49 protein-coding genes (1 of these 49 running past the window's edge) are annotated in these 57,671 nt (G+C 37.0%); 24 read left to right on the top strand and 25 right to left on the bottom strand.

Annotation, left to right across the window (positions count from 1 at the left end; all coding sequences use genetic code 11):
- From mnhG to trhO, 17 genes are all read right to left on the bottom strand, one after another.
- Nucleotides 1-173 carry the 5' end (the start) of a monovalent cation/H(+) antiporter subunit G gene (mnhG, locus tag ABDJ41_RS12845; RefSeq protein ID WP_349786436.1) on the bottom strand. Its footprint begins 187 nt before the window's first position, so 173 of the gene's 360 nt are visible here — the first part of the coding sequence; it begins with the start codon at nt 171-173; its stop codon lies beyond the left edge, outside the window.
- Nucleotides 174-175: 2 nt separating this feature from the next.
- A complete protein-coding gene (locus tag ABDJ41_RS12840; RefSeq protein ID WP_349786434.1) occupies nt 176-442 on the bottom strand; it encodes a monovalent cation/H+ antiporter complex subunit F in 267 nt (88 codons plus the stop codon).
- Nucleotides 439-915 (bottom strand): Na+/H+ antiporter subunit E, encoded by a 477-nt coding sequence (locus ABDJ41_RS12835; protein WP_349786432.1) that lies wholly within the window; start codon nt 913-915, stop codon nt 439-441. The genes ABDJ41_RS12840 and ABDJ41_RS12835 overlap by 4 nt, the downstream gene beginning before the upstream one ends.
- Nucleotides 916-925: 10 nt before the next feature.
- Entirely contained in the window at nt 926-2,428 is a 1,503-nt protein-coding gene (locus ABDJ41_RS12830; RefSeq protein WP_349786431.1) for a proton-conducting transporter transmembrane domain-containing protein, read from the bottom strand.
- A complete protein-coding gene (locus tag ABDJ41_RS12825) occupies nt 2,425-2,781 on the bottom strand; it encodes a Na+/H+ antiporter subunit C (protein WP_349786430.1) in 357 nt (118 codons plus the stop codon). The genes ABDJ41_RS12830 and ABDJ41_RS12825 overlap by 4 nt, the downstream gene beginning before the upstream one ends.
- 1 nt (nt 2,782) lies before the next feature.
- Nucleotides 2,783-3,196 carry a Na+/H+ antiporter subunit B gene (locus ABDJ41_RS12820; RefSeq protein ID WP_349786428.1) on the bottom strand — a complete coding sequence of 138 codons (414 nt, stop codon included), beginning with the start codon at nt 3,194-3,196 and terminating at the stop codon, nt 2,783-2,785.
- Between the two features lie 2 nt (nt 3,197-3,198).
- A complete protein-coding gene (locus ABDJ41_RS12815; protein WP_349786427.1) occupies nt 3,199-5,514 on the bottom strand; it encodes a putative monovalent cation/H+ antiporter subunit A in 2,316 nt (771 codons plus the stop codon).
- Nucleotides 5,515-5,669: 155 nt separating this feature from the next.
- On the bottom strand, nt 5,670-6,455 hold the full coding sequence (locus ABDJ41_RS12810) for a carboxylesterase family protein (protein ID WP_349786426.1): 786 nt from the start codon (nt 6,453-6,455) through the stop codon (nt 5,670-5,672).
- A 68-nt stretch (nt 6,456-6,523) separates the two neighbouring features.
- Nucleotides 6,524-8,836, bottom strand: coding sequence for a beta-glucosidase BglX (bglX, locus tag ABDJ41_RS12805; protein ID WP_349786425.1), 2,313 nt, complete (start codon nt 8,834-8,836; stop codon nt 6,524-6,526).
- Nucleotides 8,837-8,851: 15 nt separating this feature from the next.
- A complete protein-coding gene (locus ABDJ41_RS12800; RefSeq protein ID WP_349786423.1) occupies nt 8,852-10,558 on the bottom strand; it encodes a family 43 glycosylhydrolase in 1,707 nt (568 codons plus the stop codon).
- An 8-nt stretch (nt 10,559-10,566) separates the two neighbouring features.
- Nucleotides 10,567-11,928 (bottom strand): glucoamylase family protein, encoded by a 1,362-nt coding sequence (locus ABDJ41_RS12795; protein WP_349786422.1) that lies wholly within the window; start codon nt 11,926-11,928, stop codon nt 10,567-10,569.
- A gap of 58 nt (nt 11,929-11,986) precedes the next feature.
- The gene (locus ABDJ41_RS12790) at nt 11,987-13,636 is read right to left on the bottom strand and encodes a glucoamylase family protein (protein ID WP_349786421.1); all 1,650 of its coding nucleotides are present in this window, start codon (nt 13,634-13,636) and stop codon (nt 11,987-11,989) included.
- A gap of 114 nt (nt 13,637-13,750) precedes the next feature.
- Nucleotides 13,751-14,605, bottom strand: a complete 855-nt coding sequence (locus ABDJ41_RS12785; protein ID WP_349786419.1) for a LamG domain-containing protein — start codon at nt 14,603-14,605, stop codon at nt 13,751-13,753.
- A gap of 23 nt (nt 14,606-14,628) precedes the next feature.
- A complete protein-coding gene (locus ABDJ41_RS12780; RefSeq protein ID WP_349786417.1) occupies nt 14,629-16,167 on the bottom strand; it encodes a RagB/SusD family nutrient uptake outer membrane protein in 1,539 nt (512 codons plus the stop codon).
- 11 nt (nt 16,168-16,178) lie between these two features.
- Nucleotides 16,179-19,226 (bottom strand): SusC/RagA family TonB-linked outer membrane protein, encoded by a 3,048-nt coding sequence (locus ABDJ41_RS12775; protein ID WP_349786416.1) that lies wholly within the window; start codon nt 19,224-19,226, stop codon nt 16,179-16,181.
- Between the two features lie 260 nt (nt 19,227-19,486).
- Complete coding sequence (locus ABDJ41_RS12770; protein WP_349786414.1) at nt 19,487-22,378, bottom strand: ligand-binding sensor domain-containing protein; 2,892 nt, start codon at nt 22,376-22,378, stop codon at nt 19,487-19,489.
- A gap of 15 nt (nt 22,379-22,393) precedes the next feature.
- Entirely contained in the window at nt 22,394-23,332 is a 939-nt protein-coding gene (trhO, locus tag ABDJ41_RS12765; RefSeq protein ID WP_349786764.1) for an oxygen-dependent tRNA uridine(34) hydroxylase TrhO, read from the bottom strand.
- A gap of 480 nt (nt 23,333-23,812) precedes the next feature.
- Between trhO and ABDJ41_RS12760 the strand changes: the two genes are divergently transcribed.
- The gene (locus ABDJ41_RS12760; protein WP_349786412.1) at nt 23,813-25,000 is read left to right on the top strand and encodes a C1 family peptidase; all 1,188 of its coding nucleotides are present in this window, start codon (nt 23,813-23,815) and stop codon (nt 24,998-25,000) included.
- 77 nt (nt 25,001-25,077) lie between these two features.
- Here the strand turns inward: ABDJ41_RS12760 and ABDJ41_RS12755 are convergent, their stop codons facing one another.
- The gene (locus tag ABDJ41_RS12755) at nt 25,078-27,522 is read right to left on the bottom strand and encodes a DUF5686 and carboxypeptidase regulatory-like domain-containing protein (protein ID WP_349786411.1); all 2,445 of its coding nucleotides are present in this window, start codon (nt 27,520-27,522) and stop codon (nt 25,078-25,080) included.
- Between the two features lie 334 nt (nt 27,523-27,856).
- Here ABDJ41_RS12755 and ABDJ41_RS12750 point away from each other — a divergent pair, with 334 nt between their 5' ends.
- From ABDJ41_RS12750 to hemH, 12 genes are all read left to right on the top strand, one after another.
- On the top strand, nt 27,857-30,337 hold the full coding sequence (locus tag ABDJ41_RS12750) for a DUF5686 family protein (protein WP_349786410.1): 2,481 nt from the start codon (nt 27,857-27,859) through the stop codon (nt 30,335-30,337).
- 70 nt (nt 30,338-30,407) lie between these two features.
- Nucleotides 30,408-31,595 carry a glycine C-acetyltransferase gene (gene kbl, locus ABDJ41_RS12745; protein ID WP_349786409.1) on the top strand — a complete coding sequence of 396 codons (1,188 nt, stop codon included), beginning with the start codon at nt 30,408-30,410 and terminating at the stop codon, nt 31,593-31,595.
- A gap of 27 nt (nt 31,596-31,622) precedes the next feature.
- The gene (pheS, locus tag ABDJ41_RS12740) at nt 31,623-32,660 is read left to right on the top strand and encodes a phenylalanine--tRNA ligase subunit alpha (protein ID WP_349786408.1); all 1,038 of its coding nucleotides are present in this window, start codon (nt 31,623-31,625) and stop codon (nt 32,658-32,660) included.
- Complete coding sequence (locus ABDJ41_RS12735; RefSeq protein ID WP_349786407.1) at nt 32,660-33,073, top strand: Rieske (2Fe-2S) protein; 414 nt, start codon at nt 32,660-32,662, stop codon at nt 33,071-33,073. The genes pheS and ABDJ41_RS12735 overlap by 1 nt, the downstream gene beginning before the upstream one ends.
- Nucleotides 33,073-33,648: a TetR/AcrR family transcriptional regulator gene (locus ABDJ41_RS12730; protein ID WP_084289076.1), complete on the top strand. Its 576-nt coding sequence runs from the start codon at nt 33,073-33,075 to the stop codon at nt 33,646-33,648. The genes ABDJ41_RS12735 and ABDJ41_RS12730 overlap by 1 nt, the downstream gene beginning before the upstream one ends.
- 43 nt (nt 33,649-33,691) lie before the next feature.
- Nucleotides 33,692-33,874, top strand: a complete 183-nt coding sequence (locus ABDJ41_RS12725; protein ID WP_349786406.1) for a hypothetical protein — start codon at nt 33,692-33,694, stop codon at nt 33,872-33,874.
- 91 nt (nt 33,875-33,965) lie between these two features.
- Nucleotides 33,966-35,414 carry a 23S rRNA (uracil(1939)-C(5))-methyltransferase RlmD gene (gene rlmD, locus ABDJ41_RS12720; RefSeq protein WP_349786405.1) on the top strand — a complete coding sequence of 483 codons (1,449 nt, stop codon included), beginning with the start codon at nt 33,966-33,968 and terminating at the stop codon, nt 35,412-35,414.
- A gap of 15 nt (nt 35,415-35,429) precedes the next feature.
- Nucleotides 35,430-35,837, top strand: a complete 408-nt coding sequence (locus tag ABDJ41_RS12715) for a hypothetical protein (RefSeq protein WP_349786404.1) — start codon at nt 35,430-35,432, stop codon at nt 35,835-35,837.
- Between the two features lie 108 nt (nt 35,838-35,945).
- A complete protein-coding gene (locus ABDJ41_RS12710; protein WP_349786403.1) occupies nt 35,946-36,455 on the top strand; it encodes a phosphoribosyltransferase family protein in 510 nt (169 codons plus the stop codon).
- A 19-nt stretch (nt 36,456-36,474) separates the two neighbouring features.
- Nucleotides 36,475-37,452: a glycosyltransferase family 2 protein gene (locus ABDJ41_RS12705; RefSeq protein ID WP_349786402.1), complete on the top strand. Its 978-nt coding sequence runs from the start codon at nt 36,475-36,477 to the stop codon at nt 37,450-37,452.
- Between the two features lie 52 nt (nt 37,453-37,504).
- Nucleotides 37,505-38,359 (top strand): 4-hydroxy-3-methylbut-2-enyl diphosphate reductase, encoded by an 855-nt coding sequence (locus ABDJ41_RS12700; protein ID WP_349786401.1) that lies wholly within the window; start codon nt 37,505-37,507, stop codon nt 38,357-38,359.
- A gap of 91 nt (nt 38,360-38,450) precedes the next feature.
- Nucleotides 38,451-39,467: a ferrochelatase gene (hemH, locus tag ABDJ41_RS12695; protein ID WP_349786400.1), complete on the top strand. Its 1,017-nt coding sequence runs from the start codon at nt 38,451-38,453 to the stop codon at nt 39,465-39,467.
- On the opposite strand, the gene ABDJ41_RS12690 is transcribed toward hemH, so the two are convergent.
- Nucleotides 39,454-40,677, bottom strand: a complete 1,224-nt coding sequence (locus ABDJ41_RS12690; RefSeq protein WP_349786398.1) for a 3-deoxy-D-manno-octulosonic acid transferase — start codon at nt 40,675-40,677, stop codon at nt 39,454-39,456. The genes hemH and ABDJ41_RS12690 overlap by 14 nt on opposite strands.
- A 63-nt stretch (nt 40,678-40,740) precedes the next feature.
- Between ABDJ41_RS12690 and ABDJ41_RS12685 the strand changes: the two genes are divergently transcribed.
- Genes ABDJ41_RS12685 through rfbB form a run of 5 tightly spaced genes read left to right on the top strand, consistent with a single transcriptional unit; the run spans nt 40,741 to nt 45,719 of the window.
- Nucleotides 40,741-42,051, top strand: a complete 1,311-nt coding sequence (locus ABDJ41_RS12685) for a UDP-glucose dehydrogenase family protein (protein WP_349786397.1) — start codon at nt 40,741-40,743, stop codon at nt 42,049-42,051.
- Nucleotides 42,051-43,040: a UDP-glucuronic acid decarboxylase family protein gene (locus ABDJ41_RS12680; protein WP_349786396.1), complete on the top strand. Its 990-nt coding sequence runs from the start codon at nt 42,051-42,053 to the stop codon at nt 43,038-43,040. Before ABDJ41_RS12685 ends, ABDJ41_RS12680 begins: the two co-directional genes overlap by 1 nt.
- A gap of 8 nt (nt 43,041-43,048) precedes the next feature.
- Nucleotides 43,049-44,071, top strand: a complete 1,023-nt coding sequence (gene galE, locus ABDJ41_RS12675) for a UDP-glucose 4-epimerase GalE (protein ID WP_349786395.1) — start codon at nt 43,049-43,051, stop codon at nt 44,069-44,071.
- A 30-nt stretch (nt 44,072-44,101) separates the two neighbouring features.
- Entirely contained in the window at nt 44,102-44,638 is a 537-nt protein-coding gene (locus ABDJ41_RS12670; RefSeq protein ID WP_349786394.1) for a hypothetical protein, read from the top strand.
- A gap of 31 nt (nt 44,639-44,669) precedes the next feature.
- The gene (gene rfbB / locus ABDJ41_RS12665; protein ID WP_349786393.1) at nt 44,670-45,719 is read left to right on the top strand and encodes a dTDP-glucose 4,6-dehydratase; all 1,050 of its coding nucleotides are present in this window, start codon (nt 44,670-44,672) and stop codon (nt 45,717-45,719) included.
- 47 nt (nt 45,720-45,766) lie between these two features.
- On the opposite strand, the gene ABDJ41_RS12660 is transcribed toward rfbB, so the two are convergent.
- Nucleotides 45,767-46,999 carry an ABC transporter permease gene (locus tag ABDJ41_RS12660; protein ID WP_349786392.1) on the bottom strand — a complete coding sequence of 411 codons (1,233 nt, stop codon included), beginning with the start codon at nt 46,997-46,999 and terminating at the stop codon, nt 45,767-45,769.
- A gap of 85 nt (nt 47,000-47,084) precedes the next feature.
- Nucleotides 47,085-47,438, bottom strand: a complete 354-nt coding sequence (locus tag ABDJ41_RS12655) for a HesB/IscA family protein (RefSeq protein ID WP_349786391.1) — start codon at nt 47,436-47,438, stop codon at nt 47,085-47,087.
- Nucleotides 47,439-47,545: 107 nt separating this feature from the next.
- On the opposite strand from ABDJ41_RS12655, the gene ABDJ41_RS12650 reads away from it, so the two are divergent.
- The 3 genes from ABDJ41_RS12650 to dnaA all read left to right on the top strand — a co-directional run bounded on the left by ABDJ41_RS12650 (nt 47,546) and on the right by dnaA (nt 51,251).
- On the top strand, nt 47,546-48,076 hold the full coding sequence (locus ABDJ41_RS12650) for a DUF7935 family protein (RefSeq protein WP_349786390.1): 531 nt from the start codon (nt 47,546-47,548) through the stop codon (nt 48,074-48,076).
- A 2-nt stretch (nt 48,077-48,078) separates the two neighbouring features.
- Nucleotides 48,079-49,626: an acyl-CoA mutase large subunit family protein gene (locus tag ABDJ41_RS12645; protein ID WP_349786389.1), complete on the top strand. Its 1,548-nt coding sequence runs from the start codon at nt 48,079-48,081 to the stop codon at nt 49,624-49,626.
- Nucleotides 49,627-49,820: 194 nt separating this feature from the next.
- Nucleotides 49,821-51,251: a chromosomal replication initiator protein DnaA gene (dnaA, locus tag ABDJ41_RS12640; RefSeq protein ID WP_349786763.1), complete on the top strand. Its 1,431-nt coding sequence runs from the start codon at nt 49,821-49,823 to the stop codon at nt 51,249-51,251.
- On the opposite strand, the gene ABDJ41_RS12635 is transcribed toward dnaA, so the two are convergent.
- The 4 genes from ABDJ41_RS12635 to ABDJ41_RS12620 form a co-directional block, all read right to left on the bottom strand.
- Complete coding sequence (locus tag ABDJ41_RS12635) at nt 51,248-51,802, bottom strand: NUDIX hydrolase (protein ID WP_349786388.1); 555 nt, start codon at nt 51,800-51,802, stop codon at nt 51,248-51,250. The two genes, dnaA and ABDJ41_RS12635, sit on opposite strands and share 4 nt — an antisense overlap.
- 12 nt (nt 51,803-51,814) lie before the next feature.
- A complete protein-coding gene (locus ABDJ41_RS12630) occupies nt 51,815-52,585 on the bottom strand; it encodes a TPM domain-containing protein (protein WP_349786387.1) in 771 nt (256 codons plus the stop codon).
- Between the two features lie 3 nt (nt 52,586-52,588).
- On the bottom strand, nt 52,589-53,032 hold the full coding sequence (locus ABDJ41_RS12625; protein ID WP_349786762.1) for a TPM domain-containing protein: 444 nt from the start codon (nt 53,030-53,032) through the stop codon (nt 52,589-52,591).
- Nucleotides 53,033-53,113: 81 nt separating this feature from the next.
- A complete protein-coding gene (locus ABDJ41_RS12620; protein ID WP_349786386.1) occupies nt 53,114-53,695 on the bottom strand; it encodes a LemA family protein in 582 nt (193 codons plus the stop codon).
- A 567-nt stretch (nt 53,696-54,262) separates the two neighbouring features.
- On the opposite strand from ABDJ41_RS12620, the gene ABDJ41_RS12615 reads away from it, so the two are divergent.
- The 3 genes from ABDJ41_RS12615 to ABDJ41_RS12605 all read left to right on the top strand — a co-directional run bounded on the left by ABDJ41_RS12615 (nt 54,263) and on the right by ABDJ41_RS12605 (nt 56,750).
- Entirely contained in the window at nt 54,263-54,547 is a 285-nt protein-coding gene (locus ABDJ41_RS12615; RefSeq protein WP_349786385.1) for a hypothetical protein, read from the top strand.
- Between the two features lie 198 nt (nt 54,548-54,745).
- Nucleotides 54,746-56,287, top strand: a complete 1,542-nt coding sequence (locus ABDJ41_RS12610) for an NAD(P)/FAD-dependent oxidoreductase (protein ID WP_349786384.1) — start codon at nt 54,746-54,748, stop codon at nt 56,285-56,287.
- A gap of 103 nt (nt 56,288-56,390) precedes the next feature.
- Nucleotides 56,391-56,750 carry a CoA-binding protein gene (locus tag ABDJ41_RS12605; RefSeq protein ID WP_349786382.1) on the top strand — a complete coding sequence of 120 codons (360 nt, stop codon included), beginning with the start codon at nt 56,391-56,393 and terminating at the stop codon, nt 56,748-56,750.
- The last annotated feature ends 921 nt before the right edge of the window (nt 56,751-57,671 follow it).

Here is a 57,671-nt window from a genome sequence, read left to right as displayed (position 1 = left end):
TCAGGGAATATAATAGCTGCGCAAGTCAGAAATAGCCCCACGCCCATAGTTGATGCCTTTACCGTTACCGAAAGGCGCAGATAAAAATCAGGCATTCTTAATATCCCTATAGAAGCAAATAATATGGCCAGAGCGCCAATGGTACTTATTACACCAATTATAATATCTGTCATAATTATTTTTTCTTATCTAAATAAAATGAAAATGAAATGGTACCCAAAAAAGCAATCAGTGCCAAAATCATAGCCACATCCAGAAAAATGGGTTCAAGGGAGCGGATGCTGTATACTGTGATCAGTGCAATACCAATGGTAATAAGTAAATCCAGTGCTACAACACGGTCTACTACTTCAGGACCTTTATATAATCTGATAAACACCAAAATAACAGAAACCGTCAATATAGGTAAAATCACGTAGTCTAAATATGTTGCTAATGTCATCTTATGACCTCCAATAATCTTTTTTCGAATCCGTTTTTGATTTGTGCTATAAATGTTTCCCTATCTTTCATATACATCACATGAATAAATAATGATTTTTTATCCTCACTAACATCAAGGATAAGTGTTCCGGGAGTGAGTGAAATCATGGTCGATAATAAGTTGATTTCAAGGTCAGAATTGGCCTCTAGCGGATAACGGACAATGCCAGGTTTAAAAAAATACTTTGGAGTAATCACATCGTAAGCTACCTGAATATTTGCCACAATCATTTCATAAAGAAAGTAAAAGAAAACTCCAATAGTCTTTGGTACACGAGAAAAATAGCGTCGATCTGTTTCATCTCGGTTCATAATCCAGAGGATACAAAAGCCTAGTGCAAAACCAAACACAAAATTGGAATAATACATGGAACCTGTCAGCGCTACCCAAATGAAGGAAAGCAATAGGTTCATCAAAAAGTGCTTAATCATATCGTATATTTTATTTACCCAGTACTGCCTTTATATAAGGACTGGTATTTAACATTTCATTACCTATCTGTTCGGCAACTCTGATCACCATCTCGGCGTTAAGGCCGATAAAAAGAGTTGTCATGGCTAGTATCCCGATTGGAAGTACCAACATTGTTTTTTTTAAAGAGCTCAAAGGTTTAAAAGCATCTGTTACTGGGGCTTCTGTAGAAGCGTCTTTCCAAAATACTTCAGACCACATTTTAGCGACCATCATTAGTGTTACAAAACTACCGATAATGATGGCTGCAATAAGGAAGTAGTTTTCTCCAACATAAGCCGCATCAATCAGGTAAATTTTGGGCCAGAATCCTGAAAGGGGTGGAATGCCTGCTAGTGAGAAAAGGACAATAGCGATCAACAGAGATAATTTGGGGTATTCTGCATATAAACCACCTAGTCTGGACATGTTCATTGTGCCGCGTAACTGTTGTATTAGTCCTGATATCAGAAATAGATTAGTTTTAACAATAATATCATGAATGAGGTAAAAGATAGCACCAGTAAATGCCAGTTTGGTATATAAACCAAGTCCTCCAATAATAAATCCAATATGACAAACAATCAAATATGAAAATAAGCGCCTGATGTTATTTTTAATTACTGCGCCAAATGCTCCCGTCAGAATAGTCATAATACCCATCACTATAAATAAGGTCTTTATGAAATCATTGGGGATAAAAATCAAAGTAAACACCCTAAACATTGCATAAATGCCCACTTTGGTCAGTAAGCCACCAAAGGCAGCTGCTACGGCAGAGGGTGGTGTATGATAAGAGGAGGGAAGCCAGAAATAAAGGGGGAATACAGCCGATTTGATTCCAAACCCAATCAGGAAAAACATTGAAGTCAGGTTTACTATGGTCTGGTTTTCTACCAAAGGAATTTTTAGGGATAGATCGGCCATATTTAAGGTGCCGGTTATACCGTATAATATACCTATCCCGGTTAAGAAGAACATAGAGGCCAGAATATTCATGGCCATATATTTTACAGCACCTTCTAATTGTGACTTCCGCCCACCAAGGGTAAGTAAGACGAATGAAGAGATGATAACTACCTCAAACCATACATACAAATTGAAGATGTCTCCTGTTAGGAAAGCCCCATTAAGCCCCATGATCAGAAAATGAAAAATAGGGAAATAGCCGTACAACATTCTCGCTCGTCCTACACCTTGAGCAGAAAATAAAGAAATTGCGAGGGCAGCGATAGAGGTGAGCAATACCATTGTAATGCTAAACAGATCCGCCACAAATACAATCCCGAACGGAGCCTGCCAGTTTGCGGCGTTCATCGTTAAGATGCCACCATGAAGTACTTTAGAAAATAAATGTACAGAGAATAAAAGACCGATAAAACTTCCGGTAATACTTAATACACGTTGTGTTACAGTTTTCCGCCAGAATGCCAGTTGCAGTAAGGCGGTAAATAAATGGATTATTACTGTTGCTATTATTTGGTTATCAATCATAAATCTTCTTCTTCTGGTGTGTTTAGATCATCCAGATCATCCGAGCCTAATAAGGCGTATACACGTTTTAATAAAACAATAGCAAAGGAGGTAAGACCAAAACTGATTACAATTGCGGTCAGTATCAATGCCTGAGGAATGGGGTCGGCATAAATATCAGCAAAGGTTTTTAGGTCCGTATCGATGATCGGGGCTTTACCTTTAGTAATATTACCCAATAAAAATATCAATATGTTGGTACCATTACCTAAAAGTATGATACCCAATAAGAGGCGCACCATACTTCTTCTCAAGATCAGATAGACACCGGCGGCATACAAAACGCCAATAAGGAGGACGAGTATAAGTTCCATATTAGTTGGTTTCGAGAGAAATGGTAAATAAAATAGTTAATACTACACCAATTACAACCAGGTAAACGCCAAGGTCGAAGAATAGTGCTGAGCCGATCATACCAATAACAGGAATTGGCTGTTCTATCCAAAGTCCGGTCATTACAGGTAATCCGAAAAATACTGGAGCAAACATACTTAGAGTAGCTATGATTAATCCAGTAGGAATCAGGGATAAAGGTTTATATCGAAGAATCTTCATCGTACTGTCTGTTCCGTAAGCCAAACTATGAAGGACAAAAGCAATAGAAGCAACTAAGCCACCTACGAATCCTCCTCCAGGATAATAATGGCCGCGTAGAAGCAGAAAAATAGAAAACAACAATAAGATCGGGAGCAGATAATTTGATGCGGTTTGTAAAATGGTACTTCTCATAATTATTCCCTTTCTGAAGATTTTAACCTTAATTTTAGTAAACTATATACACCTAAAGCAGCGATACTTAACACTACAATTTCAAACATGGTATCAAATCCCCTGAAGTCTACAAGAATAACATTAACTACATTCTTTCCCTTTGCAAGTGTATAGGCATATTTTCCGTAAAACTCGCTGGTTTCTATAACGGTTGGTACCTGCAACACTTTGATAGCAATAACTGATAAGATCGCTCCAAAAGTAATCGCTACAAATGCATCTCTGGTGATTGTTCTTGAATTGTTGGTTGAGAAATTAAGGAATGGTGGTAAATTAAATAATACAAATACAAACAGGACTACCGTTAATGTATCTATTGTAAATTGTGTGATGGCCAGGTCAGGTGCACTGTAAAAAACAAACATTAAACAAATTGCATAGCCGATTACACTCGTGCCAACAACGGCTGTGAGTCTTGACGAAGTACGAAGTGTAAGCATAACAGCAGCCATCAGGATAAATACATTTACAGCTTCATAAACGCTGATGGATGATAACTTGCTGTAATCAATATAAATTGGTCCGCCAATAATTAATTCATATAAGAGCAAAGCTTCAGCAAATATGATGATTTTAAGGAGATAAGACCTTAGGAAGCCATTGTGCATCGTGGCCGAATACCAGTTAGAAAATGATACAAAACCGTCTGACAATTTATTAAAGATGTTATGAGGTGAAATCCAGTTAAAACGCCTTACAAATGCCATTTTTTTATGGTCAGGTGTATTTACGTAGTAAAGCCCTGTCCCAGTTGCAAGTGTTACCAGACTTAAAATAAGTACGGTGTTAAAGCCATGCCATATTTTCAAATGAAAATCAACTGCAGTTCCGGCAACAGCACGTACAGTTGTGGAGATGATATAATCTCCTATTACTCCAGGAAAACAGCCAAATACAAAGCCAAGAATGGCAAGCGTCAGGGGAGGAATCCACATAGACTTATAAGGCAGATGAATCTTTTCAAAACGGGGGGGTAATTTGCCAGTGAAAGGTTTTATACCAGCAAGAAAACCTGCAGCAACCAGACAGACATTGGTCAGGACTACTGCAATGGTCAGGTATAATGCGATTTTTTGATCAGCATGCAATGTTGCTTCATAAATAAGGTCTTTTCCGATAAAGCCAAAGGAGAGTGGGAGACCTGCACTGGAAAGTGCAGCCAGTAATCCTGCAATAAAAACGGGGAATAACACGCTGCGGAGTCCCGATAGTTTGGTCAGGTCTCTGGTACCTGTTTCATGATCAATAATGCCAGTGATTAAAAATAGGGCTGCTTTGTATAAGGCATGAACAAGTATAAAAGTCGATGCGGCAATAAGAGCAGCTTCAGTTCCAAGACCAATTAAAAAAGTAAGTATGCCCAGTGCTGATATAGTTGAATAGGCAAGTACACCTTTCAGATCTGTTCTGAACAAGGAATGTATCGCAGCATAAAGCATAGTAATACCACCAACAATCATTAAGGTATATGACCATTCTGGTGTTCCTCCAAGAACTGGTGTAAAGCGGGCCAGCAGAAAAATTCCTGCTTTAACCATCGTCGCAGAATGTAGATATGCAGATACAGGAGTTGGAGCTTTCATTGCACCAGGTAACCAAAAATGGAAAGGGAACTGTGCAGATTTAGTAAAAGCAGCAATAAAAATCAATCCCAATACCAGAGGGTATAAATTATGACCTCTGATTTGGTCAGCTTGTAAGATTAGTTGTTGTACAGAGTAAGTTCCGGCTATCTGGCTCAACAGAATTAAACCGGCAAGGAGAAAAAAGCCTCCAAGGCCAGTTATACCAAGAGCTGTTAGCGCACTCTTTCTGGATTCGTTGCTGTCATTATTAAATCCAATGAGAAAGAAAGAACTAATGCTGGTGAGTTCCCAGAATACAAATAGCAAAAGGATATTGTCGGATAGCACTACGCCAAGCATGGCGGACATAAACAAGCATAAATAACCGTAAAAGCGGTCTATGTATTGATGCCCTTTTAGATATGAACTAGCGTAAATAAAGATAAAGGATCCAATACCAGTAATTAATAAACTAAATAATAGTGAAAGCCCATCCAGTCTGAAATCAAAATTGATATTTAAAGAGGGCACCCATTTATAGGATTCAAACCATACTTTGCCTTCCATAACTGAAGGAATAAAACTGGCAAAGTAGCTGAATAATAGGATTGGCAAAATAGAAAAAGCAGCACTCCATTTGGATTTAAAGAATTTTCCAAATGGGACTAAAAGACATGAAGTGATTATTCCTGACAGTACAATAAATAGCATTTAATCTTGTTTGTTTTGTAGGCGAAGCTTCCAAAATAAGTAAGAATATACGAAATGCTAGATTTTATTGAAAAAAAAACGTGTTTTACAATAAAAATGATACTTAGCTGAATAAGTATCATTTTACATTAACTGTTTTGGATTATTTTAATGACTTATTTCTTTTTGTTTGAAAATAACCATGATAATAACTCTGGTTCTGCAAAAGCAGAGTCCCAACTGTTGTGGTTTGCTTCGGGATATAGTGTTAATTTAGCAGGTCTACCCAGGACTTTTAGCTGATCAGCAATCCTTGTAGAAAAAACAACGGGCACAACGTCATCTTTTTCACCATGGAATATCCACAATGGAGTTTTCTTATATTTCTGGACATTGGCTACATTGTCGCCACCACAAATTGAAAATGCTGCTGCAAATGTTCTGGGTTTACGTCTTAACAATTCATAGGTGCCCATTCCGCCCATTGATAAGCCAGCCACATATACCTGCTGTTTATCTACATAAGTTTTTTGTAAAAAACTATTTACTAAACCGATCAAAGCATGCATGGCTTTACTAGGTTCACCCTTTTCCTGAAAAATAAACTCTCTTTTACCTTTGCCATCAGGAACAATATTCACATTTGACCAATAGCTATCCGGACTGCATTGTGGAAATATTACGATTGCAGGAAATTCTTTCCTTACCTCTTCTTTTAAGAATAGTTTTGCACCATGGGTTAGTTGTGATTGATTGTCATTCCCTCTTTCACCACTGCCATGCAAGAAAAAGAGAATAGGATATTTTTTAGTCGAATCAAAGTTCTCCGGGAAAAGCACCCTATAGTTGATGCTATCCTTTCCTTTTACGAAGCTTCCTTTTTCATATTTATTGAAATCCTGGGCATTGCTGTATAAAGCAAAAAGGAATAACAACGAGAAGGTAAGATTGAACGTTTTCATGCAGCAAAATTATCGATTTATGCAGTATAAAAGAAAAGTATCTGGGTTTATTATTAATCTTTACATTCCTATTTAAACTTTCTGGTTAGTGCAAACTTTGCCTCCATTACATCTCTTGAATTAGCTCCAATGTAAACTTTGAAATCACCTGGCTCAGCAACAAATTTCAATGCAGTATTATAGAATTTTAATTCCTCTTCAGTAATTTTAAAACTAACCGTTTTACTTTCACCTGGTTTTAAGCTGATCTTTTCAAAGCCTTTTAATTCTTTAACAGGTCTGGTAGAACTACCCACTAAATCCTGAATGTACAATTGTACTACTTCTTTACCTTCAATAGCACCTGTGTTTTTAATCTCTACACTAGCTATAATTGCTTCTCCCGGTTTAAAGCTGTTTTTACTTATTTTTAAGTTGCTGTAAGCAAAAGTTGTATAGCTTAAACCATAACCAAAAGGATATAAAGGATCATTGCTTACATCAAGGTAGTTAGAACGGAATTTACTAAACCATTTGCCTTCTTCTAAAGGTCTTCCAGTATTTTTATGAGCATAATATAATGGAAGCTGACCAACATTCTGAGGGAAAGTTGTTGTTAGTTTACCAGATGGATTAACTACACCAAACAATACATCAGGAATCGCATTCGCAGTTTCAGTGCCTCCAAACCAAACATTTAGAATAGCTGGTACATTTTCACTTTCCCATTTCAATGCCAATGGTCTGCCTGTGAATAAGACCAATACAACCGGTTTACCCGTTTTAAGTAAAGCTTGTAATAAGCGTTTCTGAATAGCAGGAATTTCTATATCTGTTCTGCTGGATGCTTCACCACTCATCTCTGAGCTTTCACCTAATGCTGCAACTACGACATCAGCTTGTTTAGCTAACTTCACTGCTTCGGCAATAACTACTTCCTCAGGTCTGTTGTCACGTGGAATATCACGAGCAAACATCGTAGCACGTTCCTGGTATTTAGCATCTGCAATTAAGTTTGAACCAAGACCATGTAAAATCTTAACATCAGAACCAACAGCAGTTTGCATACCTTCTAAAAGTGATTTAGTATTCGCCAGATCGCTATTTACACTCCATGTTCCAGGCATGTTAGCTCCGGTATTTGCCAATGGACCAATTAATGCAATGGTACCAGTCTTTTTTAAAGGGAGTGTATTGTTCTCATTTTTTAATAAAACGAAAGATTCTGTCGCAACTTTACGTGCATAATCCAGATGCTCTGGTTTTAAGATTTCTGTTTTAGCTCTTTCTTCGTTGCAATAACGGAAAGGATCTTCAAACAATCCAAGCTTATATTTAGCTTCTAATATCAATCGACAGGCCTGATCAATTTTCTCAATTTTTACTTTTCCTTCTTGTACAGATTTTTTAAGTGTCGTTAAAAAGCCTTCACCAACCATATCCATATCAACACCTGCATTTAAAGATAGGGCAGAAACAGTTTGTAAATCACCCAGACCATGATCTATCAGTTCATTTACTGCAGTATAGTCGGTAACAACAAAGCCTTTAAAACCCCATTCTTTACGCAATAAGTCGGTCATTAACCATTTATTCGCTGTTGCCGGAACACCGTTAATGTCATTAAATGAAGTCATGATACTACCTGCACCTGCATCTAAGGCCGCTTTATATGGTGGCAGATACTCATTGTACATACGATCAAGACTCATGTCTGTGGTATTGTAATCTCTGCCAGCTTCTGAAGCGCCATACAAAGCGAAATGCTTTACACAAGCCATCATTGTATTGTATTTGGCAAGATCATCTCCCTGATATCCTTTTACCATCGCTTTGGCTATTTCGGATCCTAAGAATGTATCTTCTCCTGAACCTTCAGAAATACGACCCCAACGTGCATCTCTGGAAATATCAACCATAGGAGAGAAAGTCCAGTTCAAGCCATCAGCCGAAGCTTCAGTAGCAGCAATACGCGCGGTTTTTTCAATCATAGCCATATCCCATGTACAAGCCAGTGCTAATGGAATAGGGAAAGTAGTTTTGTAACCATGGATTACATCCTGGCCAAAAATGATAGGAATCTTAAGACGAGTTTGGTTAACTGCAATTTCCTGCGCTTTACGGATGCGGGACGGTGTAGTTAAACTGAACATACCACCAACCTGTCCTTTTTTAATTTTGGTTTCAACATCAGTACTAACCACAGAACCAGTAGTCGCTTCACCTCCTGTGAGTAGATTTAGCTGACCTATTTTCTCATCAAGTGTCATTTTCGACATTAAGTTTTTGATGAAAGTGTCCATTTTTTTGTCGGCAGTACTTACCGGTTTTTTCGTTTGAGCAAAAGAGATATTCGTACTAAAAAGTGCGATTGCTGCCCATGTATATATTCTCGTTTTCATTATACGGTTATTATATTATTCAATTTTCCTGATTTCACTTTTCTCCGATATGCCATTCTCATTAAAGGCTTCTATTGAAAAATAATATGGTTGTCCAACAGTAAGACTTTTGATCTCAAGTTGGTTTTTGTCGTATACTAACCAGCTGCTGTATAATTTATCCGGAGCAATACCCCACAATATATTATAGCCCTGTGCTGATGGATTTTTTGCCCAGTTGATACTTACATCACGTTGATCTGTATGACGTTTTACAGAAAAGTTCTTGACCTTAGCCGGCTTTTTCCCTGATCCTTTACCGAAAATACGTAGTCCGGCAATGGCTAAGTTATTAGTCGGCGCATGAATGTTTTTAAATCTGATATATCTCGCTTTAACAGGCTTTTCCAGTTCAACATAGTCGTTAGGGACATCTCTATAGTTTTTGCTTTTGTCAGTTAAAACATCCCAGTTCTGACCATCCAGAGAACACTCCATGATGTAACGGTGATACAACCCCTCAGGCTTTCCGAAATGTGATGATTTATGATCAACATAGTGTACCTGAAAGGCATAAACCGTACTTACCTCTTGTAAGTCGACCTTTAACCATTGCTTATCATCGTTTTTCTCAGCAAGCCAATATGTTTTTGACTTTTCATCAAGAGCTTTAGCAGCATCGAAATTCTTTACAGCACTAGAAGAAGTTACTGGTTTATTATACGACAATAACATCCATCCGGTAAACTCTCCTTTATGTTCCTTGTGACTTGGGCCATAATGTGGATAATCACCAAACCTGGTGTTGCTGTACATTAAGCCATCAGCATCAAAGTAAGTGGGAAACATGGCTAATCTACGTTCCCATCCAATATTTATATCTAAAGCCATAGTTGCAAAATGCCAATACATATCGCCAGGGCCATTTATCGTAGAGCCATGACCTGCACCATTCATATATCCACCTGGTTTATAACTAAAAGGATTGTTTGCCATGTATTTGTATGGGCCAAGCGGATTGTCAGCTACATAAGCACCATCTCCATAAACATTAAATTCAGTGCCTGGAGCAGCATATTGCATGTAATACTTGTTGTTGTGTTTCGTCAGCCATGGCCCCTCGATATATCCTTTTAATACAGTGTCAGTATGGTTTTCTCCAAACCTTTCCCAACCATGTTTTTCACCATCCAACTTAAAAAGCTCGAAAGTTTTTGCAGATGGTAAAAAGCGATTCTTCTTGTTTAAAGTCTTCGCCCTTATTGGATACACGTTAGAAGAACCCCAAAACACAAATGCGTCATCATTATCATCAATAAATAATGCAGGGTCTTGTAAATCATGTAGAATTGAGGGGGTCGCTTTCCAATCTCCCTTTTTGGGATTGTCGGTATATAATATGCTCATTGCTCCAGATGGGTCACCAGTAACATACAGTACAGAATCCTTATAGTTGAAGGCAGCAGGTGCATTCGAACCCTGGAAATACCATTTTTCCGGTTTGATGAAATTCCAGTTCAATAAATCTGTTGAATGCCAATAACCTAAAGAACGAGTAACAAACATATAATACTCATTCCTAAAGGATACTACTGCGGGATCTGCACCAGAACGATAAGAAAGAGAATCAAATCGGGTTGCATATGTATAATCTACATTGATAGGATTGCACCAGGTTTGCTGCTGTGCTTTTAATGATAAGTGTGACAGCAATACAATAAAAAGGGTGTATATTACTTTCATGATCATCCTTATTTAATATGCGGACTGCTAAAACCTAATTTTTGAAGACCTTTCAGTACATCAGTATTTTTCATAAACAGATCCCAAAGAAGACCAGTGCGATAGTTCTCAATCATGACAATAATTGGCCCCTGATCAATGGCAAGGTGTGATTGGGCATACCAGTTCTTTTCTTCACTAAAAGCATCAATAAAGCCATATTCCGACCAAAGTTTATCACCTTTTTCAAAATAGAAATGCTTTAAAGCCTGCATAGACTCTACCGGAGTGTATGGGAAGGAAGATAAAGCTGCGGTAGGGGTAATGGTTGCATTATCATTGGTTGGAGAACTGGCCGAATATCCTTCAGGGATGTCACTTGCCGAAAGTCCCCAGCTACCAGCACCATAACCTTTGTATTTTTTAGGGTTATCAATACAGTAGGCACGGTTGATCAATGTATGGTTTTTATTTTGCTCCCAATAATCAGCATAATTGTCTTTTAATCCTCTAGGATCTAAGCCTGTAAAGGAGTAGTGCGAAAAGAATAAAGGACCACCATAGTTCTCACCTAATGGTAAGCTAATGTCATAGAATTTTCTGCCATTTAAAAAAGTATTGTTGTTTGCATAACCATCTCTGTAAACCCTGGGGCTAATGCCATAGTTGGGTGATGAAGCTGCCAATACATAAGTGATCAAACATTCATTATAACCTTTAATCTGATGGTTCATAGACCAGCCGTTATTTGGACTCCAGTGCCAGTACAACACATTCTGGTTTTGTGTAAACCAATTCCATTCAATTGCTTCCCACATCCAGGTGATTTTATTTCTGATGTCACGTTCAACAGCATTGTCTGCAGTATAGTATTGACGGGCAGTTAATAGTCCCTGGAATAAAAGTGAGGTTTCTACAATGTCTGCGCCATCATCTTTTAAACTAAAACGTATGGTTTTTCCAGTTTCCCCATCTAACCAATGCGGGAATGCCCCATGGTACATATCAGCTTTCCATAGGAAGTCAACAATCTTTTTTGTGCGTTCAGCAGCTTGATCACGAGTAATAAATTTACGCTCAGCTGCGACAATCACTGCCATTACCCCAAAGCCAGTACCGCCAGTGGTGACTACTTCCGGACCATAGTTCATTGATTTGTTACTACGTTCACGCGCCATACCACTAACCGGGTGACCAAAATCCCAGAAATATCTAAAAGTCTGTTTCTGTACCAAATCAAGCAACTGATCATCTGTAAGGTTTTTCTTAATGCCCGTTTCAGGTTTGATTAAAACTTTAGTCTTTACAGATTGTGCGAAACCAGTCTGCGATATAAAAAGCAAAATGGATAAAGAAAAGAAAGCTCGAAATAATGTGTGTTTATTAAGCATATTAAATTGGATTCATTTGTGTGTTTATAGATTGTGTTTTATGTGTTTAAATCAAAAATTAAAGGTTAGGGCTTGAAAAACCTAGTTTCAGCATTCCAGATTTTACTTCCGGACAGCTCATAAATAAGTTCCATAATAACTTGCTGCGGTGGTTTTCAATCATAATGATAATAGGACCCTGGTCTATAGCAAGATTTGAACTGGCGAACCATTGCTGATCTAAAGAAAAGGCATCTACAAAACCATACTCTTTAAATATTTTATCACCCAGTTTATAATAAAAGTATTTAATGGCTTTCATTGATTCCTCAGGTGTATAAGGCAATGAAGCTATAGCAGCAGTAGGTGCAATAACTCCCACATCATTAGTAGGAGAACTGGCAGTATAACCATTGTTAATATCACTGGCCGATAAGCCCCAGCATTGGTCACTATAACCGTAAAAGCTTTTAGGATTTGATTTGCAATAGTTATAATTGACCAACGTATGTGCTTTATTCTGTGTTTCATAATTAGCATAAGTATCAGTTAAACCAAAAGGGTTGATTCCCAGGAAAGAATAATGTGCAAAAAACAATGGTCCTCCCATATTTGGACCAAGAGGTAATTGAACACCAAAATAAGAGTTGCCATTTTTCATAACACCGTTTTGTGCCCAGCCATTGTCATATACTGATTTTGGGATGCTATGTGTAGGAGAGGAGGCTGCCAATACATAAGTAATCAGAGATTCATTCCAACCGGTAATGGGTAAGTTCATTTCCCAGTTATAGTTCGGACTCCAATGCCAGTAAAGGGTATTGCTATTGTTTTTTCTATACCAATCCCATTCAACAGTATTGTAAATATCATTGATGTCGGCTCTGAGTGTAGTTTCAGCATTATCATTCCCATTAAAGTATTGTCTTGCTGTAAGCAGACCCTGTATTAGCAGAGAGGTTTCTACCAGGTCGCCGCCATTATCTTTCTCACTAAAGGCAACGACTTTACCTGTACTTCCATTTAACCAGTGAGGAAATGCCCCATGAAAGCGATCCGCCGTTTTTAAAAAATTAACGATCTTTTGAATGCGGGTAAGCCCATCATTACGAGTGATAAAGTTTCTGTGGACACCTGTTATGAGTGCCATTACTCCAAATCCTGAACCTCCACTGGTCACAATATCACCAGAAGTATTCCTTTCTCTGGCCATTCCACTTTGGGGATGTCCGAAATCATAGAAGTATTTAAACGTTTGCTGCTGTATTTTAGTCAGCAACTCATCGTCTGTAATTCTTGGAAATTTATCAGTATCATCAACACCAGTATTAAATGTGATACTGATTTCTCTTTGTAATTTACCACCTGCGGCCGATTGTAGCGTTGTAGGGATAGTTATATTGTAGACTTTTATGCCTGTTAAATTCGATTTTGGTTGTACAACAATCGTATTGTTGTTTTCTAGAGTTACATTAAATTCAATGTTTGTTGCATCGCTTAGATTTTTAAAAGCGATTTGTGAAGAAAGGTTAGATCCACTAATGGCTATTGAAAAGCTAATCTTAACAATCGGATTAACAGAGATATTATTGAAGGGAGGTGATGAAATATTATTGATGGTAATTGCTGTTTTTTTAAAAGAGGATGCTACAGGTTCTTGCTCTTTGCTTTTTTTGCAGGAAGAGAAAAGAAAGGTAAGTGCTAAAAAACAGCTGATTATTTTATTCATGATTTAAACATTAAAAAGATGGATGTCCAAAAGGTATTTTGCTTTGCAAGCAAAGCGTGGTCAGGATGGCGACCATACCTTTTTGGACATCCTCTTTAAAAAACAGGGATGTAATTATCTTCCTTGTCTTTCGAGAATAGAAAGAGCGGAAACTTCTATTGCCGTAAGGGCTCTGTTATAAACTCTAACTTCGTCCAATTTTCCAGGCAAGTAGCCAGCCCAATCCTGGGCTCCAGTGGCAGCGGTGCTACTAGGAACTGTCATGAAATGTAATGCGCCAAAAACAATAGGACCTAGGTTTAGAAAGCGAACATCACCTAAACCAGCTCTTGTATTACTGCCAACCAATGAACCATTAACATAAGATCTGAAATTTCCTGCACCATCGTAAGTGGCGGTATAGGATGTCCAGTTGTTAAAAGCATTGTTTATAGTAGGTACCCCCGTGTCGAATTCGACACCATTATCAGCAAAAATAGTTTTAAAACGGGCATTTGTAGTTGTTCCGCCATTTTCAAAGAACATGTTGATGTTGGCCCAGAAACCCTGTGTATTTCCTAAGCTAAAAAGGCCCGTAGCACCAGTGTTTTGTGGTGTATTTACCCATAAACTAACAGTATATTGTTTCATGTTCTTAATAGCATCACTTGGAATTGCAGTAGCGTAAGCCTTTTTTGTAGCATCTGGATTACCAGTAAGGGCTTTTCCTTTAAGGCCAGCTGTGAAAGTCATTCCAGCATTTGTCCCTGTAGTATTTGAAACAGAGTCAAGGATATTGTCATTGTTAAAATTCCAGTAGGCGATTAAGTTTGTTGGTGCAATTTCTTTAGATGAATTAAATCCACCGGCCGTAGGTGGTACATCACCTGGTGGGAAAAAGTCATCGTTATCATTTTTTGTACAGGAGAATAATAATGTACTTCCAATTATTATACCTGCAAACCCTATGTTTAAATATCTTGATTTCATTTTCTTAAATGTCTAAAAGGTGATTAATAATTGTTTTGACTTAACCTTCCCTGACTAAACGCTATTTGTTGTTGAGGAATAGGGAATAATTCATGTTTACCTGCAACAAAAGGTTTTCCTATCGCATTCATAACTGTAGCTGCTTGTCCGGTGCGAACAAGATCAAAGAACCTGTCAGCCTCCATAGCTAATTCTAATCTTCTTTCTTTCCATATATCAGCTATTGTAGCCGATGTGGTAGTTTGAAAACCAGCTCTTTTGCGAACTCTTGCTAAAGGGGTTAAAGCATCGGCACCAATATGTGCTGCAGCTTCAGCATTAATTAGTAATACCTCAGCAAATCTGATAACACGGATGTTTTTAGGTTTGTTATCCTTATCGTTAATTCCTAAACAGCTTTTAGTTTCCAAAAAAGGACTATGGTATGCTTTATAATTATAGCGTTCATTAACTGTAGCCGGACGTGCTGGAAGTACAAAACCATCCCAAAGTGTAGTAGTTGCAACATCACTGGTAAAAATAATAGTACCATTTTTCCTTACATCGTCAGCTTCATAGGCTTCAGCAAGATTTAGAGAAGGTGTGTTTAAGCCAAAACCAAGATCACCACCACTGTATGTTTGTCCACCAATAGTTTGTGTTCCAAATGTACCTCGAGGCCCCTGGAAGTTACTATAGTTTTTACTAACGGCATCGCAAGCAAGCCCACCTGAAGTCTGATTGGCATAAGGGCCTGTTTGTACCTCGAAAATTGATTCGATATTGTTTACGCCTTTTTCTCTGAAGATATCTGCGTAAACAGGGGCAAGGTCGTAGTTTTGTTTCATTACTTCTGATGACATATCATAAGCCCCCTGCCAATTTCCTTGATACATATACACCTTAGCTAATAAAGCCTGTGCAGCACCTTTTGTTGCTCTGCCTACAACAGCACCTGGCTGACCTTTTATTGGTAGGTTTGCAGCACCAAATTCCAGATCATCAGTGATTACTTTATAAATTTCCTCTTTAGTCGCACGGGTTTGGAACTCATCATTGTAAGCTTCTGCAAGGGTAGGAATTCTGGTTAATTTTATTACACCACCAAAAGTCCTGACCATGTTGAAATAAAGTAGGCCCCGGATAAATCTGGCTTCACCTATTAAGCGGTTTCTGATTCCTTGATCAATGGTACTTGCCTCTAAGACAGCTAAAGCTTTGTTGGCAGATGAAATACCTTTATAATTGTCTACCCAGAAGTCATTGAAAATATTGGTACTGGGCGTATAAGTAAAGTTGTCCAGGAAAATACCATCAAATCCTGGGTCGGTACTTACAGATCCTTTATCAGAATCATCAGAAGTAACATCGGCTATGACTACTAATTTCAAGCCAAGTGTTCCTGTTAAATATAAATTGTTATAAACACCGACCACTAATTTATCGGCCGCATTTGGGTCGATCAGGGCCAGTTCTTCTGTTATTTTTCCTTGTACAGGTACATCAAGTCCTTTTTTACAAGAGGATATAAATATCGTTGATGCAAATATTAACAGTGTAGTTATATAGAATATCTTTTTCATGTTTCTCAAAATTAAAATCCAACATTAAGACCAAATGCAAATGTTCTTGTTGATGGGTAACTGTTCAAGTCTACCCCCTGGTTAATGTTCGCATTTTCTGGAACTGTCCCAGGTATAGAAGTTTGCATCTCTGGTGTAAAGCCAGTGTATGAGGTAATGGTGAACAAGTTTTGCGCAGTAAGGAATAGTCTGATGTTTCTGATTTTAGCCTTGTCGAGCAGAGCCTTAGGTAGTGTATAACCCAATGTTAAGTTGTTTAAGCGTAGATAGTCACCTTTTTCCAGAAAATAGGTAGAGGCTGGTAAAATCCCAGTATAAGCTCTTGGTTCTCCTGTATTTGGATTATTAGGCGTCCATCTATCTCTGGCAACATCAGCTTCGATATTATCCGTTAATTGGTTGATACCTCTGACAGCTTTTTTAGCGTTATAAATTTTGCCGCCCACGGATGCCGTAAACCCAAAATTCAGATCAAATTCTTTATAGCTTAAACTACCATTTAATCCATAAGTATATTTAGGTTGGTAAGAACCAAAGAAGGTCCTGTCTCCATCGTCTATTATACCATTATTGTTACGGTCTTTATATATGATATCACCGGCTCTTGCATTAGGTTGTGCAGAGGCATCAATCTGGGCCTGGTTTTGGAAAATACCTATTTTTTCATATAAAAAATAACTACCTATAGGGTTACCATTGTCTGATTTTGTAATTCTATATTCAGCAATTAAATCACCCAATAAAGGCTGGCCACCTTTCAGGTCATTAACTTTGTTTTGGTTATAGGCCATGTTGGCACCTATACTATATTTCCAGTCTGTACCAATTTCATCAGACCAGTTTAACCCAAGTTCAATTCCTTTATTGGAAACATTCGCTGCATTAGTAAGTACCCTTGCATCCGGATCTCCAAAAATAGCAGGGATATTCACGAAGATTAAAGCATTATCTACCTTTTTATCATACACATCGATGGAACCTGATAAACGGTTGTTCAGGAAGGCAAAGTCTAAACCTAAATTATATTCTTTGGTAATTTCCCATTTTAGCTGATTGTCAATCAGGTCTTGTAATCTGATACCTAATGATGGGTTACCTAAGGTACCCGGAGTTCCACCAAAGTAATATGGTAGGTTATTGGTTGCTGTAGGAATGTATAGAGAAGATTCAATATTGTCATTACCCAACAAGCCATAACTTGCTCTTAGCTTTAAATTGCTGAATAGTTTTTGATCGGCCATAAAACTTTCGTTGGTAATATTCCAGGCAAGTCCAATAGACGGGAAGCCATCCCAGCGTTTATCTTTACCAAACTTGGAAGTGCCATCATATCTATAACTGGCAGTTAATAAATAACGGTTGTCATAACCATAATTAATGCGGCTCAGAAATGATTGTCTGCGGTATTTATCACCAGTGTTACTAACCGTCTGAGAACCACCTGAACCTGCGCTTAGATACCATTGGTCTTTGCTTACTGGAACATCTCTGGCCGTACCGGTCATGTCATTACCCTTAAGTTGCTCTGCTGTTACACCCGCCAAAATGGTAAAGTTATGTTTGTCTATTGTTTTGGTATAGGTTGCAGTATTGTCCCATATCCAGGTCATGCGGTCAGCTTTACCAACAGATAAAGTACTGTTCGGTCTACTTTGGTTACCACCGGCAACAACAAAAGTAGAAAGATCAGATAAGTAAGGGTAGCCAAAATTGGTAGATTTTAAATAATTAAGATCAAGGCCTATAGCCGATCTCAGAGTTAAACCTTCAATGGGTTTATAATCTAAAGCAAAATTACCCTGTATCCTATTCTGTACTTCAGTATTGTCTATCTTGTCAATCGCTAAAAGTGGATTAGACACATTTCCAAACAGAGACGTGTTTCCGTATTGATTACCAATTTTTGAGGGGATTATTGGTGCCGAACGATAAGCATTAGTAAATGCATCTGCTACAGCTCCTTTGTTTTTCCCATTAGTATAGGAAATCATATTGCTGAATTTCAGTTTTTTGGTAATGTTATACTCATTGTTTACCCTTAAAGTGAAGCGGTTGTATTTATTGCCCACTTGAATACCTTCATCGGTTAAAAGACCGGCACTGATAAAATAATTTATTTTTTCTGAACCACCGGATAAAGAAAGGTTTTGGGAACTCATGATACCCTTTTGGAGAATGGCATCATACCAATCGGTATTTGCACCAGTGAGCATAGATGGGGTAATCAAATCTGTACCTGATCCGTAGTATTTATTTGCCTCATTCAAATAACCTGTATATTGATTGGCACCGGCCATTTGTACCATATTGGTCGCTTGTCTGAAGCCAAAATTGGCGTCGTATGAGATCTCATTTTCTCCAGCTTTACCTTTTTTGGTAGTAATTAAAATTACTCCATTTGCTGCACGCATACCATAAATAGCTGCTGCAGATGCGTCTTTTAATACATCTACACTAACAATATCTGCGTTGTTGATGTTTTTAATGTCATCAGTGAATACCCCATCTACCACATACAAAGGGTTAGCACCTCCTAAAATACTTCCAGTACCTCTAAGTCTAACAGTAGGAGATGTATTCGGTTCTCCTGAACTAATAATCTGTACTCCAGCTATCTTACCTTGTAGAGCCTGTGTGGGGGTTTGTACCGGTTGTCGGGACAACTCTTCTCCTTTGACCTGTGATATAGATCCTGTAAGGTCTTTTTTTCGTTGAGTACCATAACCAACCACAACTACCTGTTCCAGATCCTGGGCTGCTGAGCTTAAGGATATATTTATTGTAGTTTGGTTATTAACAGGTATTTCTCGACTGGTATATCCAATAGACGAAATAACTAATGTTGCATTTGCCGGAGCACTAATTGCATAAGTTCCGGTAGCATCTGTTGTTGTTCCTTTCTGTGTACCTTTTATTTGAATGCTAACACCAGGAAGTGGGAGTTTATCCGATCCATCAGTTATCACCCCTTTTACAGTGATCTCCTGTGCAAAGGCAGCATTCATAAAAAGCAAGCCAACCATCGTGAGGACAGAAAGTTTTGTAAAGATTTTTTTCATACCGTTTGAGTTTATATTATCGTTGAATAAATTTCCGGTACTATTCCGGCTTAAACAAAAAAAGCACCTCTACATTAATACATCATTAACGTAGTAGTTACTATCTCAAATAAACAAACGATGAGGCTTTAAAGTTTTAAAAGGACGTATTTGACACTAAGACAGGTATTACAAACGTAAAATATGTCTACATCAATTGCAGTTTTACAAAGCAAATAGAAAGGGCTTTAAAAAGTGTGATGAGAGGTAATGATGTAGTCCTATAGCTCCATTAAGAACTCTACAAGGTTCTTATCGCGGGGTACATCAAGCTTTTTACGCAGCCTGTAACGACGAATCTCAACTCCTCTTAAAGAAATGTTCAGAAGCGAGGCCATTTCTTTACTGCTCATGTTCATACGTAAGTAAGCGCAAAGCTTTAAATCATTAGGAACTAAATCAGGATGATTCACTTTAAGTTTCTTAAAGAAACTTTCATGAGCTTCATTAAAGCTACTCTCAAATAAATTCCAGTCACGCTCATCATTCATACCTTCATCAATCACTTTCTGGATTCTTCTGAGCTGCTCTTCAGCAAGTGGTTTCCCACTTCCATCTTTAAGCTTAAGAATTTCCTGACTCAGCTTTTGAAGTAGTTCGTTTTTATAAACCAAACTCATAGCCGAGTTAGCTAGTTCTCTGTTTTTACCTGCTAGTTCTGTTTGTAACTTCTCGGTTTGTAGTTTTATGATTTGCTTCTCGGTAGCTTCAGCTTCTTTTTTAAGGAAGGCATCTTTTTCTGCCAATAATTTATCAGATATAGCTTGCTGATCTTTTTTAAGCTTACGATCGTAAAGTCGCTTAAATACATAAAGAAGTAAAGCAGCCAGAATAAAGTAAAGGATCAATGCCCATTTGCTGGCATAAAAGGGAGGGAGAACAGTAAATGTAAACTCCGATTCTTTGCTTACGATTTCGTCATTTATTTTAGCCCTTACAATAAAGACATAATCGCCAGCACTTAAATTAGTAAACTCTTTTTGTGAAACTGTACTCCAGTCAGACCATTGCTTAGAATAGCCTTTAAGGTAATATTGGAATTTTATAACTGTTTGCCGATAATAAGGAAGAGCAAAAGCAATACTTATATTATTCCTGCTGAAAGGAATTTCAATATCAGTGCTTGCATTTCCAACTTCACTGATTGTGGCGTAGGTGTCGGTAATATCTTCTATTTTTCGGATAAGTATATCCGGTAGCTGTATCTTTTTGCGATTGGGCTCATCAATTTCATTATAAATGACAAAACCATCGTCAATACTTATTAAATAAATCTGGTCACTTATTTTACTGATGTTTTCATAATACTGGACCATTTTTCCATCCAGAATACTAAAACTATTAGAGTCTACATTAATTTTCCCGGGTTGAGAAAAGTTAACAAAAGCCATTTTTCCACGGTTAATGAACCAATATTTTTTGTTGTCAGCATCGATGATTCGATTTGATTTCGCAAATGAGCCCAATCCATTGTTTAATTCTTTGTATGCTGTGAATCGATTGCTAATATCATCGTAGATTAAAAAGCCACTATCGGAAGAGTAGATAATTCTATTTTGAAAATTGAAAAGATTGATATTGTAAGTGCTAGGAAGCCCATTTCTTTCCGTATAACTCTTTACTGAAGTGACAGTTTTAAAATCAGGACTGAGGGTAAGTTTGTATAGTCCTTTATAAGCATGACTAATCCAGATATCACCTCTTGAATCCTTTTCAACATATCTTGAAGCTCCATCGAATCCATTAATCCTGCCTTCTGAAATCCATTTTCCATTGCTGTCCTTTTTAAATAAAAGAAGGCCATTATAGGAACCTTGAATAAGATGATTATCATCTAATTTTCTTATGGTCCAACCGCCACTTAAATTGGTAAGTTTTTCCAGGCTGGTACCGTTAACCCTAAATGTCCCATCGTTGTGTCCACATAACAGTTGCCCATCAATAATCCTTAAGTCCCAAACCTGTCCTTGTGAATTAGGAACAAGCTTAAAATTGAATGTGTTAAACTGTGTAGTGTTTCCTTGTGTCCAAGGGCTATAAAATAAGCCCTGATTAGTACCCAGATAAATGGTATTATTAAAAATCAGGCTGGAGTAAACTGTGCCGATCTGACCCGTTTTATCAAAATAAAAATATAGAGCTGAGCTTAATTCGATACGATCAATCCCGTTATCCAGTCCAGCCCAAAGGTTCTGGTTGTCATCTGCATAAAGACTAAGTACTGTATTGTTCTGTAAGCCACTTGCTTTATTGATTTGCTGAACAATGTTTCCATTCTCGTCAATAATGATCAACCCATTTAATATAGTTCCATAAGCATAATACTTTCCAAGAACTTTTGCACCATTGTTTAACTGGTATGTTTGTAAGAAAGTATTAGCCGGGCTCTTAAATCGTGTATACGATGTTCCATCGTATAGGAACAAGCCATCTTTACTTGTGCCAATTAATAGGCTGCCGTTTTTATAAGGAAGTATAGAAAGTACGTTTCCTGGGAGAGGGGTGCCTGTATTGTTGAGTGGAACAAGCTTATCTCCTTTTAGCTCAGATAGCCCTTGACCCAAAACTTCAAGAATCAAGCGGTCATTTACCTGATGGAGAAATAAAAAAGAGCCAGTTGGTTTAACAACACTAATCTTGTGGTCTTGATAGATGTATATATTGGAAAAGGACTGAAATATAATCCGTTTTCCATCTACATAGATTTTCCAGATCTCACTACTGAGTTCAAAGTTTTTAGGAATAAGACTAATCAGAGAATTATATTTCAGTCGCCGGTTCTCAACTTTCCAATAACCAAAATCACCAAAACCTCCAGTATAAATTATTCCTGCAGCATCTGTTGCTACGGCACGCACAATTTGCCTGTTGGGCATTTTATATTGTTGCCAATACTTGCCATCATAGCTGAGCAATCCTTGTGCATTGCCAAAATACATGATACCATCTTTGTTCTTGGCAACAGACCAATTCTGATTACCAGAACGATAAGTCGACTTAGTGTAATTTTGAACATAAGGCACACCAATACTTTTAATATTATCTGCTTTGACAAAAAAAGGTAATAGGAAAGCGAGATAAAATAGACAGTATTTAAGGTGTCTTTGTTCCATGAATAGCTAAGATAGTTATTTCTTAGCTACGTTTACTGGTTGAGGCACTTTTACATAGTAACCTGTTCCATCATATTTACGCTTACGTGGATGGGTTGTACAGGCAACAGAACAACATCCCTGTAGCTTATCGCCACATTCATCACACTGAGTAACATGCTCATTGCATTCTGGATTGGCACAGTTGATCATTTTTGGTGTCGTTTTACCGCAGTTATAACATGTGGATACCACCTTTGGATTTACAGTATTAACATCTACGGCAATGCGGTTGTCAAAAACATAGCATTTACCTTCAAAATCTTCTCCACCGGCTTCTTTTCCGTATTTAATAATTCCTCCATGCAATTGGTAAACATCACTAAAGCCATGGTGTAACAACAAGGCTGATGCTTTTTCACATTTAATACCACCTGTACAGTAGGTCAGTACTTTCTTGTCTTTGTATTGTGCCAGTTCATTGATCTTTTCAGGGAACTCACGGAAGTTTTCTATGTCTAATGTTACTGCATTTTTAAAACGTCCAAGGTTATGCTCATAATTAGAACGTACATCAAGGATAACCACATCGTCCTGATCAATCATTTTTTGAAATTCAGCAGGTTCCAGATGTTTCCCGGTTTGCTTATTTGGATCAATAATGTTTGGATCTCTTAAGCCAGAGTGTACAATCTCTGATTTATAACGGCAATGCATTTTAATGAAAGAAGGAGCTTCTACATCGTCGATTTTAAAATCTGTTTTAGCAAATCGGTCGTCGGCTTTTATAGCTGCCATATAAGCTTCACATGCTTCTTTAGTGCCAGAGACAGTACCATTCAAGCCTTCATCGGCAACGATAATGCGGCCTACAAGGCCTATAGATTTACAAAATTTAAGATGATCGTCGGCAAATTGTTCTGCCTCTGCTATAGGACTATAGCAATAATAAAGTAGTGTCTGATATGTCATAATTCATTGATACCGGTGCAAATGGCGTTTAATGCTGGTGCAAAAGTGCAAAAAAAACCGTTCTCCTCCAAGTCTGGAATCTTTTACGCTGAAGGAGCGTAAAATTTTCCTATGTCTTGTCGGAGAAGGTATTTTTTGTTTTAAGCAGGGTGCAGAGTAGCAAGGTGCAGGGATTGCATGGTGTCAAATTTGAATCTAAATTTAACTATATCTAAACAGGGTGCAAACAGGGTCTAAACAGGGTGATAACAGGGTCGTTGATATAGTTTGATTACTGTAATAACCTTGTTGTTATTAGTTGTTTATCATACTTTTCTCTTTACTCTACAGTTGCTTTTCAAAGTGGAGTTTAGTTTTATTCTTCTAGTCTTTTTTGTAACAAATTCGGTGTTTGTTTCAGACCGCTTATTTTGTGTTGGATAATTGTTAAGTTTGTACCCTCAATCAAGAAATAATATACTAACTAATTTTATTAAACATAAAATGACTAAAATTTCAATGAAATCATTGTGGTTGTCTGCCGGCTTATTGTTAGGTACAACTGCTGGATTTGCACAAGACAATCTTGTTAATGCGCTTAAAAATAACCAAAGTGCTAATAGCGCAACAAGTTTTACTTTCACTCCTGTAATAAATGCTGAAGCTACTTCAGTGAAAAATCAGAAATCATCAGGTACTTGCTGGAGTTACTGTACAAACTCCTTCCTTGAATCTGAAATGATTCGTATGGGTAAGAAACCCGTTGATTTAGCTGAATTATTTACTGCCCGTAACACTTATATTGAAAAAGGTATTAATTATGTACGTATGCATGGTGCTCTTACTTTAGGTGATGGTGGTGCATGTCATGATGTAACTAACATGTTAGCAAAATATGGTGCTATGCCACAAGAAGCTTATAATGGTAATGACTATGGTAGTCCAGGTTCTTCTGAAAGGATGAATAAACTAACAGAAGCTATCTTGAAAAAAGCTGTTGAGGGTAAATTTGATCCAACCTGGAAAGATAGATACATTGCTACCATTGATTCGTGTATGGGTGCTGTTCCAGAGAAATTCACTTATGAAGGTAAAGAATATACACCGAAAACCTTTGCTAAAGAGGTCGTTGGAATTAACCCTGCTGATTATGTAGAGTTAGGATCTTTCACCAGCAGCCCTTATTATGAAAAAGCTGTTTTAATGGTGCCTGATAACTGGTCATTTGATCAGGTTTATAATGTTCAAATGGATGATATCACTAACATTATTGATCATGCAATAAAAAAAGGATTTACTGTTGCATGGGCTTCTGATGTAAGTGAAAAAGGTTTTAGCTGGAAAAATGGTGTTGCTTATGTTCCTGCAAAAGATTTCGAAAGTATGAGCATTGATGAGAAAAAAACAATGTTCAACGGACCAAAAGCAGAGAAAGAAATTACTGTAGAAATGCGTCAGGCAGCTTTCGATAATTACGAAACTACTGATGATCATGGTATGCAAATTACTGGTATCGCTAAAGATCAGGCAGGAAAAGAGTATTATATCGTTAAAAACTCTTGGGGTGTATCTAACGATTATAAAGGATATTTATATGTAACTAAGAACTTTGTTAAATATAAAACAACAGCATTCTTATTGCACAAAAACGGAATCCCTTCGGATTTACGCAAAAAAATGGCGATTAAATAAGAAGCTATTTCAAATTGTAAAAAAATGGAGTTCCAAAAGGGCTCCATTTTTTTTATGTCTTATTTTATGCAATTTGTTTAAAAGCCATAAGATAGTCTGAAGCCATGATTTACCCTTTTGCTGCCATCATAAGCAAAACCGTAGGCCGCTCTGAAAATCAATCTTTGAAAGCCAAAATAGAATTCTGTATAATTTCTTTTTATTGGCTGACTCAAATAGCTTGCTCCGACAATCTCTTCTAATTTCAACTTACGTAGAAATGGTACTTTATTGGTGAAGAAACCAGAGAAGTTATGCTCAAAATGTGCTTCAACATATTCTTTGTCTGTACTAAACAAGTAGAAGTCCAGGAATAAGAATTTTGGTAGCTCGGGAAGGGAGAATAAAGAATTGTTACCTGTGAAATGTTTCGCGTCAGGATAATAGATTTGAGACGAATTCAGGAATTTACCTGCACCTACAATGAAAGAAAAGTAACCCCATAGCCCCGCACTAATTTTATTTTGCGATACTTCCAATGAAACTAAATCATAATCAACATCACTGCTCAGAACTCCTTTTATTCCTTTTCTATATGTCAAATCAATGACAGGATATCTGCTAGGCTGGTAAAATTTTCCATTGGGTCTGGTGATATAGGTCTGGCCAAAGGTATAATTTAAGCCTGCAGTGATGGTTAAAGCTTCGTATGTTGGAAACAATGGTGTTTCTGAATCTGGAGTAAATGGGTTGTTGGAAGTGAAGTGTTCATCTTCAAGATCTCTGAACTTAAAAGTAGAAGTGTTTTTAAGATTGGTATTACGTGCATAACTTCCTTTAATCCTTGCTTGTAATCCATTGCTTAGCTCCCTTGTTGTACCCAGATTAATAAACTCCTTCTTGTAAAACTTAGAGAAGTTGGTTTCAAAGAATAAGGAGTTGGTAGAGTTACCAAATTGGCTCATTGAACCATAGTTGTTTAAATCATAGATACCAGAACCAGCGCTAAAGCTAATGTTTGCGCGTTTGTCTGGCCTGTAATAGTAATTAGAACTGATGTTTCCTGTAAGCAATTTATTAGAAAAGCCATACCTAACTTCGGCTCTGATATCATAAAAACGACGTTCTCCAAGGTCTTTGGTATAAGTGATGGCGGGTTTAATGGCAAAGCCTTCTACGGTATTATACAGTATTGATTTATATAATGGCTCGAATTGATAACGGCGACGAGTCTCATATTTTTTGATGGTAAAGCCTGTAATCAGGCCAAAAGCACCAATTTTGTTGCTTTCCCTTTCTACAGAATCAAGATAGTGCTTAGATGTTTTTACTACCTCTATGCTGTCTTTTCTTTTATAATCTCTTTGTTCTTCAGTAGTAAGGGGGATAGGTCTGTTATTAAGCCAGAATAAGGAGTCTTTTTCGTTAACAGCTTTGTTGATTTTTAAAACTTCTCCATTGAAATGTTTTTTCGGGAAATTGGGCTGAAGGTTATAATTTGAATAAACTCCTACATAATAGCCTTCAAATTTAAAGCCTATCACGTCCCCATTGAACTGAACATTGATACTTGATGGCATGTAAGTCTCGTCGGTTTTTAAAAATTGTTGAGAAATATTCAGTGTATCCAATAAGTTTATACCTGTGTTTTTTGTCAGAAATACATTCGCATTAACCAGATGCCAGCTATCTTCTTTTATATAAATAAGCCCTCTAAATACGGGGTCATTCTCTCTACGTGGAATGATTTGAATTTTATGTATGGTTTCTCCGTTGTCTGTACTTGTACCTAATAACTTATATCGGTAATACCGTAAGGCATTATCTGAAATTGGTGACACAAAGCCGCGGGAGCTAAATTTGTTTTCCAGTAAGATGTTGTCGTAAAAATTGATAGTTAGATCTGAGGCCTTATTAAAGCTAAAAGCACTATTATGTCCTGCAACTTTGGAGGAGACCATCTCTTCGTGAATAAGATTCGGACGTTGATAGGAGAAGCGAGAGGTGGACTCAGATAAATAAATAATCCCCTTCCCATTGGTATCTACATCCAGTATCCTCTGTATATTTTTGCGAAATAGTTTTTTTGGAGCGCCGACAAGTTTTTGAACTCCTTTAACATATACATCGGCGGTAAATGCATTAACCTCGTTTAAATGTTCCTTTCTCTTTTTGATAGCCTGTCTGATGACTTCGTAAGCAGGATCTTCTCCATTGCCAACAATATTTACTGCTGCAAGTGTATAGCTTTCAGGTTGTAGGATAACATCAATAGATGTATCGCCCGTGATTTTAACGTTTTTTTCTAAAGCCTTATAGCCAATCGTTTTATAAACGATGGTATAGGTCCCATTTTGAATTTTTAATGTATAAATCCCATCAACATTAGCTGATGTGCCAATAGTAGTGTTTTCTATGTAAATAGAAACGAATGGAATAGCAGTTCCGTCAGTATCTTTAATTGAACCACTGAGTGTTGATTGCTGTGCAGAACTACTGAATATATTGAGAAATAGGAAGAGTCCAATAAAAATATGCTTCATGTAATTTAGAGTTAGGAATCGTTAGCAGCAAATAGAGGTTAACAATTCTTTAGCCAAAAATACCCATATATGGGTATTTTAAGTAATAATAAGAGTTTTTATTATATCTTCTTAAAGAATACGGAAAAACCTTTTTATCTTTGCAGAAAATTACATAACTGTATTTCAGGTGTATAGCAGGGGTTTGATGTAGGCTGTTTCGTTATTATGGTGGTTAAAGTTTATGGTTTTTCTAATTACAATCCTTTGTTTCTTACTGATAAATGCTTTATGTGTCAGAAAACATAGTTTATACATGTGTTTTTTTCTTAAGATCGCTTTTTCATTGATTTTGATGAATTTTATCGCATTTTCAGTGAAATCGCAAACTACAGTTAAAGGCAAAATTATTGATAAGCAGACCCGGCAACCTATTCCTGCAGTTACGATTACGCTTCCTGAAATTAAAGCTAAAACATTTTCTAGTGGAGATGGTAATTTCAAAATTTTCACCAATAAACAGGTCAGTATGATTACTTTTTCTGCAATTGGCTATAAAACTTTTAATTATTTTTTACCAAAAAAAGGTGATTATCAGTTGACTATTGAATTGGACGAAACTTTTAATACACTTAATAATGTAAATATCACAGCTGCAAGAAAAACGAAAAGATATAGCAATAAAAATAATCCGGCGGTAGAGCTTATTAGGAATGTTATAGCCAATAGGGATAAAAATAGAAAGCAACAGAATAATGATGTGGTTTATAAGCAGTATGAAAAGCTTAATCTTTCATTGAGTATGAAGCGTGATCAGCTTCGTAGTTCTTCTATTATCCGTAAATTCCCATTTCTTCTTAGGACAGCTGACTCTCTAAAACGCCAGGGAAAAGCATTGATACCATTATTTATGCGGGAAAGGCTAAGCTTGTGCCTGGAAACAAAAAATAGTGAGAATGATCGTAACCAGGTTTTGGGCGAAAAGCAATCACGTATTGATCAGTATTTTGATGAAGAAGGTATTGATGAGTATTTAACCCAGATTTATCAGCATGTAGATATTTATGATAATGATATTGGTATAGGGAGTCAAAGGTTTTTAAGTCCTATTGCTTCATTAGCACCTGAATTATATAAATATTTCATAGCAGATACCCTGAAAGATGTAAAGCCCAATGTAGTTCGCTTAATGTTTAGTCCTCGAAATAAACAAGATCAGTTGTTTATGGGTGAAATGCGTATTCCTCTTAACGGAGATTATGCTGTAGCCGATGTTACACTGACTCTGAATGAGGATGTAAATCTTAATTTCGTGAATGATTTTGAAGTAAACATTATTTATAAAAAAGATGAAGAGGGGAAATACTATATCGCTAAAAGTGTAACTGATATGGGGCTGGGCCTCTTTAAAGATAAATATAATTTATTTGGAAGCAGAACGCTTCTTACTACTGATTACAGGTTTACACCAAAGAACTTTGTGTTTCCAACGCAAAATCCGGTTTTATCAAAGAATAAAGTAGATAAAACGTTTGAACGGCCGGAGGGTCTAACATCACTGGAACAGAATGCTTATAATAATATCGATAGCTTAAAAAAATCGCCGAAATTTAAACGTATGGCTGCAATTAGTGCTTTGGTTTTAACAGGTTATCAAAAAGCAGGTCCTATTGATATAGGTCCGGTAGGTTCTTTTTATAGTTTTAATCAGATAGAGGGAACAAGAATAAGATTAAGTGCGCGGACCAATATTGATTTTAGTGATAAAGTTGTTTTGGAAGGTCATGTTGCCCGGGGTATGAAGGATAAAAAGTGGAAGTATGCCATAAGTGCAGCTTATTCATTTAAGCCTGAAGGACCTTTACATTTTCCAATACATAGTTTTACCGTTAAACATAGTTACGAAACACAGATTCCTGGTCAGGATCTGAACTTTATTGAAGATGATAATTTCTTGCTTTCTTTTAAAAGGGGAGTTAATGATAAATGGTTGTACAATAGAAAATGGAGTGGAGAATATTTCAGAGAGTTGGAAAGCCATATTTCGTTCCGTTTAGGATATAGAAACCAGGAGCTGGATCCTACAGGTGGATTGGTTTTTCAACCGGTTTCAGCTCTTGACCCTGTAGATAGACTTAATTTGTCTGAGTTTACTTCAGAATTGCGTTGGGCACCAAATGAACAGTTTTATCAAGGGAAAAGATTCCGTAGGCCAATAAAAAATGGTTATCCGATCTTTACACTTAGAGCTTCAGCAGGTGTTAAGGGATTTTTGAAAGGTGATTATAATTATCAGAATGTTTCTCTTCATATCTTTAAAAGATTGTTTGTTGCTCCGTTTGGTTATTCGGATATTACAATGGAAGGTGGAATGGTATTTGGAAAAGTCCCTTTTCCATTACTGGCAATTCATCGTGCCAATCAGACCTATTCATATCAGAATCAATCATATAATTTGATGAACTTCATGGAATTTATGAGCGACAGGTATGCCAGTATTAATATTGATCATTCATTAAATGGGGTGATTTTGAACAAAATTCCTTTGATTAAGAGATTGCAATTAAGAGAAATGGCTTCTTTAAAGGTGCTTTATGGTGGTATTACTTATAAGAATAAGCCAGAGAATAATACTGATTTATATCGTTTTGCTACTAATAATGATGGTGCTCAGACTTCATTTGCCTTGGGTAATGCACCATATATGGAGGGGAGTTTGGGAATAGGTAATATCTTTAAATTGTTGCGTGTAGATTATGTTATGAGATTTAGTTACCTAAACCAGCCTAATGTCACGAGATCAGGAATACGCGCTAAAATCCATGTAGATTTCTAAATATTCCTGATTTAGCTTACCATCACAACATCAGAATTGTATAACTTTGACATATAAAATTATATTTCGTATGTATAAAACATTACAGCCAGTTCTGATTCAGGAGCTTGATCAAATAGAGAAAGATGGATTATTTAAGCGTGAACGCATTATTGTAACTCCACAAGGTGCCGAGATTAAGGTAAGTACTGGTCAGGAGGTTATTAATTTTTGTGCAAATAATTATCTTGGATTATCTTCAGATTCACGTGTAATTGAAGCCGCAAAAAAGGCAATTGATAAATATGGTTATGGGATGTCATCTGTCCGCTTCATTTGTGGAACACAAGATATACACAAAGAGCTGGAAGAGAAACTTTCCAATTTTTTAGGTACGGAAGATACAATATTGTATGCGGCAGCTTTTGATGCTAATGGTGGTGTTTTTGAACCTTTATTTAATGATCAGGATGCGATTATTTCTGATGAACTAAATCATGCATCAATTATTGATGGTGTACGTTTATGTAAAGCGCAACGTTTCAGATATAAAAACGCTGATATGGTTGATCTGGAAAGACAACTGATTGCAGCAAAAGATGCCAGACATCGTATCATTGTTACTGATGGTGCTTTTTCTATGGATGGTGTAGTAGCTCCCCTGGATCAGATTTGTGATTTGGCTGATAAATACGAAGCATTGGTGATGATTGATGAATCGCACTGTACAGGTTTTGTTGGGAAAACTGGGCGTGGAACACATGAGCATTTTAATGTAATGAATCGCGTTGATATCATTACAGGTACTTTAGGTAAAGCATTAGGAGGCGCATCTGGTGGCTTTACATCTGGAAGAAAAGAAATTATTGATATGCTTAGGCAGCGTTCTAGGCCGTATTTATTCTCCAATACATTGGCTCCGGCTATTGCAGGTGCTTCTGTTGCGGTATTGGACATGTTAAGTGAGACTACAGAATTAAGAGATAAATTAGAAAAAAATACCCAATACTTCCGTGAGAAGATGACGGAAGCAGGTTTTGACATCAAGACTGGGACTCATCCAATTGTTCCAGTGATGTTATACGATGCGAAACTTGCACAGGAATTTGCCGCTAAAATGCTGGAAGAGGGAATTTATGTAATTGGTTTTTATTACCCTGTTGTGGGACAAGGAAAGGCTAGAATCCGGGTTCAGCTTTCTGCAGCACATGAACAACATCACTTGGATAAGGCAATTGCTGCATTTACTAAGGTAGGTAAAGCTTTAGGCGTAATATAAATTATAGAAAAGCTGTATATTTGCCCCATGTTACAAGATAAGATAACACAATATACCACAGAAATAAACGCATTCTCGACAGACAGTGCTGATGAATTAGAACAGTTTCGTATAAAATTCCTTGGAACAAAAGGGATTATAAAAGATGTTTTTGATGAATTTAAAGCTGTTTCGCCTGAGGAGAAAAGAGTTCTCGGGAAGGTTTTAAACGAATTTAAACAATTGGCAGAAGCCAAATATCAAGGACTGAAAGATCAGGCTGAAGTAACTGATACTTCTAAAGGTGCTGATCTGGATCTGACTTTACCTGGTGAAGGGTTTGAGGTAGGTTCACGTCATCCTTTGGCATTGGTTAGGAGAGAGATTATTGAGATTTTTAATAAGCTTGGTTTTATTGTTGCGGAGGGGCCAGAAATTGAAGATGACTGGCATAATTTCTCGGCATTGAATTTCCCTGAAGAACATCCTGCTCGTGACATGCAGGATACTTTCTTTATTAAAAAAGGTGGTGAGAAAGGTGATATCGCATTACGGACACATACTTCTTCAGTTCAAGTAAGGATGATGGAAGAAGGTAAACCTCCTTTCAGAGCAATCATGCCGGGTAGGGTATATAGAAATGAGGCGATCTCGGCCAGAGCACATTGTTTTTTTCATCAGGTTGAAGGCCTTTATGTGGATGAGAATGTGTCTTTCGCTGATTTAAAGCAAACCTTGTTTTATTTTGTGCAGGAATTGTATGGTGAAGGTACTAAAGTACGTTTCCGTCCATCTTATTTCCCTTTTACAGAGCCTTCAGCAGAGATGGATATTTCTTGTACCATTTGTAAAGGTGCAGGTTGCCAGATGTGTAAGCAAAGTGGATGGGTTGAGATATTAGGCTGCGGTATGGTTGATCCAAATGTTTTGGAAAATTGCAATATCGATAGCAAAAAATATAGTGGTTTTGCATTTGGAATGGGGATTGAAAGGATTGCAAATCTTAAATTTGAAATTAAAGATCTGCGCTTATTCTCAGAAAATGATGCCAAGTTCTTAAAACAGTATAAGACTTCGTTAATATAATGAAATTTTGTTCCGGCATATTTCTGTTGGTATTCTTGTTGTTCGGATGTGGTAAAGAAAACTTGAATATCCCTAATGTGGCGGTTAATCTTAGTAGGCAACTTACCGATCCTGGGTTAATCAGATTGAGTAGTCCGGGAGGTGCAGCAATAGTGAATAATTATGGAGTTGCAGGTATTGTAATCTACCGTACACTTAGCGGTGGTTATAAAGCATACGACAGATGCAGCACAGTGAATCCGGAAAAACAATGTGCTGTGGAGTTAGATGAACCGTCTTTTACGGTGACGGATAAATGCTCTGGAGCAAAATACCTTTTAGAAGACGGAAGTCCGGCAAAAGCACCTGCGGTGTTATCACTAAAAGAGTATCAGGTAACTGTAGCAGGAAATACAATTTATGTAACCAATTAATGGAACCAGAAAAAATAAAAGAAAGTATAGTCAGAGCCGCTAAAGAGTTGTTCAGGAAGTATGGTTATCACAAAACAAGTGTGAATGAGATAGCCAGGAAAGCCAGGATAGCTAAAGCTACCATATACAAGTATTTTGAGAGTAAAGAGCAAATTCTGGATGCCATTTTAATGGATTACCTGGATTTGAACTTGCATGAGATACTAAAAAATAAAGCTCAGTTTGCTGATGAGGAAGAACACCTTAAGGCATTGGTTATGAAAACTTGCAGATTAACTTATACAGTTTGTAATGAGTTTATTGGTTGGGATTTCGTTAGGGAGAATGCAAATTCACAAGAGTTTTTGAAGCATTTATCTGATCAGCTGGAATCCCTTTTGCTTTCTGCTTATCTGGAACTTGATCACTTTAAAAATCATCCATCACGTAGAGAAGGGCTGGCATTTTTGCTTAAAGCAAGTAAAAACATTGTATTTTCTTTTGCCTTTACCTCAGTTAGTGATTCTGATGTACGCAAGAATTTTGTGAGTTTCCAGAAAGAATTACTTCCATTTTTAGTAAAAGCTGCTTTATAAGTTATTCAGCTAAAGCATTGAAATAGGTCGTTTATTTTACATAATGTTAACTTATACCGTTTCGGTATTTGGTATAAAAGACGTTATCTTTGTTGTATTATCATCTTTTATAGCAATGAGTAACGAGATTTTAGAAATTTCTGTATTAGTAGATGAGAAGTTTGATGTGAAATTTGAATCGGCTGACGGTGTTTTGGGTTTTATACTTAGAATTTTTGGCAGGTAGCATTTGATACATTAATTTCTTCAGTAACAGGCATCCCAAAATGTCTGGAAGAAAGCTTTATGTCTGAAAAAAAACTTAAATTCGCCCCATAATGAGTAGAAATAGAAAAGCTGGAGTGGTAACCATCATTCCTGATTTAAGTATTATAGATATTGCCGAAGAAGGTAAAGGGGTTGGTAAGGCGGATGAGCTGGTGATTTTCGTTGAAAAAGCCGTTCCGGGTGATATTGCGGATGTACGTATCATAAAAAAGAAAAAGAACTTTGCGGAAGCTGTAATTGAAAACCTGCATAAAAAATCAGAATTAAGAACTGATCCTTTTTGTCAGCATTTTGGTACTTGTGGAGGCTGCAAATGGCAGCAGATGGAATATGATGCTCAGTTAAAATTTAAGCAGAAGAATGTAGAGGCAGCTTTACAGCGCCTTGCTAAAATTGATACCAGTTCAATGGAACCGATTTTAGGTTCGGTCGAAAATAAATATTACAGGAATAAACTGGAATATACTTTTTCTAATAAACGTTGGCTGAATAAAGAAGATATGCCTGAAAAGGTGGAAAGTTCTGAAGGTGAAAGCCCTAGTGCCAGTATGGATATGAATGCGTTAGGTTTTCATGTGCCATTACGATTTGATAAGATATTAGATATTCAACACTGCTATTTACAAGCGGAGCCATCTAACAGTATCAGAAATGATGTTAGAGAATATGCTTTGCAACATGGCTTAACATTTTATGATCTGCGTAATCATGAGGGAAATTTGCGTAACCTGATTATCCGTACTTCATCAACTGGTGAAATTATGGTAGTTGTAGTTTTTGCTTATATAGAGCAAGAGCAGATTGATGCAATGATGGAGCATCTAAAAAATCGCTTCCCTGAAATTACTGCATTGTTATATATCGAAAATCAAAAGAAGAACGACACTATTTTTGATCAGGAGGTAATTACTTATGCAGGAAGAGACCATATTTTCGAAGAAATGGAAGGCTTGAAGTTTAAGATTGGTGCAAAATCATTCTATCAAACCAATTCAGATCAGGCTCACGAATTGTATAAGATTACTAAAGAGTTTGCAGGGTTTACCGGAGATGAGCTGGTATATGATTTATATACTGGGGCTGGTACAATTGCCAATTTTGTAGCTCGTAGTGTAAAACAAGTAGTAGGAATTGAGTACGTACCTACGGCGATTGAAGATGCTAAATTTAATTCTAATCTTAATGGAATAGATAATGCAATTTTTTATGCAGGGGATATGAAAGACATCCTGACCAGGGAATTTATTGCTGAGCATGGGAAACCTGATGTGGTGATCACAGATCCACCAAGAGCTGGTATGCATGCTGATGTTGTAGAACGTTTGTTGGAGATGGAAACAGAAAAAATTGTATATGTAAGTTGTAATGCTGCAACCCAGGCACGTGACCTGGCTTTGTTAAAAGAAAAATATGAAGTAGTACGAATTAAACCTGTTGATATGTTCCCACATACTCAACATGTAGAAAATGTAGTGCTTCTGAAATTTACAGGTAATTAACTATAAGGTTTTTTGATGGATATAGAGGAATTAATGCCGCAACAGCCAGAGGGCGGTAAGGAGCAACAAAGTAAAAGTCCATTGGTAAGTCTGGAAAAGGATTTGGAACTATATGCAGACTCAATAAAGGAGATTGCTATGGAGATTATTGTTGAAGGTATTTCAGAGAATCCTATTTTTATTGCTCATCAACACACCGTAAGTATCGGTGAGGTGATTTTGGATAGAAAAGAGTTAAATACTGAATGGACCATACAAGCTTCAACCTTTGAAGAATTTGTAGAGAAAGGAATAATAACTCCGGAAAAGAAAGTTCTGTTTTTAAAAAGCTATAAAAAACCAGAAGATTTTATGTGTGTATTTGTAATTGTGCCCGAAGGAGCCAATTTTATTTACTACCCTTATAAAGTTAAAAAAAACTAATGATCAGTCATCGCTAAGAGAGAAAGGTTTCAAGATTGATAAATATTTATAAATATTTGAATTTGACCCTTAAAATCGTTCTTTTTGTAGCATAAAACACGGCAAATAATGGCAACATCTCAATTACTCATTCTTGATAAACAGCAGATACAGCAGAAAATAAACAGGATTGCTTATCAGATATTAGAGGATAACCTTACTGAAAAAGAAATTGTACTTGCAGGAATCTGGGATAGAGGTTATAAGCTGGCGCTGAGATTGAAGACAGTACTGTCTGAAATTTCTGATCTGAAAATTACCATGCTAAAGGTAGAGCTGGATAGAAAGAATAGTAAACTTGTTGCCAGTACTGATTTAGGAGAAGAACATTGGAAAAATCAAGTCATCATTATTGTTGACGATGTTTTGAACAGTGGTAAAACACTAGCTTATGGTTTAGGTGTGTTTTTAAATACACCGCATAAGAAGATCAGAACTGTAGTGCTGGTAGATCGAAGCCATAAGATATTCCCTATTGCTACGGATTATGTAGGCCTGAAAATGGCTACAGTATTAAAGGAGCATGTGGATGTGATTATGGATGTGGATGGTGAAGAAGATCGAGTTTATTTAAGTTAAAATATTAAATGTAATACCTATGGCAGATATGAATGTTATGATGATGTTTGTGTCTGTCGTACTATTATTTCTTACGCTTAGATTTTGCGTTACCCTATTCAATTTCCTTTCAAACCCTAAATTGGGGTATTATGGCAAACACTTTACTGATAAAGTTTCCATAATTGTTTTATCTTCTGATTCGCAAATTGATGTAAGTGACCTGTTTAATTCAATAGATAACCAGGAGTACAAAAATGTTGAGGTAATTGTACAGCGGGACGAGAGTATCGCTAAGCTCATCGAGCAGGCTACCGGCGACTATTATTTATTCATCACGCCAGGAATAACCATACACCAGGGATTACTAAATAATCTGATTTTTAGAACTAAAGTTTTTAATCTGGCTGTTTTAAGCCTTATTCCTACTTATAATGCATCCGGGTTTTTAGCTCAATGTGCATATCCCATTAATGATTTCCTGCTGCTTAATCTCTTTCCTTTAAGGTTAGTACGTTTAAGCAATAGCCTTGTTTTTGCTGCGGGGAGTAATGATTGTTTGTTTTTTGATGCGGAATATTATAGGCAGATGATTTGGAATGAAAAGATAAGTGATGTATTACCTGCGGCAACAGAGATTGTAAAACAGGCTAAACAACAACAGTTCAAAGCTGAAGTTTTACTGGCGAATAAGTTTATACAAAATGAAATTACTCAGGTAGATTTAAAGAATTTTTCCAAGGGGCTGTTAATGTATTTTTCTAATAATAGTATCGCCGCATTAATCTACGTATTACTTCTTGTTCCCGGCACACTGGCTGTGTTGATTATTTTTGAACCAGTTCTGTTGACACTTCCTGTCGGACTCATTTTTATGTCCCGGTTAATGATTGCATTTATGACCTCACAAAACCCTTTGTACGGTTTATTGTACCACCCTTTACAAATGCTTTTTCTATTTGTACTGATGCTTCGTGCTATTGTAAGGAGAATCCTGACATCAATTAAATCTAAGTAATAGATATCATACAGATTTTGCGTAATTTTGCAGGTGTTCAATAAAAGAGAATATGCCTGAAAATTATGATTTAGCTGTAACAATTGATAAAGCCTCTGGTTTTTGTTTCGGAGTGGTTTATGCAATTGATATGGCAGAGAATATATTAGATCATGAAGACTATTTGTATTGTCTTGGTGATATTGTGCACAATGATGAGGAGGTGAAACGCTTAACTGATAAGGGGCTTCGCATCATTGATCATGAACAGCTAGATAATTTACATAAGGAAAAAGTGCTTATTCGTGCCCATGGGGAAGCACCATCAACTTACCAGCTTGCACTTGAAAATGAACTGACACTGATTGATGCTTCATGTCCGGTTGTATTGAAGCTACAGAACAGGATAAAGAATTCTCATGATGATGATGAGCAGATTTTGATTTTTGGAAAACATGGGCATGCAGAAGTTATCGGTCTGCAAGGACAAACAGATGGGAAGGCCATCGTTTTTCAGGATATAACTGAATTGGATAATGTAGAACTTCCGGCTAAGTTTACTTTATATAGTCAGACGACAAAAAGTACTGATAGATTTTATGAAATTAAGAATGAGCTGATTGCCAGAGGGTATGAAGTGAATGCCAATGATACAATTTGCAGGCAGGTTTCTAATAGGTATACTGATCTTGAGAGATTCGTGGCAAATTATGATAAAGTTCTGTTTGTGTCCGGAAAGAAATCTTCCAATGGGAAAGTGTTATACGATGTGTGCAAAAAATACAATGATCAATCTTACTTTATCTCAAATATTGAAGAAATTGATAAGAATTGGTTCTCTCCGAATGATAAGGTGGGTATTTGCGGAGCTACATCTACCCCGATGTGGTTAATGGAGCAAGTAAAGGCGGAGTTGTTGTCATATTAAAAAAATAGATCATCATTGAAAAGTAATTATTCCTATTCCATTGGCTGATAAAACAGAATAATGGTTTGAATGGTTATTTTTGGCGAATATTATGGGAAAAAAGGGTGTATTGTTAGTGAATTTAGGTACTCCGGATAGTCCGGAAGTTAAAGATGTACGTAAATATCTGGATCAGTTTCTGATGGATGAACGTGTGATCGATATTAATGCTTTTAAGCGCACTTTGTTGGTTAAAGGTATTATTGTTCCATTCCGTAGCCCCAAAACGTCAAAACTTTACAAAGAAATCTGGGATGAGAACGGTTCTCCTTTATTATACTTTAGTAAAATTCAAGCCGCGTTAGTACAGGAGCAACTTGGTGATGATTATCATGTAGAACTAGCTATGCGCTATCAATCTCCTTCTATAGAATCAGCTCTTGAAAAGATGAAGGCTGGTCTTGTAGAAAATATCAGAGTAATACCATTATTCCCTCAATATGCTTCTGCAAGTACTGGGTCGGTTATGCAATTGGTAATGGAGCTGGTTAGTAAGTGGGCAACTATACCAGCCATCAGCTTTGTAAATTCTTTCCATGATAATGAGTTGATGCTGGATACCTTTGCTGAAAATGCAAGGAAATATAAACCGGAAACTTTTGATCACGTCTTGTTCAGTTTCCATGGATTGCCAGAACGTCAATTATTAAAGTGCGATCATACAGGTAGTTTTTGTCTTAAAAAGGACAACTGCTGCGATACGATGAATGATACCAATAAGTTTTGTTATTCTGCACAAGGACATGATACTGCCAGGTTGCTTGCTGCCAAACTGAATATTGCCAGAGAAGATTATACTGTTTGTTTTCAGTCACGTTTAGGTAAAGAGCCATGGGTACAGCCTTATACCACCGATGTTTTAAAGAAACTTGCTGCCGAAGGTAAAAAGAGACTTCTGGTCTTTAGTCCTGCTTTTGTGGCTGATTGTCTGGAAACAATTTATGAAATCACCGTTGAATACCAAGAAGAGTTTAAAGCATTAGGAGGGGAACATGTGCAGCTTGTTGAGAGCTTAAACGATAATCCTAAATTCATAAAGGCATTGGTTGATATGGCTAAAGGTATTTAGATAAATACTTTACAATCTGTTCTGTAGATCCTGTTTTTGAATTTACATAATTACTAGCAATTAAGCCGTATTCAGATGTTTCTGTAAGTGCTGATAAGGCCTTCTCTAACTCAACTTGGTTGCTTATGCTTTTTGCTGCACCGATTTGAATGAGATCTTTCGCTTCCTGAAATTTGTCATATTTTGGACCGAATATTACAGGCAGGCCAAAAGCTGCAGCTTCTAAAGTGTTGTGGATACCAACGCCAAACCCTCCGCCAATATATGCTACCTTACCATAAGCATAAAGACTGGATAACATGCCGATGTTATCAATAATCAGCACCTGCGCAGAATTGTTTATCTGATCTGCAGTAGCATATGTCGAGTACTTTATTCCTTGTGGGAATAGCTTTTCTATTTCTTTGATGTGGTTTATACCAATTTCATGTGGTGCTATAATAAACTTCCAGTCTGTATGTGTTTTAGCAATAGAAGCAATGAGATTTTCGTCTGACGGCCAGGTGCTTCCTGCAACAAATACAGGTGCATCATTACAAAATTGTTCGATCGCATTTAGTTTCTTGGGGTTAGCTGCATTTTTAGCAACACGATCGAACCTCGTGTCACCACTTAAAGTAGCATTTTGTATGTTTATACTTTTTAATAGTGTGATGCTTTCTTTATTTTGAACAAAGAAATGACTTACATAGCTAAGGATTTTTCTGTGAAAAGCTCCATGGCCTTTAAAAAATATCTGATTGGGCCTGAAAATGCCAGATATGATCAGTAGAGGGATTTTCTTATCATGTAGTTCTTTAAAATAATGATACCAGTATTCATATTTGGTAAAAATGGCCAATTCAGGATTAAAGGCTTTAATGAGCTTTTGCGCATTTGCTTGTGTATCTAGCGGGAGGTAAAAAATTCCATCAGCCAAAGCGTAATTTTTCCTGATTTCGTAGCCCGAGGGAGAAAAAAAAGTAATTATTATTCTTTTTTTGGGGTATAGTTCTTTTAATAGCTCTAAAACAGGGCGTCCTTGTTCAAATTCACCTAACGAAGCAAAGTGAAACCAGATGTGTGGTTTTTCGGGATTGACTTTCTTTGTTATTTGTTCAAAGATATGATGTCTTCCTTTTACAAATAAGGAAGCTTTAGTATTAAAAATAGAAAATATCCTGATTATTAAGCCGTAAAGCTGAATTGCAATGTTGTAAAGCCAAAGCATTTTTTGTGTTTATTTATTATCTTAGCCGAAGATACTTTAATATAATTAAAACAGGATTAATATATGAAAATAGCAGTTATTGGAACTGGGTACGTAGGGTTAGTCACGGGTACATGTTTATCAGAAACAGGAAATGATGTAATCTGTGTAGATATCAACGAAGCCAAGGTAAAACAAATGCAGGCCGGACAGGTTCCTATTTATGAGCCTGGACTAGATGTATTGTTTCATAGAAATATAGCACAAGGAAGGTTAACCTTTACAACTGATCTTGCTCATGCGATTAAGGATGCGCAAATTATATTTATGGCACTACCTACGCCTCCTGGAGGTGATGGAGCTGCTGATTTATCCTATATTTTAGGCGCTGCAAAGGATATTTCTAAGTTGGTGACCGATTATAAAGTTATTGTCAACAAATCTACTGTTCCGGTTGGTACAGCCGATAAAGTGAAAGCTGTTTTTACTGAAAATACAAACGTAGAAATTGATGTAGTGTCGAATCCTGAGTTTTTACGTGAAGGTGTTGCAGTAGAGGATTTTATGAAGCCTGATAGGGTTGTTATCGGAACGAAAAGTGAAAGAGCACAAAAGCTAATGAATGAGCTTTATGGACCCTATGTTAGGCAAGGGAATCCAATCTTGTTTATGGATGAGCGTTCTTCGGAATTAACAAAATATGCAGCGAACTCTTTCCTGGCGACCAAAATCACTTTTATGAATGAGGTAGCAAACCTTTGTGAGGTAGTTGGGGCAGATGTTGATGCAGTACGTAGAGGAATTGGGTCAGATGCAAGAATTGGGAAACGCTTCTTATTCCCTGGGATCGGATATGGTGGTAGCTGTTTTCCTAAAGATGTTCAGGCTTTGGCAAAATCTGCTGAAGAGCATGATTATGACTTCCAGATCTTAACCTCCGTAATGCAGGTAAATGAAAAACAAAAAACGGTATTGGTAGACAAGCTTTTAAAATATTATAAAGGCGATCTGAAAGGTAAACACTTCGCGCTGTGGGGGCTTGCATTTAAGCCAGAAACTGATGATGTTCGTGAGGCTCCCGCATTGTATATTATTGATGAATTGATTAAACATGGTGCGACAGTTACAGCATATGACCCAGAAGGAATTAACAATGTTAAAAATATTGTAGGGGATAAGATAAAATATGCTGAAAATCAATATGATGCATTGTTGGAAGCAGATGCCTTATTGATCGCAACAGAATGGTCTGTATTCAGGAACCCTGATTTTGAAAGAATGGAAGAAAGCCTGACCAATAAGGTTATTTTTGATGGACGTAATTTGTACGATCTTCAAAAGATGATAGAATTGGGATATTATTATAACAGTGTTGGTCGTAAGCTAGTAAATTAATGAAACGTAAAAGAATATTAATTACCGGTGCTGCCGGTTTTCTAGGTTCGCATTTATGCGACAGGTTTATTAAAGAAGATTATCATGTAATTGGAATGGATAATCTGATTACAGGTGATCTCCAGAATATTCAGCATTTATTCGGATTGGAAAACTTTGAGTTCTCTCATCATGACGTTTCAAAATTTGTTTATGTGTCAGGTGAACTTGATTATATCTTGCATTTTGCCTCACCAGCAAGTCCGATTGACTACTTAAAAATCCCAATTCAGACATTAAAGGTAGGATCTTTGGGGACGCATAACCTGCTAGGTTTGGCCAAAAATAAAAAGGCAAGAATGCTGATTGCTTCTACTTCTGAAGTTTATGGGGACCCAAATGTAAACCCACAGCCTGAAGAATATTGGGGAAATGTGAATCCTGTAGGACCAAGAGGGGTTTATGATGAAGCGAAGCGTTTTCAAGAAGCAATGACTATGGCTTACCACACTTTCCATGGCTTGGAAACTCGTATTGTAAGGATTTTTAATACCTATGGACCAAGAATGCGCCTGAACGACGGAAGGGTGTTGCCAGCTTTTATCGGGCAAGCCTTAAGGGGTGAAGACCTAACTGTTTTTGGTGATGGTTCTCAAACCCGTTCTTTCTGTTATGTTGACGATCTAATTGAAGGTATTTATAGATTATTGCATAGTGATTATGCCTTGCCGGTAAATATTGGAAACCCAGATGAGATTACCATTAAACAGTTTGGTGAGGAAATTATCAAGCTTACGGGAACGAGTCAGAAATTGGTATTAAAGGATCTTCCTATTGATGATCCAAAACAAAGAAGACCAGATATTACTAAAGCACGTTCTATTTTGGGATGGGAGCCTAAAGTAAGCAGAGCAGAGGGATTGAAAATTACTTATGAGTACTTTAAATCTTTACCTCATGAGGCTTTGACCAATAAAGAACACAAGGATTTTACAGGATATAACCGTTAATAAAAAAGATGTCTAAAATATTAGTAACCGGTGGAACTGGTTTTATTGGTTCTCATACCGTAGTTGAATTGCATAATGCAGGCTATGAAGTTGTTATAGTTGATGATTTTTCTAATTCTAATCCTAAAATACTACAACAGTTAGAAACAATTACAGGAGTTAAACCTGAATTTGTAGAATTAGATTTGTGTGATGAGGGAAAGGTAAAGGACTTTGTATTAAAACACAATGATATTAGCGGAGTAATACATTTTGCTGCGTTCAAAGCCGTTGGGGAATCGGTACAGCATCCCTTAAAATATTATAGAAATAATTTTTATTCACTGATTAACCTAATCAATGCTTTTGACAGTAAGATAAGTTTGGTGTTTTCTTCTTCCTGTACTGTTTATGGTCAGCCTGATGTATTACCTGTAACTGAAAGTGCGCCTACAAAAAAAGCAGAATCACCTTATGGTAATACCAAACAGATTGCTGAAGAGATTTTACAGGAAACTTGTGCTGTAACACCTTCTCTTAAAGTAACATCTTTACGTTATTTTAACCCGGTAGGTGCACATCATACTGCTTTAATCGGAGAATTGCCAATAGGAGTTCCACAAAATCTGGTCCCGTTTATTACACAATCAGCAATTGGTAAACGCGGCTCAATCACGGTTTATGGGAATGATTACGATACTCCGGACGGAAGTGCAATCAGAGATTATATTCATGTAGTGGACCTAGCCAAAGCGCATGTGGCTGCAATTAAGCGGATGGAAAATGATAAAGCAATTAGTAATTACGAAGTGTTTAATCTTGGTACAGGTAAAGGATCTTCTGTGCTTCAGATTATTGATGCTTTTGAACAGTCAACAGGTGTTAAGCTGAATTACACTATTGGTGCGAGAAGAGAAGGGGATATTGAGAAAGTATGGGGGGATGTCACAAAATCTTCAAATGAACTGGGCTGGAAAGCAGAGCTTGATCTGAACGAAATGATGTCATCTGCATGGAAATGGGAACAATATTTACAGGATAATCCATTTTAAATGTTGTTAAGTGAGCATAAGGAGCTAAAAATGGAAATAAAATCCCTTCCTGAAAAGGAAAAGGATAAGCTCTTGCTCAGATTAATTGCAAAAGACAAGGTTTTAACTGAACATCTTCATTTTAGATTAATGGAGGATGAACATGACCTGATGAGACGACAGGAAGATTTGCAGCAATTAATAGTCGATGGAGTTGCAGAATTACTGAATGTCAGGAGGCCTAATTCAAAAGACTCGCTACTCAGAATGCGAAAACTGAATGGAAGTATTAATCATCATGTAAAGGTGACTAAAGATTTGAATAGTGAAATGGAGTTGAGAATTCAGTTACTTAACCGGATTCCAATTGATTTTGATGAAAGTGTCTACTCATCTCTTTATAAGTTTAATGAGAAGCTGACTGTTTATTTTGTAAAAACAGTGGCTTCTGCTTTAACTAAATACTATAAAATGCATGAAGATTTACAATTTGATCTTCAGGCTGACCTGAATAAACTTTTGAAGAAAGTCTATTCAGGTAAAACAGCGACAATAGCAAAAACACTGGGTTTGCCCGAACAAGTGTAGAAGATTACTAATAGAAAAACAATAGATACTAATGAAAATATTAATTACAGGTGGCGCCGGTTTTATAGGTTCTCATGTTGTTCGGAGATTTGTTAATAAGTATCCTCAGTATGGGATTGTAAATCTTGATAAACTTACTTATGCTGGAAATCTGGCTAACTTAAGTGACATTGAAGATAAGCCTAATTATAAGTTTGTTAAAGCAGATATAACTGATGCCGTAGAAATTAATGATCTCTTCCAGCAGGAAAGATTTGATGCAATTATCCATTTGGCTGCTGAATCTCATGTAGATAGGTCAATTTCTGATCCTAGTGCTTTTGTGATGACTAATGTGATCGGTACTGTAAATCTGCTTAATGCGGCAAGGGAGTTTTGGAAAGATGATTATTCGTCCAAAAGGTTTTATCATGTATCTACAGATGAAGTTTATGGTGCTTTAGGGGAGACAGGCATGTTTACTGAAGAAACTTCTTATGATCCTCATAGCCCTTACTCTGCGTCAAAGGCATCTTCTGATCATTTTGTAAGAGCTTATCATGATACTTATGGTATTGATATAGTGATTTCAAACTGTTCAAATAATTATGGTTCCCATCACTTTCCTGAAAAGTTGATTCCATTAGCAATTAACAATATTAAAAATAATCAACCTGTTCCTGTATATGGAAAAGGAGAAAACGTGCGCGACTGGCTTTGGGTTGAAGATCATGCAAGGGCTATAGATGTGATTTTTCATGAAGCTAAAGCAGGGGAAACTTATAATATAGGTGGGCACAATGAATGGAAAAATATTGATTTGATTCATTTATTATGCAATATCATGGATAAAAAACTTGGACGTGAGGCAGGTACTTCTGCTAAGTTGATTACTTTTGTTACTGACAGAGCGGGGCATGATTTGCGTTATGCAATTGATTCATCTAAATTGCAAAATAAGCTGAATTGGGTTCCAAGTCTGCAGTTTGAAGAAGGGTTGGAAAAAACGGTAGACTGGTACCTTGAAAATGTAGAGTGGCTGAGTAATGTGACCTCTGGAAATTACCAGGCGTATTACGAAACACAATATCACGGAAGATAATCACATAAAAAAGCTCCTTAGATGCAATAAGGAGCTTTTTTATGTGATTATTCATATCTCAAAGCTTCTACAGGATCTAATTTAGAAGCTTTTCTAGCAGGGTAATATCCTGAACCAATACCTACTAATACGCATAGTGCAAAACCACTGAAAATCCATTTCCATGGAATAATGAAAGTACCTCCCATGCTAAAGGAGATCAGATTCCCAATTGCTATGCCTAGGAATATACCAAATGCACCTCCAATTATGCAAATCATTACAGCTTCCAATAAAAACTGTTTGCGGATCACTGCTGGGTTTGCGCCTATCGCCTTCCTGATACCGATTTCCCGGGTTCTTTCTGTTACAGAGACCAACATAATATTCATTAAGCCAATCGAGGCACCCATTAAGGTAATTACCCCAATTGAGATACCACCCCAGACTATTACCGTTAATTGTTCAAAAAGTGTTTGTGCCATCGCATCACTTTTAGTGATTTCAAAATTATTAGGTTCTGTTACTCTTACTTTACGAATGTTTCTGAATTCAGAAGTTGCTTCACCAATTATATTATCTATGATAGTGTTGGCTGGAACCATAACAGTAATGGTATAGGATGGATTGGCGTTTGAGTTGATTAGTTTTGCTTTCAATAAAGGAACATATACTGAACGGTCGCCACTAAAGCCCATGCTTTGTCCCTTGGAAGCTAATACACCAACTACTTTTAGCCGGCTATTTCCAACATTTATTACTTTGTCTATCGGAGACTCCTTTTTGAACAATTTCTCACTGATCTCATTCCCTATGATACAGATGTTATTCCCAGATTGAATTTCGGTAAGATTAAAGTTCCGTCCCAAGGCTAGTTCAAGGCCTTGGGAATTCAATCCATTTTCGTCAATACCTTGGATATTGATGTTGGGGTTAGTTTTTTCAGTTCCGTATTTTGCCGTTGCACCTCCAGTAGCCATAACACTTACTGCTACTTTTGCAGGTGTATTAAGTCTTTCTTTAAAAGCTATGGCATCTTCATAACGAATTGATTTGAATGGCTTGGGCCTATGACCGGATCCGCCAATTCGAATACCGGTTCCACGGTTCCTGATATTAAAAGAATTCGCCCCCATACTGGAGAATGCTTCAGTCATACTTTTCTTTACAGCTTCAAGGGTAGTTAAAATGCCAACAAGAGCTGATAAGCCTATGGCAATGATTAGTGCCGTAAGCATTGTACGCAACCGATTAGCAGTTATCGACTGAAGGGCTAGCTTTATATTCTCAGTATAAGTCATTCTTGGCGGCTAAATCAGGTGCTAAAATAAAAATCCCGTTGTTAAGACAACAGGACTTATAACATGTTACAATATGCAATCTATTTTATACTGAAAAGCTGGTGCCACAACCACAAGTGCTGGCTGCATTAGGATTGCTAAAAGTGAACCCTCTTGAATTAAGCCCATCTTGCCAGTCTACCTGCATTCCCATTAAATACATTTGATGAGCTTTGTGCATAAATACTTTAATCCCATCAATGATGAATTCCTGATCACCATCTTTCTTTTGGTCGAAACCTAGGACATAATTCATTCCGGAACAACCTCCACCTTCAACACCAACGCGTAAACCGAAATCTTCAGCTATCTCTTGTTGGTCTTTCAATTTAAAAAGTTCTTTTACAGCTGTTTCTGTAAAAGTTACAGGGGCAAATGAAGTCTCTACAGTATTACTCATATTATTATGTGTGCCGTTAAAAAATCTATTAATAGAGCAAATATAAATCAAAATGTACATTTTTGTTGACATTACCATTAATTATTACGGTATTCAAACAAAGTAAAATGGACTTACAGAAATTTTTAACTGAAGCAGGCGTTTTGGTGGTTGGGGGAGTTGCAACTGTTGCTACCGGATATTATCTGATAAAAGATGACATCAAAACTTATTTCAGATTGAAGTTTTCAGAACAACAAAAGGATAAAGAAAGTCCTCTGTTGTCACTGCGATTACATGCTCACGAGCGTTTAATCGTTTTTATTGAACGTATCAATCCTTCAAATCTTTTTATTAGGGTTCATCAGCAAGGAATTTCATTGGCTGAACTTCAGGCAACAGTACTCATCGAAATCAGATCAGAGTATCAACATAATATTACGCAGCAGTTGTATATCAGTGCTACTACATGGGATGTAGTAAAGAAATTAAAAGACGATACAATTGCAATGGTAAATAATGGAGTTAAAAGTTTGCCAGCTGATGCGAGTGGAGTAGATTTGAGTAGGAAAGTTTTACAGCATATGGCCAGTATTGAGACTAATCCATACGACCTGACATTGGATTTGATTAAAAAAGATATTCATCAGTTGTTTTAATTATGAGCAGTAAAAAATTTACCACAACATCGGGCATTGAAGTAAAAGAAGTCTACACCAAGTTAAACGGGCCTATTGAAGGCCCGGGCGAGTTTCCCTATACCAGAGGTATTCAGAAAGATATGTATCGTGGGCGGTTATGGACTATGCGGCAATATGCCGGATTTTCTACTGCCGAAGAGTCGAATAAACGCTATCACTACTTGTTAAAACAAGGTACAATGGGGCTTTCTGTAGCTTTTGATCTCCCTACTCAGATAGGTTATGACTCCGATCATGAAATGTCAGAAGGAGAAGTAGGGAAAGTTGGAGTGGCGATAGATTCATTAAAAGATATGGAAATATTGTTTGATGGTATTGAGCTGCAAAAGATTACAACCTCCATGACAATCAATTCAACTGCATCTATTTTATTAGCGATGTATATTGCGTTGGCAAAAAAACAAGGAGCGGATATAAGAGAGATTTCCGGGACGATTCAAAATGATATTTTAAAAGAGTATGCTGCAAGGGGGACTTATATTTATCCGCCAAAGCATTCGATGAGAATCATTACTGATATTTTTGAATACTGCAGTAAGGAGGTGCCTAAATGGAATACGATTTCAATTTCAGGATACCATATTCGGGAAGCAGGTTCAACCGCAGTACAGGAGCTGGCTTTTACATTAGCTAATGGAAAAGCTTATTTGAATGCAGCTCTTGAAAAAGGACTGGATATTAATGTGTTTGCAAAGCGTTTATCATTCTTTTTTAATTGCCATAACAATTTTTTTGAAGAGATCGCTAAGTTCAGAGCCGCAAGAAGGATGTGGGCAAAAATCACTAAGGATCTTGGAGCTACGGATGTAAAGGCACAAATGTTACGTTTTCATACTCAAACGGGAGGCTCAACGCTTACTGCTCAGCAGCCTTTAAACAATGTGATTAGGGTAACGAATCAAGCTATGGCTGCAGTTCTAGGAGGTACGCAGTCGTTACATACTAATGGGTATGACGAGGCGTTATCACTCCCTACTGAAGCTGCTGCAAGAATTGCATTGCGTACTCAACAGGTCATTGCATTTGAAAGTGGAGTAACTGAAACTGTTGATCCTTTGGCCGGTTCATTTTTTGTTGAGAACCTAACAGATGAGATTGAAACTGCTGCGCAATTATATATTGATAAAATTGATGCAATGGGCGGTTCCGTTAATGCTATCGAAAATGGTTATATACAAAATGAAATTGCAGTGGCTGCTTATAATTACCAGGTTGAAGTTGAGGAGGCGACCAGAATAATTGTTGGAGTAAATAAATTTATCCAGGAAAAGGAAGAGATAAACGATGTCTTTACCATTGATGAATCTATTAGAACTATACAAAGTAATAAGTTGCAAAAATTAAAAGCCGACCGAAATAATGAAGCTGTAGAAAAAGCACTCTTAAACTTGAGTATAGCTGCAAAAAACACTGACAACTTAATGCCATTTATTCTGTCTGCCGTAGAAGAATACGCTACGCTTGGTGAAATTGCTAATGTGTTGCGGGATGTTTTTGGAGAATATTGAAATTATGTTAATAAATAGTTATCCACATAAAAAATTGAGGTTAACTTAGGTATGCTGTTGCAGTATAAGCACTTACCAAATAATTGAAAATTAAGTTTTTTTTGTTGATAATTTTTTGAATATTCGATCTCTCGAAAGGCCGTAATATTTATACGCTCATCGTTACTGTAAAACATTAAATTATAGCTATGACAATGGAAAAAACTTGTACTGAAGTATGGAAAAACTGTCTCCAGATTATTAAGGATAATATTCCGGCTCAAAGTTTCAAAACATGGTTTGAGCCCATATCTGCACTTAAGTTGGAAGGCAAAGTTTTAACAATACAAGTACCGAGTTTATTTTTTTATGAATGGCTGGAAGAGCATTATGTAGGACTGCTTAGAAAGACAGTTAAAAAGCAGTTGGGAGATGAGGGAAGGTTAGAGTATAACATTGTTGTGGATAAATCTTCGAATAGTGGGTTGCCATATACGACTAATATGCCGAGTAATGGAAATGGAGCAGAAGCAAAGAAACAATCCATGCCGATTCCTGTCTCAATTAATAAAGATATTAAAAATCCTTTTATTATCCCTGGATTAAAAAAATTGAATGTAGATCCTCAATTAAATGCTAATTATACATTTGAGAATTACATTGAGGGAGATTGTAACCGTCTGGCACGCTCTGCGGGTTATGCTGTGGCTGCAAAGCCAGGAGGTACATCATTTAATCCATTGATGATTTATGGTGGTGTAGGTTTAGGTAAAACGCATCTTGCTCAGGCAATTGGTAATGAGATCAAAAGAAATATGCCAGATAAACTGGTAATATATGTTTCTTGTGAGAAGTTTTGTCAGCAGTTTGTGGATTCACTAAAGAATAACACAATCAATGACTTCGTTAATTTTTATCAGGCAATGGATGTAATCATTATGGATGATGTACATAATTTTGCAGGTAAGGAGAAAACTCAGGATATATTCTTCCATATCTTTAACCACTTGCATCAGTCAGGCAAACAGGTTATCTTGTCATCTGATAAAGCTCCAAAGGATCTGGCAGGCTTAGAAGAGCGTTTGCTGAGTCGTTTCAAGTGGGGCTTATCTGCGGATTTGCAAGTTCCTGATCTGGAAACCAGGATTGCAATTCTTCGTAAGAAAATGTATGCTGATGGCATTGAGCTGCCTTCGGAGGTTGTAGAGTATGTTGCACATAACATAGACAATAATGTCAGAGAGCTTGAAGGAGCTATGGTTTCTTTACTTGCTCAATCAACATTAAACAAAAAAGATATTGACCTTGCTTTGGCTAAGCAGATGCTTAAGAACTTCATTAAGAATACATCGAAAGAAATTTCTATGGAATATATTCAGAAGCTGGTTTGTGAGTATTTTGAAGTCCCTGTAGATATGGTGAAGTCTCAGACCCGGAAAAGAGAAATTGTTCAAGCACGTCAAATCTCTATGTATCTCTCAAAAAGCCATACTAAATCATCATTAAAAACAATCGGTGCCTTCTTTGGTGGAAGAGATCACTCTACCGTAATTTATGCCTGTCAGACTGTAGAGGATTTGATTGACACGGATAAAAAATTTAAAGGATATGTACATGATATCCAGAAGAAATTGAAAATGAGCTAGTAGAAGCTCTTTTCCAATTTCATTAATCCATAAAACAGGGCAGCACAATGTAATGCCTGGTCTATTTTATTGTCGGTAAGTAACTGCTTAACCTCAGCAATGGTATATTCTTCCACATTTAAAATTTCATGTTCATCTAAGTGTTGTTCATGTGTTTTTGTGCCTTCCTTTAACAGGTAAGTATAAGTTACATTCGTTGCTGTTGCTGGATTCGGGTAAAGTGTGGCAATAAGTTCAGCGCTTTCAAAGCTGTAACCTGTTTCTTCAAGAAGTTCGCGTCTGATTGCACATTCAGGTGATTCATCACCATCTATTACACCTCCCGGAACTTCTAATGATACAATATCAGCTGCATGACGATACTGACGGACCAGAATTATCTTGTTATCTCTAGTTAAAGCAATAGCATTAACCCAGTTAGGATATTCTAAAACATAGTAATCATCTTTTATGGTGCCGCTTTGTAGTTTACAAGTGTCAACTCTAAGTGTTGCCCATTTTTCTTTCACAAGATATCTTGATGAAAGCTTTTCCCATTTTAATATTTCCATGTACTGATTAGATTACCAGCTGCCGCTGCTTCCACCGCCACCAAAACTTCCGCCACCAAAGCCTCCGAAGCCGCCTCCTCCGCTGCTTCCTCCGCCCCAGCCGCCACCGCCAGAACCTCTGCCACTGCCAAGTAACATGCTCCAGAAAAGTGCATCAGCAACACCGCGACCACCAATTACCTGGCTGCCGCCGCCTCCACCACCGCCTTTTTTAAGGATGATGATGATTACAATGACAATGATAATAACAACAAGTCCGCTTGCCGCACCTCCACCACGTTTAACTGCCTTAGGGCGATCATTTTTATATTCCCCCTTACTAAGCGCAATAATGGCATCCGTTCCTGCGTCTAAGCCCTTGTAGTAATTACCCGATTTAAAATAAGGCTTAATGTCATTTTCGATAATCCTCCGAGTATACATATCTGGTAGAACCCCTTCAACACCATATCCGGTCTGTATGGAAATTTTCCTGTCCCCAAGAGCTACAACGATCATTACACCATTGTCTTTGCCTTTGGTGCCGACTCCCCAGGCTCTGCCCAGTTGAAGTGCATAATCATTGATGTCATACTCGCCAACAGATTTTAGTACTGCTATGGCTACCTGTATAGAGGTAGAGTCATCAAATGCAACGAGTTTTTGTTCTAATTGCTGAATTTCAGCGGCCGAAAGTGTTCCTGTGTAATCATTAACCAGCTTATTTGGTTTTGCAGGAAAGTCCTGAGCAAAACCAGTTGCGGAAAGAACTATCAGTAATAAGGCTATGATTATTTTCTTCATCGCCTATTTAGTTTTGTCTTGATCCATAAAAACGATATCATTAGGAAGCTCATTAATGTCATCTCCCTCAAAAGGGAAATATAAAGCTAGCTTTTCTCCAGCCAGCATAATGCCTGCTATTATTCCCTGTACTATATTTCCGCCAGAAAAGTGGGCTTTCATTGCAGTCTGAGTAGTTTCCCAAAAATCTGCAGGTACCACTCTATTAATTCCTTTGTCGCCAATAATCGCGAACTTATGATCTTCATAAGCAAGGTAAATTAAAACTCCGTTGTGTTTGGCCGTTTTATCCATACCTAATTTCGAGAAATAAGCGGCTGCTCTATCGAATGTATCACCTTTGCAGTGTTTCTCAACAGCTATTCTTATTTCGCCAGAGGTTGCTTTTTCAGCATCCGAAATTGCGTTTGCAATTAACTCCTGGTCTTGTTCTGTAAATATGCCCATGATAGGATTACTCAATATGAATAAGGGTAATGCGTGTTTTATCATAAAACACGCATTACCCTTAAATGTTGTTAGGGGATATTAGAATTCTACTTTCGGTGCTTTTTCAGCTCCGGCTTCTGCTTTGAAACCGGTTTTTTGTTTAAAGCCAAATAAACCAGCTGTAAGGTTTGTAGGGAATGATCTTACTTTTGTGTTGTAAGTCTGTACTGCCTCATTAAAGTCTTTCCGCGCAACTGCAATTCTGTTTTCTGTTCCTGCAAGTTCAGCAGAAACATCTCTGAATTGTTCAGTAGCTTTTAATTGAGGATAGTTTTCAGTAATCATCATCAAACGACCTAATGCCTGACTAACCTGGCCTTGTGCAGCCTGGAATTTTTCAATATTTTCAGGGGTTAACTTATCTGGATCAACAGTAACTTGTGTAGCTTTTGCTCTTGCTTCTGTAACAGCGGTCAAAGTGCTTTGCTCAAATTTTGCAGCACCTTTAACAGTGTTTACTAAATTAGGAATTAGATCTGAACGACGTTGGTATTGGGTTTCAACCTGATTCCATTTCGCTTTAACACCTTCATCTAAACTAACCATAGAGTTGTAGCCACATCCGCTCATACTTACTACAAGAGCTAAAGCTCCTACTATTGTTAATAACCTTCTTTTCATTTTTATTTGTTTTTAATTTTCGTTTCTAACGAAGCTTTCTTAATTAAGCCTCATGTTTTTTATCAGCTGTTTTATCTTCAGCTTAATACTTGTTAATTTACACATTAGAACTCAATTTTCGTACCTTTGTTACAGTTCCAGATAAAAATCTGACAAGATTTATGCAAAAGGATATCAAAATTACTATCTCTTCCTAAGAGATTGAGTAGGTGTCTACCTCTAAATAAAAACGCTCAACTGCCTTAAAAATAGATATAATACCCCTTTAGAATTGTAAAATCATTAAATGATTGGTTGCTGTCGGGTTTAATAAAGTAACGTTTTAGATACGTTTTTTATTGATTTCAGAATGAAAAAGAACTGACAATATTACTCGTACTTACCTGCCAAATAGAACATAGAAAACTCTTGAATGCGGAAGCTCTTTATTCATAAAGGCGAAATTTGCAGATAAATAATTGTTTTGTAATTAAAAATCACTTAAAATATACTTATTGAATAATAATTTCATGATTATTAACTATCAAAAATATTTTATAGCTATCTTTCCAGCTAAATTTAATAAATATGAAGAAAATTTCAATGATCTTAAGCTTTGCTTTGTTTAGCATTGCATTCACTGCCTGTAAAAAGGAAGAATCAAAGTTTTGTGCAACCTGTAAGGTGACAACCACAACTACTTCAAGTGACGGGGCGGATATTCCTGTCGATGTGGATATGGAGATGGAGCAGTGCGATATGACTCAGTCCCAACTTGATGAAATGATGAAAAGTGGGACTTATACGACCACCACTAAATCTGGAGATGTTACGCTTACTATGAAAATGGTAATGTCTTGCGAAAAAAAGTAATCTAAATTATTGATGCTCTATATTTTAAGATTACGCTCAAAGAAATTTTAGGATTAAGAGTTGAATACTCTGTTATTCGCAATCAAGCCTCTCTATTTTGAGAGGCTTTTTTGTGGGGTTAGAATTTCCTGTGAGATGGGTTTTTTGCTAATATTCACTACCTTTGTCGCCGTTCGGGATAAAAACCTGACCTAAATTATGCAAAAGGACATCGAAATTACTATGGCTCCGGAAGAGATAGAGTCTGTATCTATCCTCAAAGAAAAACTTTCAGTAGCCTTAAAAATAGATGTAATGCGTATCAGTGGTTATAAAATCCTGAAACGTTCCATTGATGCCCGGTCTAGAAAAGTAATTTACCGACTACAAGTAAAAGTATTTATTGATGAAAGTGCTTTGGCAGAAATTGTCAATGTTAATTATCAGAATGTCAGTAATGCGAAACCTGTAATTATTGTGGGTGCAGGGCCAGCTGGACTATTTGCAGCCTTGCAATGCATAGAAATCGGACTTAAGCCTATTGTTTTAGAGCGTGGAAAAGATGTAAAGCAACGTAGAAGAGATCTTGCTGCTATTAATAAACAGGGAGTTGTCAATACTGAATCCAATTATTGTTATGGTGAGGGGGGAGCTGGGACTTATTCAGACGGAAAGTTATATACAAGATCTAACAAGCGTGGTGATATTAATAAAGTGTTGCAAGCATTTGTACAGCATGGTGCTCCAGATGACATTTTAGTAGATGCCCGTCCACATATTGGTACCAATAAGTTACCACAGATCATAACTTCAATAAGAGAGACTATCTTAAATGCCGGTGGCGAAGTTCATTTTGATCAAAAAGTAACAGATATACTGATCGATTTCGGAATGGTAAAAGGAGTGGAGATCAACGATGATCATAAGCTTTATGCTGGAGCTGTTATTTTAGCTACAGGACACTCAGCTCGTGATATTTACGAACTGCTTCATCACAAAGGGATTCTGGTAGAAGCAAAGCCATTTGCATTGGGAGTTAGAATAGAACATCAACAGGCAATTATTGATGCGGCTCAATATCATTGTGACATCAGAAGTGAGTTTTTGCCTCCTGCTTATTATAGTTTGGTAGAGCAAGTTGGTAGTAGGGGCGTATTTTCATTTTGTATGTGCCCAGGGGGAATTATAGCGCCTTGTTCTACTTATGAAAATGAAATTGTAGTTAACGGATGGTCTCCATCTAAAAGAAATAATCCATTTGCAAATTCTGGCACAGTAGTTCAGGTTAATCTTGAAGATGTAAAAGGTGATGATCCTCTTAGGATGATGCATTTTCAGGCAGAGATTGAGCAACGAGCTTTTCGGTTAGGGGGAGGGAATTTGGTTGCTCCTGCACAACGTATGGTCGATTTTGTAGAGGGGAGGCTTTCTGTAGATCTTCCAAAGAATTCGTATCTGCCAGGTACGAAGAGTGTAATGCTTAAAGATACATTGCCTGATTTTATAGCCTCAAGTTTAAAAAATGCTTTACCGGTATTCGGAAAGAAGATGCGAGGCTATTATACCAATGAGGCTATTTTGGTTGGAGTAGAGAGCCGCACTTCATCGCCAGTTCGGGTTCCTAGAGATCGCGAAACATTTCAGCATCCTCAGGTTTCGGGTCTGTTTCCATGTGCTGAAGGTGCTGGTTATGCAGGGGGTATTGTATCGGCGGCTATAGATGGGGTTAACTGTGCGAATGCTGTTCTAAAAACCATTTAGGAAAAACAGATTACTTCTATTATTGTTATTTATAAAATAGAATCTTTTTTATCATAATTTTAAAAGGTTCTTTTGGAACTGCTATTTACATAAATTATAAGAATTGAAAAAGACTTTAATTATTGGTGCTAGTCCTAATTCTGGACGGTATGCCTTTCGCGCAGCACATATGCTGACTCAAAAAGGACATGATATTGTCAATGTAGGAATAAAAAGAGGGGCTGTTGCAGGTGTAGAAATTGAAAGTCCGGAAAGCGTCCATCATGACATTGATACAATAACTTTATATATAGGTCCTCATTTACAGAGTCAGTATTATGATTATATCCTAGAGACTAATCCTAAACGGGTAATTTTTAATCCTGGGACAGAAAATGCAGAATTGGAAAACTTGCTAGCTTCAAATGGCATTGAACCTGTAGAAGCTTGTACGCTAGTGTTGTTGTCTACCGGACAATATTAAATGAGCTTTTTAAGCTCTATATCTTTTAAAGACTTTTAGCCTTTAATACTCGATTTTAATTTTAGATAGGCCCTTGTAGTTTGATACTGCAAGGGCTTTTTTGGTTGCTTTCAGTTCTATCTGAATAAGATCTCTCACCGGATGTTTTTCCAGTCTTTAATGCTATTCTGTCAACTTTAGGGATATCAGACATGTTCATAACTACAGGATAATTACGGTCTGATCTTTATATAACTACTAGGTTGCGCTACCCTTGAGCTACCCTTGCGATAGGGTTAAGCTACCTTAGGGGTATTTCAACGGTAGCTCAAGGGTAGTTTAAGGGTAGCTCAAGGGTAGCGCAACCCTGTAATCATCCTGTAGTTATCCTGTAATTAAGTAGTCTTTATTGTCTTATCTGGTTTGTTTTCGATCCTTTTAGAAAGCTGGTTGAATTGCTGTTTAATTTTTCTACTTGTGGGTTAGTGAGTTATGAAATAAATGCAAATAATAGTGGTTATATGTTTGTGGGTTTATATTATTTTCCTACTTTTGCATCCCGCTTCGGAGGAAGGGAAACAGTGAAAGAGATATAGAGAAGGATGATTTGAGTAGCTGAGTGTAGAGATGGTAATTTCTTTGAGTCGTTTAAAACCGGCAGAAAATAAAAAGGAAAAAAAAGTTTTAAAAAACTTTGCAACTACCAAAAAGATTTCTACCTTTGCAATCCCAAACAGAACGGGTTTATCAAACGGAGTTTGATAATAAGAAAAACAAGATTGAAACGTTGAAGTAATCGAAACTGAAACCAGGAACATTAAGACCTGGACGAAACAGAGAAAGCGAAACGAAGATATATACAGAAGACCCGCGAGGCGATTCGAGAAGTTCATTAAAGAGATGTCATTTATAAAGCGTAGCGAGGTACGATAGTACGATTTC

The organism is Pedobacter sp. ASV1-7 (assembly GCF_040203335.1).
Classification (GTDB): Bacteria; Bacteroidota; Bacteroidia; order Sphingobacteriales; family Sphingobacteriaceae; genus Pedobacter.
This window is presented reverse-complemented; position numbering and strand designations above follow the sequence as displayed.

Excerpts from the sequence above, each read along its gene's own strand:
- ABDJ41_RS12840 (WP_349786434.1), bottom strand. The coding sequence starts at position 442 with ATGACATTAGCAACATATTTAGACTACGTGATTTTACCTATATTGACG.
- ABDJ41_RS12835 (WP_349786432.1), bottom strand. The coding sequence starts at position 915 with ATGATTAAGCACTTTTTGATGAACCTATTGCTTTCCTTCATTTGGGTA.
- ABDJ41_RS12830 (WP_349786431.1), bottom strand. The coding sequence starts at position 2,428 with ATGATTGATAACCAAATAATAGCAACAGTAATAATCCATTTATTTACC.
- ABDJ41_RS12825 (WP_349786430.1), bottom strand. The coding sequence starts at position 2,781 with ATGGAACTTATACTCGTCCTCCTTATTGGCGTTTTGTATGCCGCCGGT.
- ABDJ41_RS12820 (WP_349786428.1), bottom strand. The coding sequence starts at position 3,196 with ATGAGAAGTACCATTTTACAAACCGCATCAAATTATCTGCTCCCGATC.
- ABDJ41_RS12815 (WP_349786427.1), bottom strand. The coding sequence starts at position 5,514 with ATGCTATTTATTGTACTGTCAGGAATAATCACTTCATGTCTTTTAGTC.
- ABDJ41_RS12810 (WP_349786426.1), bottom strand. The coding sequence starts at position 6,455 with ATGAAAACGTTCAATCTTACCTTCTCGTTGTTATTCCTTTTTGCTTTA.
- bglX (WP_349786425.1), bottom strand. The coding sequence starts at position 8,836 with ATGAAAACGAGAATATATACATGGGCAGCAATCGCACTTTTTAGTACG.
- ABDJ41_RS12800 (WP_349786423.1), bottom strand. The coding sequence starts at position 10,558 with ATGAAAGTAATATACACCCTTTTTATTGTATTGCTGTCACACTTATCA.
- ABDJ41_RS12795 (WP_349786422.1), bottom strand. The coding sequence starts at position 11,928 with ATGCTTAATAAACACACATTATTTCGAGCTTTCTTTTCTTTATCCATT.
- ABDJ41_RS12790 (WP_349786421.1), bottom strand. The coding sequence starts at position 13,636 with ATGAATAAAATAATCAGCTGTTTTTTAGCACTTACCTTTCTTTTCTCT.
- ABDJ41_RS12785 (WP_349786419.1), bottom strand. The coding sequence starts at position 14,605 with ATGAAATCAAGATATTTAAACATAGGGTTTGCAGGTATAATAATTGGA.
- ABDJ41_RS12780 (WP_349786417.1), bottom strand. The coding sequence starts at position 16,167 with ATGAAAAAGATATTCTATATAACTACACTGTTAATATTTGCATCAACG.
- ABDJ41_RS12775 (WP_349786416.1), bottom strand. The coding sequence starts at position 19,226 with ATGAAAAAAATCTTTACAAAACTTTCTGTCCTCACGATGGTTGGCTTG.
- ABDJ41_RS12770 (WP_349786414.1), bottom strand. The coding sequence starts at position 22,378 with ATGGAACAAAGACACCTTAAATACTGTCTATTTTATCTCGCTTTCCTA.
- ABDJ41_RS12760 (WP_349786412.1), top strand. The coding sequence starts at position 23,813 with ATGACTAAAATTTCAATGAAATCATTGTGGTTGTCTGCCGGCTTATTG.
- ABDJ41_RS12755 (WP_349786411.1), bottom strand. The coding sequence starts at position 27,522 with ATGAAGCATATTTTTATTGGACTCTTCCTATTTCTCAATATATTCAGT.
- ABDJ41_RS12750 (WP_349786410.1), top strand. The coding sequence starts at position 27,857 with ATGAATTTTATCGCATTTTCAGTGAAATCGCAAACTACAGTTAAAGGC.
- kbl (WP_349786409.1), top strand. The coding sequence starts at position 30,408 with ATGTATAAAACATTACAGCCAGTTCTGATTCAGGAGCTTGATCAAATA.
- pheS (WP_349786408.1), top strand. The coding sequence starts at position 31,623 with ATGTTACAAGATAAGATAACACAATATACCACAGAAATAAACGCATTC.
- ABDJ41_RS12735 (WP_349786407.1), top strand. The coding sequence starts at position 32,660 with ATGAAATTTTGTTCCGGCATATTTCTGTTGGTATTCTTGTTGTTCGGA.
- ABDJ41_RS12730 (WP_084289076.1), top strand. The coding sequence starts at position 33,073 with ATGGAACCAGAAAAAATAAAAGAAAGTATAGTCAGAGCCGCTAAAGAG.
- ABDJ41_RS12725 (WP_349786406.1), top strand. The coding sequence starts at position 33,692 with ATGTTAACTTATACCGTTTCGGTATTTGGTATAAAAGACGTTATCTTT.
- rlmD (WP_349786405.1), top strand. The coding sequence starts at position 33,966 with ATGAGTAGAAATAGAAAAGCTGGAGTGGTAACCATCATTCCTGATTTA.
- ABDJ41_RS12715 (WP_349786404.1), top strand. The coding sequence starts at position 35,430 with ATGGATATAGAGGAATTAATGCCGCAACAGCCAGAGGGCGGTAAGGAG.
- ABDJ41_RS12710 (WP_349786403.1), top strand. The coding sequence starts at position 35,946 with ATGGCAACATCTCAATTACTCATTCTTGATAAACAGCAGATACAGCAG.
- ABDJ41_RS12705 (WP_349786402.1), top strand. The coding sequence starts at position 36,475 with ATGGCAGATATGAATGTTATGATGATGTTTGTGTCTGTCGTACTATTA.
- ABDJ41_RS12700 (WP_349786401.1), top strand. The coding sequence starts at position 37,505 with ATGCCTGAAAATTATGATTTAGCTGTAACAATTGATAAAGCCTCTGGT.
- hemH (WP_349786400.1), top strand. The coding sequence starts at position 38,451 with ATGGGAAAAAAGGGTGTATTGTTAGTGAATTTAGGTACTCCGGATAGT.
- ABDJ41_RS12690 (WP_349786398.1), bottom strand. The coding sequence starts at position 40,677 with ATGCTTTGGCTTTACAACATTGCAATTCAGCTTTACGGCTTAATAATC.
- ABDJ41_RS12685 (WP_349786397.1), top strand. The coding sequence starts at position 40,741 with ATGAAAATAGCAGTTATTGGAACTGGGTACGTAGGGTTAGTCACGGGT.
- ABDJ41_RS12680 (WP_349786396.1), top strand. The coding sequence starts at position 42,051 with ATGAAACGTAAAAGAATATTAATTACCGGTGCTGCCGGTTTTCTAGGT.
- galE (WP_349786395.1), top strand. The coding sequence starts at position 43,049 with ATGTCTAAAATATTAGTAACCGGTGGAACTGGTTTTATTGGTTCTCAT.
- ABDJ41_RS12670 (WP_349786394.1), top strand. The coding sequence starts at position 44,102 with ATGGAAATAAAATCCCTTCCTGAAAAGGAAAAGGATAAGCTCTTGCTC.
- rfbB (WP_349786393.1), top strand. The coding sequence starts at position 44,670 with ATGAAAATATTAATTACAGGTGGCGCCGGTTTTATAGGTTCTCATGTT.
- ABDJ41_RS12660 (WP_349786392.1), bottom strand. The coding sequence starts at position 46,999 with ATGACTTATACTGAGAATATAAAGCTAGCCCTTCAGTCGATAACTGCT.
- ABDJ41_RS12655 (WP_349786391.1), bottom strand. The coding sequence starts at position 47,438 with ATGAGTAATACTGTAGAGACTTCATTTGCCCCTGTAACTTTTACAGAA.
- ABDJ41_RS12650 (WP_349786390.1), top strand. The coding sequence starts at position 47,546 with ATGGACTTACAGAAATTTTTAACTGAAGCAGGCGTTTTGGTGGTTGGG.
- ABDJ41_RS12645 (WP_349786389.1), top strand. The coding sequence starts at position 48,079 with ATGAGCAGTAAAAAATTTACCACAACATCGGGCATTGAAGTAAAAGAA.
- dnaA (WP_349786763.1), top strand. The coding sequence starts at position 49,821 with ATGGAAAAAACTTGTACTGAAGTATGGAAAAACTGTCTCCAGATTATT.
- ABDJ41_RS12635 (WP_349786388.1), bottom strand. The coding sequence starts at position 51,802 with ATGGAAATATTAAAATGGGAAAAGCTTTCATCAAGATATCTTGTGAAA.
- ABDJ41_RS12630 (WP_349786387.1), bottom strand. The coding sequence starts at position 52,585 with ATGAAGAAAATAATCATAGCCTTATTACTGATAGTTCTTTCCGCAACT.
- ABDJ41_RS12625 (WP_349786762.1), bottom strand. The coding sequence starts at position 53,032 with ATGGGCATATTTACAGAACAAGACCAGGAGTTAATTGCAAACGCAATT.
- ABDJ41_RS12620 (WP_349786386.1), bottom strand. The coding sequence starts at position 53,695 with ATGAAAAGAAGGTTATTAACAATAGTAGGAGCTTTAGCTCTTGTAGTA.
- ABDJ41_RS12615 (WP_349786385.1), top strand. The coding sequence starts at position 54,263 with ATGAAGAAAATTTCAATGATCTTAAGCTTTGCTTTGTTTAGCATTGCA.
- ABDJ41_RS12610 (WP_349786384.1), top strand. The coding sequence starts at position 54,746 with ATGCAAAAGGACATCGAAATTACTATGGCTCCGGAAGAGATAGAGTCT.